This window comes from Dactylosporangium sp. CS-033363 (genome assembly GCF_050942475.1).
GTDB lineage: Bacteria > Actinomycetota > Actinomycetes > Mycobacteriales > Micromonosporaceae > Dactylosporangium.
In genome coordinates, this window is record NZ_CP192032.1 from 5,645,542 (window position 1) to 5,702,080 (window position 56,539).

The 56,539-nt window shown below is 73.7% G+C and carries 51 protein-coding genes (1 of these 51 cut by a window edge); 16 read left to right on the top strand and 35 right to left on the bottom strand.

Going from position 1 to position 56,539, the window contains the following annotated elements; translation table 11 throughout:
- The 6 genes from ACQPZ4_RS26115 to ACQPZ4_RS26140 form a co-directional block, all read right to left on the bottom strand.
- Positions 1-1,129: the beginning of a hypothetical protein gene (locus tag ACQPZ4_RS26115; protein ID WP_433040355.1), read on the bottom strand. Its footprint begins 3,101 nt before the window's first position; the window shows 1,129 of its 4,230 coding nt (coding positions 1-1,129); the start codon lies at positions 1,127-1,129; its stop codon lies off the left edge, out of view.
- A 7-nt stretch (positions 1,130-1,136) separates the two neighbouring features.
- A complete protein-coding gene (locus ACQPZ4_RS26120) occupies positions 1,137-1,427 on the bottom strand; it encodes a trypco2 family protein (protein ID WP_433040358.1) in 291 nt (96 codons plus the stop codon).
- A 42-nt stretch (positions 1,428-1,469) separates the two neighbouring features.
- Entirely contained in the window at positions 1,470-1,901 is a 432-nt protein-coding gene (locus ACQPZ4_RS26125) for a hypothetical protein (RefSeq protein ID WP_433040361.1), read from the bottom strand.
- An 89-nt stretch (positions 1,902-1,990) separates the two neighbouring features.
- Positions 1,991-3,073: an NAD(P)/FAD-dependent oxidoreductase gene (locus ACQPZ4_RS26130; protein ID WP_433040364.1), complete on the bottom strand. Its 1,083-nt coding sequence runs from the start codon at positions 3,071-3,073 to the stop codon at positions 1,991-1,993.
- Complete coding sequence (locus ACQPZ4_RS26135) at positions 3,057-4,253, bottom strand: LLM class flavin-dependent oxidoreductase (RefSeq protein ID WP_433040367.1); 1,197 nt, start codon at positions 4,251-4,253, stop codon at positions 3,057-3,059. Before ACQPZ4_RS26135 ends, ACQPZ4_RS26130 begins: the two co-directional genes overlap by 17 nt.
- A gap of 61 nt (positions 4,254-4,314) precedes the next feature.
- On the bottom strand, positions 4,315-5,028 hold the full coding sequence (locus tag ACQPZ4_RS26140; RefSeq protein ID WP_433040370.1) for a helix-turn-helix domain-containing protein: 714 nt from the start codon (positions 5,026-5,028) through the stop codon (positions 4,315-4,317).
- 90 nt (positions 5,029-5,118) lie between these two features.
- Between ACQPZ4_RS26140 and ACQPZ4_RS26145 the strand changes: the two genes are divergently transcribed.
- Positions 5,119-5,679 carry a class I SAM-dependent methyltransferase gene (locus ACQPZ4_RS26145; protein ID WP_433040373.1) on the top strand — a complete coding sequence of 187 codons (561 nt, stop codon included), beginning with the start codon at positions 5,119-5,121 and terminating at the stop codon, positions 5,677-5,679.
- Here the strand turns inward: ACQPZ4_RS26145 and ACQPZ4_RS26150 are convergent.
- Positions 5,666-6,313: an SDR family NAD(P)-dependent oxidoreductase gene (locus tag ACQPZ4_RS26150; RefSeq protein WP_433040376.1), complete on the bottom strand. Its 648-nt coding sequence runs from the start codon at positions 6,311-6,313 to the stop codon at positions 5,666-5,668. The genes ACQPZ4_RS26145 and ACQPZ4_RS26150 overlap by 14 nt on opposite strands.
- 218 nt (positions 6,314-6,531) lie before the next feature.
- On the opposite strand from ACQPZ4_RS26150, the gene ACQPZ4_RS26155 reads away from it, so the two are divergent.
- Both ACQPZ4_RS26155 and ACQPZ4_RS26160 read left to right on the top strand, forming a co-directional pair.
- Complete coding sequence (locus tag ACQPZ4_RS26155; RefSeq protein WP_433040379.1) at positions 6,532-8,448, top strand: elongation factor G; 1,917 nt, start codon at positions 6,532-6,534, stop codon at positions 8,446-8,448.
- Between the two features lie 64 nt (positions 8,449-8,512).
- On the top strand, positions 8,513-9,412 hold the full coding sequence (locus ACQPZ4_RS26160) for a Ppx/GppA phosphatase family protein (protein WP_433040382.1): 900 nt from the start codon (positions 8,513-8,515) through the stop codon (positions 9,410-9,412).
- A gap of 44 nt (positions 9,413-9,456) precedes the next feature.
- Here the strand turns inward: ACQPZ4_RS26160 and ACQPZ4_RS26165 are convergent, their stop codons facing one another.
- Genes ACQPZ4_RS26165 through ACQPZ4_RS26175 form a run of 3 tightly spaced genes read right to left on the bottom strand, consistent with a single transcriptional unit; the run spans position 9,457 to position 11,189 of the window.
- Entirely contained in the window at positions 9,457-9,669 is a 213-nt protein-coding gene (locus ACQPZ4_RS26165; RefSeq protein ID WP_433040385.1) for a hypothetical protein, read from the bottom strand.
- Positions 9,670-9,679: 10 nt separating this feature from the next.
- The gene (locus tag ACQPZ4_RS26170) at positions 9,680-10,492 is read right to left on the bottom strand and encodes an SAM-dependent methyltransferase (protein WP_433040388.1); all 813 of its coding nucleotides are present in this window, start codon (positions 10,490-10,492) and stop codon (positions 9,680-9,682) included.
- Between the two features lie 37 nt (positions 10,493-10,529).
- Positions 10,530-11,189, bottom strand: a complete 660-nt coding sequence (locus tag ACQPZ4_RS26175) for a TetR/AcrR family transcriptional regulator C-terminal domain-containing protein (RefSeq protein ID WP_433040391.1) — start codon at positions 11,187-11,189, stop codon at positions 10,530-10,532.
- A 77-nt stretch (positions 11,190-11,266) separates the two neighbouring features.
- On the opposite strand from ACQPZ4_RS26175, the gene ACQPZ4_RS26180 reads away from it, so the two are divergent.
- Entirely contained in the window at positions 11,267-12,403 is a 1,137-nt protein-coding gene (locus tag ACQPZ4_RS26180; protein WP_433040394.1) for an FAD-dependent oxidoreductase, read from the top strand.
- Here the strand turns inward: ACQPZ4_RS26180 and ACQPZ4_RS26185 are convergent.
- Positions 12,378-12,794: an SRPBCC family protein gene (locus ACQPZ4_RS26185; RefSeq protein ID WP_433040397.1), complete on the bottom strand. Its 417-nt coding sequence runs from the start codon at positions 12,792-12,794 to the stop codon at positions 12,378-12,380. The genes ACQPZ4_RS26180 and ACQPZ4_RS26185 overlap by 26 nt on opposite strands.
- Before the next feature lie 29 nt (positions 12,795-12,823).
- Between ACQPZ4_RS26185 and ACQPZ4_RS26190 the strand changes: the two genes are divergently transcribed.
- Entirely contained in the window at positions 12,824-13,612 is a 789-nt protein-coding gene (locus ACQPZ4_RS26190) for a sigma-70 family RNA polymerase sigma factor (RefSeq protein WP_433040400.1), read from the top strand.
- Here ACQPZ4_RS26190 and ACQPZ4_RS26195 read toward each other — a convergent pair.
- The 6 genes from ACQPZ4_RS26195 to ACQPZ4_RS26220 form a co-directional block, all read right to left on the bottom strand.
- Positions 13,597-14,211: a hypothetical protein gene (locus tag ACQPZ4_RS26195; protein ID WP_433040403.1), complete on the bottom strand. Its 615-nt coding sequence runs from the start codon at positions 14,209-14,211 to the stop codon at positions 13,597-13,599. The two genes, ACQPZ4_RS26190 and ACQPZ4_RS26195, sit on opposite strands and share 16 nt — an antisense overlap.
- Before the next feature lie 48 nt (positions 14,212-14,259).
- On the bottom strand, positions 14,260-16,668 hold the full coding sequence (locus tag ACQPZ4_RS26200) for a SpoIIE family protein phosphatase (RefSeq protein WP_433040406.1): 2,409 nt from the start codon (positions 16,666-16,668) through the stop codon (positions 14,260-14,262).
- 65 nt (positions 16,669-16,733) lie between these two features.
- On the bottom strand, positions 16,734-17,135 hold the full coding sequence (locus ACQPZ4_RS26205) for a hypothetical protein (RefSeq protein ID WP_433040409.1): 402 nt from the start codon (positions 17,133-17,135) through the stop codon (positions 16,734-16,736).
- A complete protein-coding gene (locus ACQPZ4_RS26210; RefSeq protein ID WP_433040411.1) occupies positions 17,132-17,425 on the bottom strand; it encodes a hypothetical protein in 294 nt (97 codons plus the stop codon). The genes ACQPZ4_RS26205 and ACQPZ4_RS26210 overlap by 4 nt, the downstream gene beginning before the upstream one ends.
- Positions 17,426-17,493: 68 nt before the next feature.
- Entirely contained in the window at positions 17,494-18,099 is a 606-nt protein-coding gene (gene phzG / locus ACQPZ4_RS26215) for a phenazine biosynthesis FMN-dependent oxidase PhzG (RefSeq protein ID WP_433040414.1), read from the bottom strand.
- Positions 18,100-18,150: 51 nt separating this feature from the next.
- A complete protein-coding gene (locus tag ACQPZ4_RS26220; protein WP_433040417.1) occupies positions 18,151-18,510 on the bottom strand; it encodes a hypothetical protein in 360 nt (119 codons plus the stop codon).
- Positions 18,511-18,694: 184 nt separating this feature from the next.
- On the opposite strand from ACQPZ4_RS26220, the gene ACQPZ4_RS26225 reads away from it, so the two are divergent.
- On the top strand, positions 18,695-19,846 hold the full coding sequence (locus tag ACQPZ4_RS26225; protein ID WP_433040420.1) for an LLM class flavin-dependent oxidoreductase: 1,152 nt from the start codon (positions 18,695-18,697) through the stop codon (positions 19,844-19,846).
- Here the strand turns inward: ACQPZ4_RS26225 and ACQPZ4_RS26230 are convergent.
- Complete coding sequence (locus ACQPZ4_RS26230) at positions 19,822-22,602, bottom strand: GH92 family glycosyl hydrolase (protein ID WP_433040423.1); 2,781 nt, start codon at positions 22,600-22,602, stop codon at positions 19,822-19,824. The genes ACQPZ4_RS26225 and ACQPZ4_RS26230 overlap by 25 nt on opposite strands.
- Positions 22,603-23,098: 496 nt before the next feature.
- Between ACQPZ4_RS26230 and ACQPZ4_RS26235 the strand changes: the two genes are divergently transcribed.
- Positions 23,099-26,776, top strand: a complete 3,678-nt coding sequence (locus ACQPZ4_RS26235) for a putative Ig domain-containing protein (RefSeq protein ID WP_433040426.1) — start codon at positions 23,099-23,101, stop codon at positions 26,774-26,776.
- Between the two features lie 20 nt (positions 26,777-26,796).
- Here ACQPZ4_RS26235 and ACQPZ4_RS26240 read toward each other — a convergent pair whose 3' ends face one another.
- Positions 26,797-27,210 carry a nitroreductase family deazaflavin-dependent oxidoreductase gene (locus ACQPZ4_RS26240; protein WP_433040429.1) on the bottom strand — a complete coding sequence of 138 codons (414 nt, stop codon included), beginning with the start codon at positions 27,208-27,210 and terminating at the stop codon, positions 26,797-26,799.
- A gap of 44 nt (positions 27,211-27,254) precedes the next feature.
- On the opposite strand from ACQPZ4_RS26240, the gene ACQPZ4_RS26245 reads away from it, so the two are divergent.
- Complete coding sequence (locus ACQPZ4_RS26245; RefSeq protein WP_433040431.1) at positions 27,255-28,472, top strand: DUF3500 domain-containing protein; 1,218 nt, start codon at positions 27,255-27,257, stop codon at positions 28,470-28,472.
- On the top strand, positions 28,469-29,692 hold the full coding sequence (locus ACQPZ4_RS26250; protein ID WP_433040434.1) for a HupE/UreJ family protein: 1,224 nt from the start codon (positions 28,469-28,471) through the stop codon (positions 29,690-29,692). Before ACQPZ4_RS26245 ends, ACQPZ4_RS26250 begins: the two co-directional genes overlap by 4 nt.
- Here ACQPZ4_RS26250 and ACQPZ4_RS26255 read toward each other — a convergent pair.
- Genes ACQPZ4_RS26255 through ACQPZ4_RS26270 form a run of 4 tightly spaced genes read right to left on the bottom strand, consistent with a single transcriptional unit; the run spans position 29,667 to position 33,185 of the window.
- Positions 29,667-30,293, bottom strand: a complete 627-nt coding sequence (locus ACQPZ4_RS26255; RefSeq protein ID WP_433040437.1) for a hypothetical protein — start codon at positions 30,291-30,293, stop codon at positions 29,667-29,669. The genes ACQPZ4_RS26250 and ACQPZ4_RS26255 overlap by 26 nt on opposite strands.
- Before the next feature lie 17 nt (positions 30,294-30,310).
- On the bottom strand, positions 30,311-31,096 hold the full coding sequence (locus ACQPZ4_RS26260) for a hypothetical protein (RefSeq protein ID WP_433040440.1): 786 nt from the start codon (positions 31,094-31,096) through the stop codon (positions 30,311-30,313).
- Positions 31,096-31,746, bottom strand: a complete 651-nt coding sequence (locus tag ACQPZ4_RS26265; RefSeq protein ID WP_433040443.1) for a hypothetical protein — start codon at positions 31,744-31,746, stop codon at positions 31,096-31,098. Before ACQPZ4_RS26265 ends, ACQPZ4_RS26260 begins: the two co-directional genes overlap by 1 nt.
- A 32-nt stretch (positions 31,747-31,778) precedes the next feature.
- The gene (locus ACQPZ4_RS26270; protein ID WP_433040446.1) at positions 31,779-33,185 is read right to left on the bottom strand and encodes a S8 family peptidase; all 1,407 of its coding nucleotides are present in this window, start codon (positions 33,183-33,185) and stop codon (positions 31,779-31,781) included.
- A 48-nt stretch (positions 33,186-33,233) separates the two neighbouring features.
- On the opposite strand from ACQPZ4_RS26270, the gene ACQPZ4_RS26275 reads away from it, so the two are divergent.
- The gene (locus ACQPZ4_RS26275; protein ID WP_433040449.1) at positions 33,234-35,825 is read left to right on the top strand and encodes a CHAT domain-containing protein; all 2,592 of its coding nucleotides are present in this window, start codon (positions 33,234-33,236) and stop codon (positions 35,823-35,825) included.
- Positions 35,826-35,845: 20 nt separating this feature from the next.
- Here the strand turns inward: ACQPZ4_RS26275 and ACQPZ4_RS26280 are convergent, their stop codons facing one another.
- The 4 genes from ACQPZ4_RS26280 to ACQPZ4_RS26295 all read right to left on the bottom strand — a co-directional run bounded on the left by ACQPZ4_RS26280 (position 35,846) and on the right by ACQPZ4_RS26295 (position 41,461).
- Positions 35,846-36,334: a hypothetical protein gene (locus ACQPZ4_RS26280; RefSeq protein WP_433040452.1), complete on the bottom strand. Its 489-nt coding sequence runs from the start codon at positions 36,332-36,334 to the stop codon at positions 35,846-35,848.
- 5 nt (positions 36,335-36,339) lie between these two features.
- Complete coding sequence (locus ACQPZ4_RS26285; protein WP_433040455.1) at positions 36,340-36,933, bottom strand: RNA polymerase sigma factor; 594 nt, start codon at positions 36,931-36,933, stop codon at positions 36,340-36,342.
- 105 nt (positions 36,934-37,038) lie between these two features.
- Positions 37,039-39,240: a catalase/peroxidase HPI gene (gene katG / locus ACQPZ4_RS26290; RefSeq protein ID WP_433040458.1), complete on the bottom strand. Its 2,202-nt coding sequence runs from the start codon at positions 39,238-39,240 to the stop codon at positions 37,039-37,041.
- Between the two features lie 463 nt (positions 39,241-39,703).
- Complete coding sequence (locus ACQPZ4_RS26295; protein WP_433040461.1) at positions 39,704-41,461, bottom strand: MFS transporter; 1,758 nt, start codon at positions 41,459-41,461, stop codon at positions 39,704-39,706.
- Between the two features lie 39 nt (positions 41,462-41,500).
- On the opposite strand from ACQPZ4_RS26295, the gene ACQPZ4_RS26300 reads away from it, so the two are divergent.
- The 3 genes from ACQPZ4_RS26300 to ACQPZ4_RS26310 all read left to right on the top strand — a co-directional run bounded on the left by ACQPZ4_RS26300 (position 41,501) and on the right by ACQPZ4_RS26310 (position 44,934).
- Positions 41,501-42,154 (top strand): TetR/AcrR family transcriptional regulator, encoded by a 654-nt coding sequence (locus ACQPZ4_RS26300; RefSeq protein WP_433040464.1) that lies wholly within the window; start codon positions 41,501-41,503, stop codon positions 42,152-42,154.
- A gap of 206 nt (positions 42,155-42,360) precedes the next feature.
- A complete protein-coding gene (locus tag ACQPZ4_RS26305) occupies positions 42,361-43,914 on the top strand; it encodes a flavin-containing monooxygenase (RefSeq protein ID WP_433040467.1) in 1,554 nt (517 codons plus the stop codon).
- Positions 43,915-44,124: 210 nt separating this feature from the next.
- Complete coding sequence (locus tag ACQPZ4_RS26310) at positions 44,125-44,934, top strand: SDR family NAD(P)-dependent oxidoreductase (protein ID WP_433040470.1); 810 nt, start codon at positions 44,125-44,127, stop codon at positions 44,932-44,934.
- Here the strand turns inward: ACQPZ4_RS26310 and ACQPZ4_RS26315 are convergent.
- From ACQPZ4_RS26315 to ACQPZ4_RS26335, 5 genes are read right to left on the bottom strand one after another with little or no spacing between them, the layout of a single operon-like run.
- The gene (locus ACQPZ4_RS26315) at positions 44,931-45,224 is read right to left on the bottom strand and encodes a DUF1905 domain-containing protein (RefSeq protein ID WP_433040473.1); all 294 of its coding nucleotides are present in this window, start codon (positions 45,222-45,224) and stop codon (positions 44,931-44,933) included. The two genes, ACQPZ4_RS26310 and ACQPZ4_RS26315, sit on opposite strands and share 4 nt — an antisense overlap.
- A gap of 10 nt (positions 45,225-45,234) precedes the next feature.
- A complete protein-coding gene (locus tag ACQPZ4_RS26320; RefSeq protein WP_433040476.1) occupies positions 45,235-45,924 on the bottom strand; it encodes a pentapeptide repeat-containing protein in 690 nt (229 codons plus the stop codon).
- A complete protein-coding gene (locus tag ACQPZ4_RS26325; protein ID WP_433040479.1) occupies positions 45,924-46,856 on the bottom strand; it encodes a hypothetical protein in 933 nt (310 codons plus the stop codon). The genes ACQPZ4_RS26320 and ACQPZ4_RS26325 overlap by 1 nt, the downstream gene beginning before the upstream one ends.
- The gene (locus tag ACQPZ4_RS26330; protein ID WP_433040482.1) at positions 46,849-49,677 is read right to left on the bottom strand and encodes an ATP-binding protein; all 2,829 of its coding nucleotides are present in this window, start codon (positions 49,675-49,677) and stop codon (positions 46,849-46,851) included. The genes ACQPZ4_RS26325 and ACQPZ4_RS26330 overlap by 8 nt, the downstream gene beginning before the upstream one ends.
- A 24-nt stretch (positions 49,678-49,701) precedes the next feature.
- The gene (locus tag ACQPZ4_RS26335; protein WP_433040485.1) at positions 49,702-50,802 is read right to left on the bottom strand and encodes a hypothetical protein; all 1,101 of its coding nucleotides are present in this window, start codon (positions 50,800-50,802) and stop codon (positions 49,702-49,704) included.
- A 176-nt stretch (positions 50,803-50,978) separates the two neighbouring features.
- On the opposite strand from ACQPZ4_RS26335, the gene ACQPZ4_RS26340 reads away from it, so the two are divergent.
- Entirely contained in the window at positions 50,979-52,388 is a 1,410-nt protein-coding gene (locus ACQPZ4_RS26340; RefSeq protein ID WP_433040488.1) for a DUF2207 family protein, read from the top strand.
- On the opposite strand, the gene ACQPZ4_RS26345 is transcribed toward ACQPZ4_RS26340, so the two are convergent.
- Positions 52,385-53,587, bottom strand: a complete 1,203-nt coding sequence (locus ACQPZ4_RS26345) for a pyridoxal-phosphate dependent enzyme (protein WP_433040491.1) — start codon at positions 53,585-53,587, stop codon at positions 52,385-52,387. The two genes, ACQPZ4_RS26340 and ACQPZ4_RS26345, sit on opposite strands and share 4 nt — an antisense overlap.
- 7 nt (positions 53,588-53,594) lie before the next feature.
- Complete coding sequence (locus tag ACQPZ4_RS26350; RefSeq protein WP_433040494.1) at positions 53,595-53,996, bottom strand: hypothetical protein; 402 nt, start codon at positions 53,994-53,996, stop codon at positions 53,595-53,597.
- A 79-nt stretch (positions 53,997-54,075) separates the two neighbouring features.
- On the opposite strand from ACQPZ4_RS26350, the gene ACQPZ4_RS26355 reads away from it, so the two are divergent.
- The gene (locus ACQPZ4_RS26355; RefSeq protein WP_433040497.1) at positions 54,076-54,495 is read left to right on the top strand and encodes a MarR family winged helix-turn-helix transcriptional regulator; all 420 of its coding nucleotides are present in this window, start codon (positions 54,076-54,078) and stop codon (positions 54,493-54,495) included.
- Here ACQPZ4_RS26355 and ACQPZ4_RS26360 read toward each other — a convergent pair.
- Positions 54,452-55,597, bottom strand: coding sequence for an amidohydrolase (locus ACQPZ4_RS26360; protein ID WP_433040500.1), 1,146 nt, complete (start codon positions 55,595-55,597; stop codon positions 54,452-54,454). The genes ACQPZ4_RS26355 and ACQPZ4_RS26360 overlap by 44 nt on opposite strands.
- Positions 55,598-55,626: 29 nt before the next feature.
- Here ACQPZ4_RS26360 and ACQPZ4_RS26365 point away from each other — a divergent pair, with 29 nt between their 5' ends.
- Entirely contained in the window at positions 55,627-56,349 is a 723-nt protein-coding gene (locus ACQPZ4_RS26365) for an SDR family NAD(P)-dependent oxidoreductase (RefSeq protein WP_433040503.1), read from the top strand.
- Positions 56,350-56,539 lie beyond the last annotated feature (190 nt).

A 56,539-nucleotide genomic window follows, 5' to 3' on the forward strand; every position in this document is an offset into this window, starting at 1 on the left:
GGTTGGATGCCAGCGCGAGCAGCTCCACCGTCCGCGTCCGGGCGAGGAATCCGGTGGCCATCCGCAGGTCGTCCCACCACTCGCCCTGGGTCCGGGCCAGCATGAGCAGCCGGACCCTTCGGCCGGACGCGCCGGCGATCGTGTGCAGCACGTCCACGACCTGACCGGCCCGGGTCTCGGCGTAGTCGACGACGACGAGCAGGTCGGCGGTGACCTCGGCCAGCACCGAGCAGTCGGCCGCGTCCGGGCGCAGCCACACGGTCGCCCAGCCCTGCCCGGCCAGCCGATGCGCGAGTTCGGCCGCGACGCGGGTCTTGCCCTGGCCGCCCAGCCCGTACAGCAGCCACGACGCGACCTTCGGCCCCTGCGTCCAGGCGTCGAGCTCGGCGAACAGCTCGTCGCGGCCGCCGAACGCCACGATTCGCCGCCAGGGCAGCAGCAGCGAGGCCGGCAGCGGCGCCACCGGCAACGGCCGCTCGCTCACGTCCTGCAGCTCGACCGGAAGGAGCCCGGCGCCGGCGAGGCCGTGGCGGCGCAGCACCTCCCGGAAGCCCGCGTCGGCGAGCAGCGCCTGCGCCTGTACCACCTGGAGCTTGGCGTGCTGCCCGCGGAGCGGATCGGCGGCCACGACGCCGGTCAGCAGGCCGCCGCACAGGACCGCCGCGCCGGACAGGCCGCTCCAGGGTGACGCGCCGTCCGGACGCTCCCGCGATGCGGTCTCCCGCAGGTGCACGAGGTACCGGCCGCTCTTGCGCTGATCGAGCGCGTTGATCCAGCCGGTGACGTGACCGGACTCGAAGCGCGGGGCGTTGTCCTCGGCGGACTCGGGGAAGCCGGCGATCGCGGCCTCGATCCGGGCCAGACCCGTCGCGAGCCAGCCGAACTCCGTCCTCAGCGGGCCGGCGACCGGCCAGTCGCCGTCGTCGATCTCCACGAGCGCGGCGTCGAGCCGGTCGGACACGCCCTTCCAGACCACGCGGCCGGTCATGGCGAACTCCGCGGTCATCGACGCCAGCCGGACCGCCGCGCCGATGCCGGGCGCGACATGCCCCGCGGTGAGCACGAGCCGCGTCGCGAGCAGGTACCCGGTGCCCCGGTCGTCGACCAGGACGATCCGCCCCTCGTCCATGGCGGGGTCAGCCGGTGGGAGGCCGACCGATGTGCGGTGCGCGACCGTCCGGGAGCTGGGGATTGAGCTGGACCTTCACGCGGTGGGTCCGGCCCCGGGTCAGGCCGGTCTCCGCGTCGGCGCTCACCACCCAGGCCTTGAAGCCCGCCTTGGCCTTGGCGTCGGTGCGCAGTTCGACGGCGAACTCGAGTTCGATCGTACCGACGGCGAAGCGCAGGTCCTGGTCGGCGCCCCGGGCGGCGGCCTCGAGCAGCTCCTCGCGGACCGCCGCGACCGCGTCGGCGAGCTCAATCTCCACGGCCACATTCTCGCGACGAAGGCCCCGGAATCCATCGGCCGTTCAGGCGGTGAGGACCTTCCCGGCGGCGATCGGGATGGTGGCGCGGTCGTACTCGAAGAACTGCCGCAGCGCCGCCGGACCAGCCGTGCGGCCCCACTGGTAGATGAGCCGCTGCGTCTCCATCGACCCGTCGTGCCAGCGCCGCAGCACGTCGTGCAGGTTCAGCGGCGACGGGGACGCCTCGCCGTCGCCGAGCAGGTACGCCAGCTGCGTCACCGCCTCCTCCGCCGTCAGCGTCCCCTGCTCCACCCGCTCCATCAGCGCGTAACACGCCTCGAACTGGGCCTGCGCCACCGGCAGGTCCGGCGCGAACGACCCCGGCACCGGCCCGGCATGGAGACGGTCGAACAGCGCGTCGTCCCCGGTTTCGAGGTAGCGGTAGTACGTCCCGGCGATGCGGATGACGCCGAGGTTCCAGGCCAGGTACCACATCTTCGACCAGGCCCGCCACAGGTCGAAGTCGCGGAAGGCGATGTACGAGCCCGCGATGAGCTTGTCGTTGTTCTCCAGGATGTTCTGGTTCAGCGTGTCGATGTAGGCGAACCGGGCCGCGCTGTAGGTACGAACGCCTCGATGACGGCCATCGTGTTGGCCATGCCGCGGCTGAAGAGGGCGTCGATCGCGCCCGCGGCGTGGCTCATCAGGACCCAGCGGTCGCCCACCGTCTGCGAGGACGAGAACTGGGTGCGGCCGGTCGAGATCCAGCGGAAGGCCGACGTGGCGCCCTCGAACTGGCGGGCGATGGCCGGGTAGCGGGACAGGAACGCGTTCCACTCCTCCTCCGGCGTGACGCCGTCGGGCTTCGGGAAGCGCTTGGTGTCCAGGCTCAGGCCGACGCTGACCAGGTCGGACTCGGACTCGTCGTGGTTGTCGAAGGGGATGACCCACAGCCAGCCGCCGTCGAAGAGGTGGTGCAGGGTGCCCTCGTGCCACAGGTTGGGCTGGCCGCTGGACTCCTCGACCGCGTCGTACGGCTTCACGCCGCGCATGTGGGTGAAGATGGTGCGCGAGTCGGTCCGGAAGCGGCACGGCTCGTCGCGCAGGCCGAACGTGTCGGCGAGCACCGAGGTACGACCGGTGGCGTCGATGACGTAGTCCGCCGTGAACGTCTCGCCGTTGTCGAGCGCGATCGACACCACGTCCCCGAACGAGACTTCAGTGATCCGCACGCCCTCCCGGGCCACGGCGCCGTGGCGGACCGAGGCCTCGAAGAGGTACTTGTCGATGTCGGCGCGCATCAGGTGGGACTCGGGGCCGAACGGGCCCTCCGAGACCGAGCACTGGGTGACCTCGTACGGGTCGTGGTCGACGTCCGCGCGGTGGTACACGAAGCCGAAGTTGGTCTTGATGCCGCATCGGTGGCTGGCGTGGTCGCGGATGCCGGCGCTGGTCGACAGCTGCGCCAGTTCGGGCACGTCCCAGCGGGCGGCGAGCAGCCGCATGAGGAACGACGTCTCGCCGATCGTCGACTCGCCGAGCGCGAACCGCGGGTGGCGGGCGGCGTCGACGATGCCGACCGAGACGCCCTGCCGGGCCAGGATCGCCGCGACCGTACTGCCGCCGATCCCGCTGCCCAGCACCATCACTTCAACGTGGGTCGTCACTGCGTGTCCTCTCCAGATGGGCGGCGCGGTCGCGGGAGTGCTCCACCCCGGCCTTGGCCTGCGCGGCGGCCATCGTGCGCCGGGTCAGCCCGTCGTGCTCCAGTTCCCGGGCGTACGCGGCCAGGCGCGGCCGCAGCGCGCCGGTGAAGTGCGGCATGACCCGCCGCGCGAACAGCTCGTAGGAGCGGCGGGTGGCCTCGGGGTCGGCGAGGTCCGCGTGCTCGATGACGAACGTGCCGAAGCCGCCGCTGATGCGCAGCATGCGCTCGATGTGCTCGACGGCCGCCTCGGGCGTGCCGATCACCGCGTGGCCGACGGTGTGCAGCACGTCGACGACCGCATCGGCGTCGTCCAGGTCCACCGGCACGTTCATCGGCAGGATCTGGCGGATGTACCGGATGTAGGCCGGCAACCCCCACCGCACGTCCCGCCGCGCCTGCGCCTCGGTCTCGGCCAGGTGCATCGGGCTCATCACCGACCAGCGCCGCCGGTCCATGGTCTGCCCGAACTGCGCGGCGCGCCCGGCCGCGATCTCCCACGCCGTCGTCATCGGGTTCTCCGAGCCCAGCCCGACGGCCGCCGACGCGCCGAAGGAGAGCATCCCCGCCCCGAAGCGCCCGGCCAGCCGCGGCCCCGACGGGGAGCGGAACACCGCCACGCGGATGTCGAGGTTTTCCTGGTACGGCGCCAGCTGCAGATACCCGTCGCGCAGCTCGAACCAGTCGGTGGTCCGGCTGACCGGCCCGGCGAAGGCCAGCAGCTCGGTCATCGTCTCCAGGGACTCCTCCATCATCCGCCGCGCCTGCATCGGGTCGTGGCCGATCATCGTCGAGTCCAGGGCGAGCGCCCCCGCGCCGACGCCGAAGATGAGCCGGCCGCGGGTCAGGTGGTCGAGCTGGATGATGCGGTCGAGCAGGGTCAGCGGGTGGTGGTACGACAGCGTGCTCACCCCGGTGCCGAGCCGGATGCGTTTGGTGCGCTGGGCGGCCGCGGCCACCATGAGCTCGGGCGAGCCGATGATCTGCCAGCCGCCGGAGTGGTGCTCGCCGAACCAGAACTCGTCGAAGCCGAGCTTGTCGCACAGCTCCGCCAGCTCGAGGTCGCCCTCCAGCTGCAGCGTCGGATTGTGCGTCGGCCGGTGGATCGGGAACATGAGGACCCCGAAGCCCAGTCGGCTCATCTGCGAACTCCCCCCGTCCATCGATATTCACCCTAACGAGTGCATGGGAGGCCGCCAACAACTACGAAGAACCGAAATACGACCCCGGCGGTACCCCCAGTGCCGATCGAAACGCGGCGATGAACGCGCTCGGCGTGGAGTACCCGACCCGGCGCGACACCACGGCGACGGACGTGTTCGCGGCCAGGAGGACCAGCGCCGCCCGCAGCCGCGCGTTGGTCCGCCACCGGCCGAAGCTCAGCCCCGTCTCCCCCGCGAACGCCCGGGCCAGGGTGCGCCCGCTCGCGCCGACCGCCCGGCCCCAGGCGTCGAGGTCGCGCCCGTCGGCGGGGTCGTCGAGGATCGCCCGCGCGACGGCCAGGGCGCGCCCGTCGCGGGGCATCGGCACGGACAGCGCGGCCGCGGTCACCGGGCGCAGCAGGTCGAGCAGCACCGCCTCCGCGCGGCGGCGAGGGGCGGCGGGCAGGGCGGTGTCCATGAGGTACACCGCGAGCTCGTCCAGCAGCGGCGTCACCGCGACGACCGTCGGCCTGACCCACCGGTGCGGGTTGCGGTCGAGGTAGACGCTGCGGAAGACCGCGGAGGTGGTCACGTCAACCGAATGCGGGACGCCGGCCGGAATCCACAGCGCCCGCGTCGCCGGCAGCACCCAGGCCCCGTCAGGGGTGGTCACCGACACCGCGCCGGAGGCGGCCCACGCCATCTGGTGGACCGGGTGGGTGTGCGGGGCGAAGCCGGACCCGTGGCCCATGGCGCGCTCGCCGACCAGCACCACAGGCTGTCCCGAACCCGAATGTCCGGAATTCGCTATCATGCGGCAGGTTAGCATCTCGCCGCCATCGGCCGGGGTCGCTAGCGTCGGGGCATGAACCTGTTGCACAACCGGCTGTGCAAGTCGGCCAAGTGGTTCGAGACCGTCGAGCGGTACATGCTGCCGTGGGCCCTGGAGGACGTGCCGTTGGGCGCGCGGACCCTGGAGATCGGGCCCGGGTTCGGGGCGACGACGCGGGTCCTTGCCCGCGGTACCGGCGACATCACCGTCATCGAGGTGAACCCGAAGCTCGCGGCGCGGCTGCGGCAGCACGTGGCGGAGAACGTGACGGTGCTCGACGGCGACGGGGCCGCCATGCCGCTGCCCGACGCCGGCTTCGACTCGGTCGTGTGCTTCACGATGCTGCACCACGTGCCGTCGGTGGAGCAGCAGGACCGGCTGTTCGCCGAGGCGCGGCGGGTGCTCGGGCCGGGCGGGGTGTTCGCCGGCAGCGACAGCCTGCCCACGCCGCGGTTCCGGCTGCTGCACATCGGCGACGTCATGGTGCCGCTCGACCCGGCGACGCTGCCGGAGCGGCTGGAAAGGGCCGGGTTCACGCATGTGCGGGTCGACGCCCGCGACAACCGGCTGCGGTTCCGGGCTAGCGCCGGCTGAACCCGGACAGCAGCCGCGCGGCGGCGGCCATCCGCCGCGGATAGGACACCACGAGCGGGCGCTTCGCGACGGCCCGCATGAGGACGTCCACGGCCTCCTCGACCGAGATCTTGAACGGGGTGACGGGCGCCTTGGCCATCTTGGTGTCCACGAACCCGAACCGGACCGCGGTCACCGCGACCCCGTGCGGGCGCAGGGCCTTGCCCAGGCTCAGCAGGTACGACGTGAGCCCCGCCTTCGAGGCCGCATAGCCGGGCGCGGCCGGCGTGACCAGGATGTCCGACAGGCTCGACAGCCCGACGAAGTGGCCGCTCCCCCGCGCGAGCATCCCGGGCAGCACGCGCTCGGCGACCAGCGCGGCGCCGAGCAGGTTGACCCGCAGCGCGGCGGTCTGCTGGGACAGGTCCGCGAGGTCGAGCGGCTCGCCGATGCCGGCCGCGTACACGCACAGGTCCACCTCGCCGACGGCCGGCACCGCGTCCGTGCCCATGTCGGCGACGACGTGCTCATAGGAGGCATGCTCCACAGCGGATGCGCGCCGCGAGATGCCCACGACGGACCAGCCCTGGGACAGCAGGCGACGGGTGAGAGCGAGGCCGATACCGTCCGTGTTGCCGACGACCAGAGCGCGCATGGCGGGAATATACAGTTGCGCGGCAACGCTACTGTTGGCGTAGTTGCGTCCGTCGAGAGTGGAGGGAGACCGCCGTGCAGCACGAAGTGATCCGCGTGTCTTCCTTGCCTCCGGTGTCCGCTCGCGCGGCGGCACCGGGACGTCCCGTGCTGGGCTGACCGAGCCCGCGGGGCGCAATCGCGCTGTCCTGTCCAAGTGACGAGCCCGAAGGGGCAACAGTGCGCCAGCAACTCGATCGCGTCCGCAACATCGGCATTCTCGCCCACGTGGACGCGGGCAAGACCACGACCACCGAACGCATCCTGTTCGCCACCGGCGCGACCTACAAGCAGGGCGAGGTCCACGACGGCACCACCGTCACCGACTTCGACGCGCAGGAACGCGACCGGGGCATCACCATCTTCTCCGCCGCGGTCAGCGTCGACTGGGACGGTCACCGCATCAACCTCATCGACACCCCCGGCCACGTCGACTTCGCCGACGAGGTCGAGCGGGCCCTGCGCGTGCTCGACGGGGCGGTCGCCGTGTTCGACGGCGTCGCCGGCGTGGAGCCGCAGAGCGAGTCGGTGTGGCGGCAGGCGGACCGCTACGGCGTGCCCAGGATCGCGTTCGTGAACAAGCTCGACCGGGCCGGCGCCGACCTCGGGGCCGCCGTGGCGTCCATCCGCGACCGCCTCGGCGTGATCCCGCTGGTCGTGCAGGCGCCGATCGGCTCCGAGTCCGGCTTCACCGGCGTCGTCGACCTGACGGTGCCCTCGGACCGGCCGGAGCGGGTCGAACTCGTCGAGCGGGTCGCCGAGCTGCACACCGGGGCGCTGGAGGAGTACGTCGGGACCGGCACGCTGAGCCAGGACACCCTGCGCCGCGCGCTGCGGGACCTGACGCTGCACCGCCAGGCCGTCGTCGTGCTGTGCGGCGCCGCCTACCGCGACATCGGCGTCACCGAACTGCTCGACGCGGTCGTCGCGTACCTGCCGGCGCCCGCCGACCCGGACGAGCCGTTCGCGGCGCTGGTGTTCAAGGTGCAGGCGTCGACGACCGGGCGGTACGCGTACGCCCGCGTCTACTCCGGCACGCTGCGCAAGGGCGCGGAGGTCTACGAGCCCAACGCCGACGCCAAGGAGCGGGTCGCGCGCATCCTGCACATCCAGGCCGACCGGTACACCGACGTACCCGAGGCCGGGGCGGGCGACATCGTCGCGCTCGTCGGGCTCAAGCACGCCCGCGTCGGCGAGACGCTGTGCGACCCGGCCCACCGGGTCGTGCTCGAACCGCCGAACCGGGCCGCACCCGTGGTCTCGGTGGCGATCGAGGCCCGCAGCCGCGCCGACTCCGGCCGGCTGGCCACGGCCCTCGCGCGCCTGGTCGAGGAGGACCCGGCGCTGGTCGTGCGCTCCGACCCGGAGACCGGCCAGACCCTGCTGAGCGGCATGGGCGAACTGCACCTGGAGGTGGCGGTGGAGAAGATGCGCACGGCGAACAACGGCCTGGCCATCGCCGTCGGCCGGCCGCAGGTCGCCTACCGCGAGACCCTCGTGCGCGGCGTCCGCGGCTTCTACCACCGCTACGTGCGCCAGGACGGCGGTCCCGGCATGTACGCCCACGTGCAGCTCGACGTGTCCCCGGCGGAGGGCGCGGACTTCGTGTTCGAGTCCACTGTGGTCGGTGGGCACGTGGCCCGGGAGTACATCCGGGCCGTCGAGCTCGGCTGCCGCGACGCGCTCGCGGCCGGCCCGGTCGCCGGGCACCCGGTCGTCGGGGTCAAGGTCGTGCTCACCGACGGCCGGATGCACGACCACGACTCCTCGGAGCTCGCGTTCCGCCTGGCCGGGCGGGAGGCGCTGCAGCTGGCCCTGCGCGAGTCGCAGATGGCCGTGCTGGAGCCGGTGGCCGAGGTGACCGTGACCGTGCCCGAGGACATGGTCGGCGGCGTGCTCGGCGACCTGCTGGCCCGGCGGGGTCAGGTCGGCGGCACCGAGGCGCGCGGGCACACGGTCGTGGTGACGGCGACGGTACCGCTGGCCGAGCTGTTCGGCTACGCGACCCGGTTGCGCAGCCGGACCCAGGGCCGCGGCGTGTTCACCACGCGCCCGGCCGGATACGCACCGGCACCCGCCGGAGTGTTTGCTCGCTGACAAATATGGGTAACGGGCGCCTTTCCTCACCTATCGTTGGTGGTTTGCCGAGGGGAGGCGCCCGTTGCTGCTCGCCGTGCTCGACGTCGGGTCGAACTCCGCGCACCTGCAGATCGTGCAGGCGCGCAAGGGACGACCACCGCTGCTCGTGTACCGCCTGAAGGCCCCCACGCTGCTCGCCGAGGAGGTCACCCCGGAGGGTGCGCTCTCCCCCGGCGGCGTGGACAAGGTCGTCGAGGCGGTGGCGGCGACCGTCGAGGCGTTCCGCGCGCACGAGGCGACCGACCTCATCCCGCTGGCCACCGCGACGATCCGCGACGCGACCAACAACGCCGAGATCCGCCGCCGGGTCCGCGAGGCGACCGGGGTGGAGCTGCGCTCGCTCAGCGGGGAGGACGAGGCCCGCGTGACGTTCGAGGCGGTCCGCCGCCTGCACGCCGCCACCGACGGGCTGTGGCTGCTCGACATCGGCGGCATGTCGATGGAGATCGCCGCCGGGACCGGCCCGGAGCCCGACGTGGCGGTCTCCCTCCCGGCCGGCGCGGGCCTACTCACCCGCCGGTACCTGCCCGAGCACCCGGCCGGCCGCGACGCCGTCGAACGCCTCCGCCGGCACGTGCGCGCCCTGGTCAAGCCGGTCGCGCGGGAGCTGTTGGGCGGGCCGCACCCGCAGCGCGTGGTCGGCACCTCCAAGACGTTCAAGCAGCTCGCGCGGCTCACCGGCGACGGCGAGCGGCTCGAGCGGCGGGCGCTTCGCCGGTGGGTGCCGAAGCTCGCGGCGATGGACCCGCGGGAGCGCGCCCAGCTGCCCGGGGTCGCGGCGGCCCGCGCCCGGCAACTGCTCGCCGGGGCGGTCACCGCCGTCACCGTGATGGAGGCCCTCGGCGTGCGCTCGCTGGACGTCTGCCCGTGGGCGTTGCGCGAGGGCCTGCTGTTGCGCCGGTACGCCGAGCTGCGCCGCTAGCCGCGCCGGGTCGCCGACCGCGCGCGGTTGACGGCGCTGTGCCGTCAGCCGCGCTGGGTCGAGTTCCCGTCGCGGGGCAGGTGCAGCTTGCCCTGCTCGTCGACCTTCTCGTCGAACGGCATCAGCGGATCGTCCACCTCGCCGCCGAGCGAGACGACCGGCACGCCCTCGGCCGAGCCGTTGACCTTGTCTTCCTCGTCGATGACCGACGCCCCGTCGCTGCCGGGGGTGCCGGTCGTGCCCATCGAGTCCCTCATGCGGTACCAGTTACCCAGCCGCTTTTCGGCCAACCGCGCCCCACACGGCCACCTCCTCGAACGCCGGGCGGGGCTGCGGCTCGTCCCCGGCGCGCCACTCGGCGACCGAGACGATCCCCGGGTCGAGCAGGTCGAGGCCGCCCATGAACCGCGCGAACTCGTCGCGGTCCCGCAGCCGGCCCGGCCCGTGCCGCCCCTCCTGGATCTGCGCCGCCAGCTCCGGGTCCAGCCCCTCGGTGGTGGCGTGCGACATGACCAGGAAGCTGCCGGGCGCGAGCGCGCCGAGCAGGTCCGCCACCACTTCGTACGGTTTGTCATCATCCGGCAGGAAATGCACCACCGCGACCAGGATGAGCGCCACCGGCCGCGACAGGTCCAGGGTCGCCTTGAGCGATTTGTCGGCCACGATGCGGTGCGGGTCGCGCAGGTCGGCGTCGACGTAGGCGGTGGCGCCCTCCGCCGAGCTGGTCAGCAGCGCCCGGGCGTGGGCGAGCACGATGGGGTCGTTGTCGACGTACACGATCCGGGACTCCGGTGCCGTCTCCTGAGCCACCTCGTGCACGTTCGGGCTGGTCGGGATGCCCGTGCCGATGTCGAGGAACTGCCGGATGCCGTACTGCGCCGCGAGCGTGCGCACCGCCCGGCGCAGGAAGGACCGGTTCTCCACCACGGCGGTGCGGATCGCCGGGAACGCGGCCGCGATGGCGTCACCGGACTCCCGGTCGGCCGGATAGTTGTCCGTGCCGCCGAGCCAGTAGTCGTAGCGGCGGGCCGGATGCGCGTCGGCGATGGCGACGCGGCCGGACCATGGCGAAGGTTGCACCCCAGCCTCCATCCAGGGACGTCCCGTGCGGCTGGAATCATAATCCGGCCGGGTCCGCCGCAGTCACGTCCAGGGTCGCGGCCAGGCCGGTCAGGATGAACCCGAGGCCCGCGTCGAAGTCGGCGTCGGGGTCCGGGGAGAAGAAGACCTCGGTCGCGGCGCGGGCCGCCAGGGGGAAGCGGTCGGGCTGGAACGCCGCCGTGAGGGCCTGCGGGTCGTAGGGGTTGTCGTCGTACGCGGTGCCGGCCCGGGCCTGCTCCTCGATGACGTACCCGACCGTGTAGTGCAGCACCGTGGCGAACCCCCGCGCCGCGGCGGGCAGCGTGAACCCGGCCTCGACCAGCAGCTCCAGGGTCCGCTCCATGGCGCGGGGCAGGTCCGGCCCCGAGAGGTTGGTGCCGGCGAAGACCCGGGCGCCGTCGCGGTACCGGAGCAGGATCTTGCGCAGTGTGCGGGCGCGGCGGGCCACGAACTCCCGCCAGGGCGCCCCGTCGGCGTCCAGCCCCTCGATCGCGTCGGCGAACATGACCGCCGCCATCGCGTCGAGCAGGTGCTGCTTGTTCTTGACGTGCCAGTACAGCGTCGGCGCCCGCACCCCGAGCCGCTCCGCGACCAGGCGCATGGTGAGCCCGTCCAGCCCGACCTCGCCGAGCAGGTCCAGTCCGGTGCGGGCGATCACACCCGGGTTGATGGCCATGACTTGACACTCTAACAACGTTAGAGCCATCCTTGGGTTGTCTCTAACGACGTTAGAGGGATCGGGGAGGAATTGTCATGGTGATCATCGTGGGCGGCGGCCCGACCGGCCTCTGGCTGGCCTGTGAGCTTCGCCTGGCCGGCGTCGACGCCACGGTGCTGGACCGGCGGCCGGCCCGGACCGGGGAGTCCCGCGCGGGCGGCCTGCACGCGCGGACCCTGGAGATCCTGGAGCTGCGCGGCCTCGCCGAGCGGTTCCTCGCCGAGGGCCGCCGGGTGCCCAACGCGCACTTCGCGGGCCTGTGGCTGGACATGTCGCGGCTCGACACCAAGTACCCGTTCGTGCTGGGCCTGGTCCAGTCGCGCATCGAGGCGCTGCTGGAGGAGCACCTGCACGGGTACGGCGCCGCGGTGCGCTGGAACGCCGAGGTCACCGCCGTGCACCAGAGCGCGGACTTCGCCGAGGTGCGCACCGCCGCCGGCGAGACCTTCCGCGGCGACTACGTGGTGGCCTGCGACGGCGGCCGCAGCACCGTGCGCGGGCTGCTCGGCATTCCGTTCGAGGGCACCGGCCCGACCGTCTCCTCGATGCTGGCCGACGTCCAGCTGGCCGACCCGCCGGACGGCCCGATCTTCCAGCGGCGCACCCCGCTCGGCGACTACACCGTCCTGCAGCTGGAGCCGGGCTGCCACCGGCTGATGCTCAACCAGTACGACCCGGCGCCGCGGGACGCGCCGCTGGACCTGGAGACCTTCCGCGCGCTGTTCACCGCCATGGCCGGCACCGACTACGGCCTGCACAGCCCGCGGTGGATCTCGCGGTACCACGACGCCGCCCGCCTCGCCGCCACCTACCGCCGGGGCCGTTTCCTGCTGGCCGGCGACGCCGCGCACGTGCACTGGCCGGCCGGCGGGCAGGGCCTCAACACCGGGATGCAGGACGCGACGAACCTGGGCTGGAAGCTCGCCGCGACGATCCGCGGGGCCGACCCGGCGCTGCTCGACACGTACGAGGCCGAGCGCCGCCCGGTGGCCGCCCGGGTGCTCGCGAACACCCGGGCCCAGGCCGCGCTGTCCCGGCCCGGCCCGCAGGTCGACGCGCTGCGCGAGATCATGGCCGGCCTGCTGACGGTACCGGAGGCCAACGACCGCCTGGCCGCGATGATCACCGGGCTCGACCAGCCGGCGGTCAGCGCCGCTCCAGCAGTGCCTTGAGCCGTGCGTAGGAACGCGGCGCCGCCCTCCCGGCCATCCGGCGCACCACCGGGACCAGCAGGTCGGCGGCGCCGCGGCCGGTGAAGTCCAGGGTGAACGTCACCCGGGAGCGGCGGCCGCCGTCGAGGGGCTCGATGGCGATCGTGGCCTCGGGGCGGACCGCGCCGCCGATCGCCCCGGCCGCCCAGCGCACCGGCGGCTCGTCGCGCGTGACCTGCTGCAGCATCGGCCGGTCGACCCCGGCGATGCGCCGGACGGTGGTGAACCGGCCGTCCGGGTGCACCTCGACGCGGCGGACGTCGGCCTGCCACTCGGGGAAGCGGGCGGGGTCGGTGGCGTAGGCGTACACCTCGGCCGGCGGGCGGTCGATCTCGATCGTGGTCGCTGTCACGGTGATCCTCCCGGTTTCGTCTCTCCCCGGTGGACGTGGACCGGGCCGAGGATGTGACCGTGGAGTTCGAGGAGCACCGCAGGTACCTGCAGGCGATCGCGTACCGGCTGCTGGGCTCGTGGGCCGAGGCCGAGGACGCCGTGCAGGAGGTGTGGCTGCGGGCCCGCACCGCGCGGGACGTGCGCGACCCGAGGGCGTGGCTTTCGACCGTGGTGGCCCGCATCTGCATCGACCAGCTGCGGGCGCGCCGCCCCTCGCCGCTGCCCGACCCGCTCGTGGCCGACGACGATCCGGAGCGGGCCGCCGTGCAGGCCGACGCCGTCGGGCTGGCGCTGCTGGTCGTCCTCGACACCCTCTCACCGGCCGAGCGGGTCGCGTTCGTCATGCACGACGCGTTCGGGGTGCCGTTCGAGGAGCTCGCCCCGATCCTCGGCCGCTCCGTCGCGGCGGCCCGGCAGCTGGCCAGCCGCGGCCGCCGCCGGGCCCGCGCGGCGCCGGTCCCCGACCGGGACCTGGCGCGGCAGCGCACGGTCCTGGCCGCATTCCTGGCCGCGGCCCGCGACGGCAACCTCGGCGGGCTGCTCGCGGTGCTCGACCCGCAGATCGAGCTGCGCGCCGCGACCCCGGCCGGCCTGCGCGTCCTGCACGGCGCGGCCGACGTGGCCCGCGAGGCGGCGCTGTTCGCGTCCCGCGCCGAACGCGCCCGGCCGGTGCTGGTGAACGGCTCGGTCGGCCTGCACGTGCCGGGCACCGCCCTGCTGGCCTTCACGATCCGCGACGGGGTGATCGCGACGCTGCTGATCTACTCCAGCCGGTAACGGTGGACCACCGGCGCGGGCAGCGCGGCGGCCAGGGCGGCGAGGGCCTGCAGGACGGCCACGACCCGCTCGGGCACCAGCCGGTCCCCCGGCCGCGACACCCACACCAGGTCCTTGCCCGCGATCCGCCAGCCGAGCAGCCCGAACCGCCGGGTCACGTCGAGCACCTCGCCGGTGACGAGCGCCTCGGCGAACCCGGGATGCGAGGCCGGCGGCGCCCCGTCGAGCTCGGGCGGGTGCTGGAAGGCGAGCGCGGCCCACGGCGGCACCGGCCCGACCCGCCCCTCCGCGAGCGGTTCGCCGTTGTCGGGGTCGGGCACGACGGCCACCGGTGGCAGGGCGACGGGCAGGTGCAGGACGCTGACGGTGCGGTACCCCGCGGAGGAACCCAGCACCGTGGTGTCGAACAGGGTGAACGGCCGCCCGCCCGGCGCGATCGCCCCGGTGAGCTCGTCGGCCGGATCGAGCTCGTCGACCTCGGCGCCGGCCGCCCGCCAGCGGGCCTCGACCACCCCGAAGCCGGGCCGCGAACCCCGCCGGGCGTACCGCCAGCCCCGCTCCTGCGCGAGCCGCGCCCGCGGCTGCCCCTGCTTTGCCACCGTCGCCATCCCCCATGGTCGATCGATCTGCACAGAGGGTAGCGCCCGCTAACCGGTGCGCGCGACCTCGAACCAGACCTCCTTGCCGCCGGCGGGCAGGGACTCGGTGCCCCAGGCGGCCGCGATCGAGGCGACGATCAGCAGGCCGCGGCCGTTCTCGCTGTCGGCGCCCGCGGGGCGGGGGCTCGGGAGGCGCTCGCTGCGGTCGGCCACCGTGACCCGCAGGCGGTCGGCGACGAGCTCGAGGCGGACCACCACGGCGCCGACGGTGTGCAGGATGGCGTTGGTGATGACCTCGTCGAGCAGCAGGAGGGTGTCGTCGACGAGGCGGCGCTCGCCCCAGGCGATGAGCACGTCGGCGGCGAAGCGGCGGGCGGCCGAGGCGCTCACGGCGTCCCCGCGGAAGCGGCGCTGGGCGAGGCCCGCCCCGCCGGCGGCCGCGTCGACGGTCAGCCAGACCACGGCGACGTCGTCGGTGCGGGGCTGGGGGCCGACGCCGGCGTTCAGGACGTGGTCGAGCATGGCGGCCGGGTCGGCCGGGGGCGCGGACCGCACGGCGCGGCGCAGGTCGGCCAGGCCGTCGTCGAGGTGGTAGCGGCGGTCCTCGACGAGGCCGTCGGTGTACAGCAGCAGGTCCGCCCCGCTCGGCACGAGGAACGTCGTCTCGTTGAAGACCACGTCGCTGCTGACCCCGAGCGGCGGGCCGGAGCGCAGCTCGAGGATGTCGGTCGCCGCGCCGGCCCGCATGATCGGCGGCGGGTGCCCGGCCAGGACGGCGGTCGCGGTGCCCTCGGCGAGGTGCAGCTCCAGGTAGCAGCACGTGGCCACGGCGTCGGGCTGCAGGTCGAGCAGCAGCCGGTTGACCCGCTGCATGACGACGGCCGGGCTGTGCCGCTCGGCGGCGTACGCCCGCAGCGCGTTGCGGACCTGGCCCATGATCGCCGCGGCGGCGGCGTTGTGCCCGATGACGTCGCCGATGACCACGGTGACGACGTCGTCGCCGAGGGGGATCACGTCGTACCAGTCGCCGCCGACCTCGGCGCCGTGCGTCCACGGCAGGTAGCGGGCGGCGTGGCGCAGGCCCGGCACCTGGGGCAGCGCGGCCGGCAGCAGGGCCCGCTGCAGCTCCCCGGCGATGGAGCGCTGCGCCTCGAAGAGCAGGGCGCGCTGCATCGCCTGGGCGCACACCGCGGCGAACGCGGCGAGGTTGGCGCGTTCGCCCTCGTCGAACTCGCGCGGGGTACCGTAGCCGATGACCAGGGTGCCGAGCACGTCACCGGCCGCCGCGAGGGGCAGGAACGCCCACGCCTGCCGCCCGCCGCTGGGGATCGGGGCCGGTTCGCCCGACTGCGCCGCCGCGAACTCCTGCAGGCTGCTCAGATAGCGGGCCCGGCCGGTCCGCGCCACCTCCGTCGCCGGATACAGATGCTGCAGCGGTACCGCCAGCAGGTGCTCCACCACCGCCTCCTCGTAGCCGGCGTGGTACTGCAGCACCAGGTGCTCGTCGCGGCGCAGCAGCACCGCGAGGCCCTGGCCACCGGCGGACGGGCGCAGGACGGCGCCGATCGCGGCGTACACGTCGGCGGCCGTGCTCGCGGCGACGAGGGCCGTGGTGACCGCCTGCAGCGCGGCGTTGCGCCCGGCGGCCCGGCGCGCGGCGGCCATGCTCTGCTCGAGGCGCTCCTGCTGCCCGACGAACGCGCTGATGTCCCGGAACGACACGGCGACCCCGTCGGTCCCGGCGGGCGCGGCGCCGATCTGCCACACCTGGTCGTTGTCGTCGTACCGCAGCTGCGCCTGCCACTCCCGCCCGGTCTCGGCGACCTCGCGGAACCGTTCCAGCAGGCCGTGCCCCCGGTCCTCGGGCGCGGCCAGGTCGCTCCACCGCCGCCCGATGGTCTCCTCGACGGACCGCCCGGTGAGCGCGGCACCCGGCTTGTTGACGTACTCGCACACGAAGTCGAGCACCGCCCCGTCCGTACCGCGCACCGCCCGCAGCAGCGTGAACCCGTCGAAGGCGGCGTCGAGCACCTCGTAGAGCCGCGTCCCGCCCGCCGACTGCGGCCCGAGCGTGACGGCGCGCAGATCCACGAACCGCGCCACGAACCCGTCGCCGCTGGGCCCGACGCACAGCTCGAAGTGCCCGGCCACCGTGGGCCGGTCGTAGTACACGGTCCGGGTGACGGTCTCCCGCGCCTCGACGACCTTGCGGTACAGCGGCATCGTGGTGTCGTTGACGGTGTCGGGCCACAGCCGCCGGTACCGCCCGCCGATCAGCTCCGCGCGCCGCTTGCCGAGGTACCCGGCCCCGGCGTCGTTGACGTACACGAGCTCGAAGTCGACGATCTCCCCCGCCTCGCCGTCGCGCACCGCGCGGGCGAACGCCCACCCCTGCGGATCGCCGTCGAGCATCGCGAGCACGTCGGCGGAGGGCAGCACCTCCGACCCGTCGACCATGCCGTCATCATCCCGGTCCCACCCTGCGGAAGCCAACCTCCTCCCGGCGCCCCTCGCCCGACCGGTCAGACCTCGATGATCGGCCAGCGCTTGCCGAGGACGGCCTCGATCTGGTGCGGGAGCGAGGTGTAGACGGCGGCGGAGTGGCCCGCCGCGACGAGCGTCGCGTGCGCCGCACCGACGCGGCCGGTGCGCGCGGCCATGCCGCCGATGAGCGGCAGGTCGTCCGGTCCGTCCACGTTCGACCGTGGATCATCGATGAGGATGGCCGGGAGCAGGCGCAGCACCCGGAGCCGGTCGAATTCCTCCTCGCCCTGCAGGCCCGCGTATGCCTCGATCAGGCAGGTGCTGGGCACGGCCACCGCCGTGAGGTCCTCGGCCGCCCGGATCAGCAGCCGGCCGACCGGCACCGAACCGTGCACGTAGGCCATCAGGGCGCCGCTGTCGAGCACGGCCTCGACGATCACTGGTACGGCTGCCAGCCGGCGGGCAGGATGCCGTCCGCCTTCAACCGTGCGATCGTCTCGTCGCGCACATCGACGGGGACCCGCAACTCTTCGCGCAGCGCGGCGGCGTCGGCCGGATCGGGCTCGAATCGCTGGTGGCCGGCCCGGGTGAGCGCGTCCTGCGTGCGTTCCACGGCCTGCCGGCGCCGGATGGCCTCGGCCACGTACGCCGAGACCTGGCCCGGCGGGAGGTCCTTCAGCGGGGCCGCGACGTCCTCGGGCAGGGACACGGTGAACCGGACCGTCGTCATACTGTTCAGGCTACATCAGTATGAACTCGACATGCCGCCCTCGCCGGGTGCGGGGGTACTCGCGGTGTTCACGGCTGGAGGCGGACGGTCGTCCAGCCGGTGCCGGTGCGGTCGTAGCGCAGGCGGCGGTGCAGGCGGTCGGGCTCGTCGTGCCAGAACTCGATCGACTGGTAGGCGAGGCGGTACCCGACCCAGATCAGCGGGCGTTCGACCGGCTCGTCGGCCGCCAGCTCGGCCGCCCGGGCGCGCAGCAGCTGCTCGTCGGGCATCGGCTCGCTCTGGCGGGAGGCGGCCGCCATGGCCCGGGCGACCGGGGCCCGCTCGGCGAACAGCGCGTCGGACTCGGCGCCGGGCAGCACGTGCACGGGGCCGGCGACGTGGATCTGCTGGAGGGTCTCGCGCCAGAAGAACGTGGCCGCCGCGTACGGGCGGTCGGCCAGGTCGCGGCCCTTGCGGCTCACCGTGTGCGTGCCGATCACGAGGCCGTCGTCGCGGATGTGCTGCACGAGCACCGTACGGCACGACGGGCGGCCCTCGGCGTCGGCGGTGGCCAGGGCGACGGCGGCCGGCAGCTCGATCCCCCGCGCCGCGGCCGCCGCGACCCAGTGCCGCAGCAGGGCGATCGGATCGGCGGGCGGGTCGGCGAACTCGGGCAGCTCCAGCGGGGTGCTCACCCTGGCCACGGTACCGAAGCGATCAGGCCTCTCCGGGTGAGGCGGGCACGTTCAGGCGGGCGAGAATCGCGCGGCGCTGGGTGCCGAAGCCCGGTGCGTCGGCGGCGCGCGGGTGGGGCCTCCTCCCGGCGGCGCGCAGGGCGAGGTCGGAGAGCAGGCCGAGCAGCGCGTGTTGAGGTACACGGGGAAGAACGCGCCCAGGGCGACCAGGGTGACCTTGAGCGACTCGCCGATGCCGACCCAGATGATGAGCAGCGGCACGAGGCCGAGGTGGGGCAGCATCCGGGCCATCTGCACGGTCGGGGCGACGAGGTCGTCGCCGAGGCGCAGCAGCCCGGACACGGCGCCGCAGGCGAGGGCCCGCTCGGCGACGTCCTCGGGGATGCCGATACCCGATGCGCAGCGGCTCACCGGGCGCGGCCGCCGCGGGCTCGCCGGCCTTCGCACATCCGGTGAGCGCGCCGGTGCCCAGGAGCAGCAGAACGCCCGCCAGTGCCGCACATGCCCGACGCATCGAATGCGCTCCCCATCGTGATCGGTGGACTCCGTGGCCGGACTATACCCATAAGACCTACCGGTTGACTAGGATTAGGGCGTGACCCTCACCTTTCACTGGTTCCTGCCCACCAACGGCGACGGCCGGGGCGTCGTCGGCGGCGGCCACGGCGCGCAGACCGGCTCGGCCGCGGCCGAGCGACCCGTCACGGTCGCCTACCTCGGCCAGATCGCCCGCACCGCCGAGCAGCTCGGCTTCGCCGGGGCGCTGACCCCGACCGGGCTGTGGTGCGAGGACGCCTGGCTCACCACCGCCATGCTGGTCGAGGTGACCGAGCGGCTCAAGTTCCTCGTCGCGTTCCGCCCCGGGCTGCTCTCGCCGACCCTGGCCGCCCAGATGGCCGCGTCCTACCAGCGGCTGTCCGGCGGGCGGCTGCTGCTCAACGTGGTCACCGGCGGGGAGGGGCGGGAGCAGCGGGCGTACGGCGACCAGCTGGACAAGGACGCCCGCTACGCGCGCACCGGCGAGTTCCTGCACATCGTGCGCGGGCTGCTGCGGGGCGAGCGGGTGACGTACCAGGGACGGCACCTCACCGTCGAGGACGCCCAGCTGCAGCGGCTGCCCGGCACGCTTCCCGACATCTACTTCGGCGGGTCCTCGGCCGCCGCGGGGCCGGTCGCGGCCGAGCACGCGGACGTCTACCTCACGTGGGGCGAGCGCCCGGACGCCGTCGCCGAGAAGTTCGGCTGGATCGGCAAGCTCGCCGCCGAGCGCGGCCGGACAGTGCGGGCCGGCATCCGGCTGCACGTCATCACCCGCGACACCGCCGAGGAGGCCTGGGCGCAGGCGCAGCGCCTGCTCGACGGGATCGACCCGGCCACCGTCGAGCAGGTCCAGGCCAGCCTGGCCCGCAGCGAGTCCGAGGGCCAGCGCCGCATGCTGGCCCTGCACGGCGGCCGGCGCGACGGCCTGACGATCGCGCCGAACCTGTGGGCGGGCGTCGGGCTGGTCCGCGGCGGCGCCGGCACGGCCCTGGTCGGCAGCCACGCGGAGGTCGCCGACCGCATCGAGGACCTCCACCGGCTCGGGATCACCGAGTTCGTCCTGTCCGGCTACCCGCACCTGGAGGAGGCGTACTGGTTCGGCGAGGGCGTCCTGCCGATCCTGCACGCCCGGGGCCTGTGGAACCACCCGGCGGCTCCACGTGTGGAGCCGCCGGGTGAGGGTCAGCTGTACGCCTCGAACTCGTAGATCCGCGCGGCGCCGCCGGTGCCCGACTGTTCCGCGCTGATCACGTTGAGCCGCAGGTAGCGCGCCGAGGTGTTCACCGCGTGGGTGGTGACGCTCGCCGTGTTGCCGCGGGCCTGCACGATCGTCGTCCACGTGGTGCCGTCGGTGGAGGCCTGCACGTCGTAGTCGCGGGTGTTCCACGACGTCGACTCGCCGCCGGCGCCGGCGTGGCGGACGGTCACCGTCCTGACCGTCTTCGTGGCGCCGAGGTCGACCCGCCACCACTTGCTGCTGCCCGTCGAGCACCACTTGTCGCTGGTGCCGCCGGAGACGCTGCCGTTGACCGCCTTGGCCGGGCCCTCGTTGGTGTTGCAGGAGGAGTCGGCGGTGGCCGCCTTGTTCAGGGCCAGGTTCGTCGAGGCCGGCGGCGTGGAGTCCCACGACGGCGGGGCGTCGGCGGCCGCGCTGCCCCATGAGGTGTTCGCGGTGGTGCCGAGGGTGAGGTCGACGGTACCGCCGGAGCTCAGCACGCTCTCCGCCAGCCACGCCTTGGTCGTCGTGGCGCCGTTGAGCTTCGCGCTCTGGATGTACGGGGCGTTCGTCGCCGCGCCGGTCGCGTTGATGGTGATCGTGGCGCCGTTGCCGCGGTGCACCACGACCTGCGAGAACAGCGGGCTGCCGAGCAGCAGCTCGCCGCGGCCGGGGGTGAGCGGGTAGAAGCCGGCGGCGGCGAAGACGTACCACGCCGACATCGCGCCGAGGTCGTCCTGGCCCGGGATGCCGCCCGGGCCGTTGGACCACAGCGTGTTGACGACCTGGCGCACGGTCTGCTGCGTCTTGTACGGCTGGCCGGCGAAGTTGTAGAGCCAGGGAGTACCGATGGACGGCTCGTTGGCCAGGTCCGACTTGGCGCCGCCGGCCTTCGACAGCGCCCAGCTGCCGTCGCTGTTGTGGAAGAACGTGTCGAGGCGCGCGGCGGCCGCGGCGTTGCCACCCATCTTCGAGAACAGGCCGTTCACGTTGAACGGGATCATCCAGGTGTACTGCGCGCTGCTGCCCTCCGCGAACCCGTCCGAGCTCGCCGGGTCGAACGACTGCCACGCGCCGGCCGAGTTGCGCTGCTGGATGTAGCCGGTCGCGGGGTTGAACACGTTCTTCCAGTTCTGCGCGCGGCCCAGGAACGTGGCCGCGTTCGCGGAGTCGCCGAGGCGCCCGGCCAGCTGGGCGATGCCGAAGTCGGCCGACACGTCCTCGAGGGTCTCCCCCGCGCCGCCCCAGGCGTTGCCGTCGGACGGGACGTAGCCGATCGACAGGTACTTGTCCAGGGACGGCCGCTCGCCGACCACCATGACGTTCCAGCCGGTGCGGCTCAGGTCGGCCGCGGTGACCGTGGTCGCCGCGTGCACCATGGAGGTGAGCGCGCCGCTCGCGTCGAAGGTCGTGCCGCCGAACGCGTAGATGCTCGCCACCGCCGCGTGGCCGGGGTCGCCGGTCATCACGTGCGTGCCGCCCTGGTTGTGGGTCCAGCGGTCCCAGACGCCGCCGTTCTGGTTGGCCTGGTTGAGCAGCGACTGGGCGATGTCCGCGCCGACGTCGGGGCGCAGCAGCGTGACGAGCTGGACCTGGTCGCGGTACACATCCCAGCCGGAGAAGTTGGCGTACTGCGCCTTCTGCGCGCCGGAGACCGTGTGCACCGCCTGGTCCATGCCGCGGTACTGCCCGTTGGTGTCGCTGAACACGTTGGGGTGCAGCAGGGAGTGGTACAGCGCGGTGTAGAACGTGCCCTGCTGCGCGCTCGTCCCGCCGGTGACGGCGATCCGGTTCAGCTCGGCGTTCCAGGCGTCGTGGGCCCGGGTCCGTACGGTGTCGAACGACGTGCCGGCCGGGTTCTCGGCGTCGAGGTTGGCCTTGGCGTTGGCCGCGCTGACGTAGGAGATGCCGACCCGGACCCCGACCGCCTGCCCGGAGCTGGTGTCGAAGGAGACGTACGCGCCGGAGCCCTTGCCCGCGGGCGGCCAGCCGGCGGTGCCGTAGGTGGTGCCGCCGCTGGAGCTGGTGGAGCCGGCCGAGAGCGTGCCGTCGGTCCAGGTGCCCGTGCTGGCGAAGGGCTTGTCGAAGGCGGCGTAGAAGTACAGCGTGTAGTAGCTGCGCCGGTCCTCGGTGTTGATGTAGCCGCAGAAGTTGCCGCTCGTCACCGAGCCGCTGATGGCCCGGTTGGCACTGTCCACTGTGCTGCTCGCCGCGCTGCTGCCGACCTCGGAGTTGGACGTGCGCACCAGCAGCGACGCCGTCTTGCCGGTCGGATAGGTGAACCGCCCCGCCCCGGTGCGGGTGGTCGCCGACAGTTCGACGTTCACACCCGAGTCGAGACCGACGCGATAGTACCCCGCGGTGCCCGTCTCGTTCGCGTGCTGGAAGTTGCTGGCGTACGTGGCGTCGGTGCTGTCCGAGGACGGCGAGGAGGTGACGGTGCCGGGGTACGGCAGGAACGGCACGTCGCCGGAGCCGCCCGCGCAGCCGGTACCGGACATGTGGGTCAGGCTGAAGCCGCGCGTGCGGGTCACGTTGTAGTCGTAGCCGCCGGGCTGCGGGGTGCGGGTCTGGTCGCCGCGGGTGTTCTCGGGGCTCCACTGCACCATGCCGTACGGAGTGTCGGCGCCGGGGAAGGTCTCACCGGAGTTGGCGGACCCGATGAGCGTGTTGACGGTGGCGGCGGGATCGGCCACCGCGGCACTGGCGCCGGGTACGGCGCTGAACTGCACGGTCCCGACCACCACGGCGAGTGCCACCGCGGCCGTCAGGGCCCGTCCTCGGGCATGTGGACGCACGACGATACGCCTCCTGACCAGGAGTGAGGGGAATCGCGCCGCGAGAAGCGCTCCGGCGGGAGCGGCGGCGGGTGCGGACCAACGACTCTCGTCGATCCCTAAGGGAAGCTAACAATGCCCGGGGGTTTTGTAAACGTTTTTCGTTTGCCCGTCTGTTTAGATACGCTCCGGATGGTTTCGGCTACTCTGAGTGAGGCACCAGGTGCTGCGTATCGTGCTGGGCGTCGTCGCCCTGGTCCTGCTCGGCTCGGCCTGCCCGGCCACCGCAGCGCCGGCTTCCCACCGTGGGCGCGTTCCCGAAGCCACCGGGCTGGGGATGCTCATCGGGGGCCTCTACGGCGCCTGGAGCGTGCGCGACCCGGCGACCGGCGTGGCGCAACGGGGCGGGACGCTGCCCAGCGGGGCCGGCAACGTCCTCATCACGCCCGACCGGCGCAAAATGTACGTGGGCAACAACGACGCGCTCTACATCGCCGACCCGGCCACCGGGGCGATCACCGGCTCGATCCCGATGGCGGGCGCCCAGCCCAACGCGCTGGCCCTCGCCCCCGGCGGCAAGCTGTTCGTCGCGCAGTTCATGGGCGCCAAGGTCATGGTCGTCGACACCGCCACCGACACCGTCGTCAAGACCACCACCGTCGGCCAGCAGGGGTCCAACCTCGCTCTCTCGCCGGACCGCACCAAGGTGTACCTCCCGTGCGGCGACGGCACCATCTACGTGCTCAACGCGGCGAGCGGCGACCTCCTCACGACGTTCTCCGCCGGCAAGGACCGCAGCAGCCCCGCGGTGTTCCCGATGCCGTCGCTCCCGGGCGGCTTCCTGCAGGGGATCGCGGTCACCCCGGACGGCGGCACGCTCTACGTCGCCGACTTCACCACCGGCGAGGTGTACGCCGTCAACGCCACGACCGGCGCGCGGATCGCCAACATCACGTCCGGGACCGGCGCGGCCGGGGTCGCGATCACGCCGGACGGCTCGAAGGTGTACGCCGCCAACTCCGGCACCAACACGGTCTCCGTCATCTCGACCGCCACCAACACCAGGGTCAGGACCATCGTCACCGGCGCGGGCTCGGGGCCGCAGTCGGTCGCGGCCGACCCGGAGTCGCCGTACGTCTACGTCGCCAACATCTCGAACAGCACCGTCTCGGTGATCGACACGTCGACCGACACGGTGGCGCGGACCTACACCGGCATCGACCGGCCCCGCTACATCACCGTCGACCAGGTGCCGAGGCTGTCCGTCGCCCAGACCACCGTGCGCCCGGCGACCGCGGGGTGGCCCTACAGCACCACGCTGAGCGCCGTCGACGGCGTGGCGCCGTTCACGTGGAGCGTCACCGCGGGCAGCCTCGGCGGCGGGCTCAGCCTCAACGCCTCGACGGGCACCATCGCCGGCAGCCCGGCGGGCACCGTCGGGCCGCGCTCGTTCACCGCCACCGTCACCGACGCGTACGGTGTCACGGCGTCGCAGGCGTTCACGCTCACCGTGAACCCGGTCAACGCCGTCGACACCACCGCACTGCCGGACGCGATGGACGGCGTGCCGTACAGCTTCACGCTGGCCCGCTCCGGCGGCACCGGCCCCTACACGTGGTCGATCCCGGTCAACTCGCTGCCGGACGGGCTGAGCCTCGACCCGGCGACCGGCGTCATCTCCGGCACCCCGGCGGGCGTCACGACCCGGACCAACCTGGCCTTCCGGGTCACGGACGCGAACGGGGCCAAGGCCCAGCGGACCCTGCCGATGAAGTCCGTCGCCCAGCCGCTGTCGGTGACCACGGCGACCCTTCCCGACGCCGAGGCCGGGGGTGCCTACCTCACGACGCTGAGCGCGACCGGCGGCATCGGCCCGTACATCTGGGACGTCACCGCGGGTGCGCTGCCGCCGGGCCTGAGCCTGGACTTCGCCACCGCCACCCTCGCCGGCACGACGACCGCGCTCGGCACCTACACCGTCACGGTCAGCGCCATGGACAACCTGGGCACGACCGCCACCAGGACGCTCACGCTCAGTGTGGTCCCGCCGCCGCTGAGCGTCGGCACCTCCTCACTGCCGGGCGGCACCGCGGGCACCCCGTACAGCACGGCGCTGGCCGCGGCGGGTGGCGTCGGGCCGTACACCTGGGCCGTGACCTCGGGCGCCCTGCCGCCGGGCGTCGCGCTGAACCCGTCGACGGGCGTGATGTCCGGGACGCCGTCGGCGAGCGGCGCCTACAGCGTCGGGGTCACGGTCACCGACAGCCTCGGGGCGACGGCGGTGCAGAACCTGGCGCTGACCGTCGGCCTGCCACCGCTGAGCGTGACGACGCCGGGGCTGCCGGCGGGCAAGGTCGGCGACCCGTACAGCGTGACGCTGGGTGGGACCGGCGGCCTCGCCCCGTACACGTGGGCGGTCACGGCGGGTGCGCTGCCGCCGGGTCTGACCCTCGACCCGGCGACCGGCGCGGTGTCGGGGACGCCGACCGGGTACGGGACCGGCAGCGTCACGGTGACCCTGACCGACGCGGCGAGCGGGACGCAGAGCCGGACGCTGTCGCTGACGGTCGCGCCGGCCGACCTGATCCCGCAGACCGCGCCCGTCCCGGCGGGGACCCGCGACAGCCCGTACTCGACGACGCTGGCGGCCACCGGCGGGACGGCCCCGTACACGTGGTCGGTCGCGCAGGGCGCGCTGCCGGCGGGCCTGAGCCTCGACCCGGCGACCGGAGCCATCACCGGCACGCCGACCACAAGAGGGACGAACCTGGTGACGGTGCGGGCCACGGACAGCGCGGGCGTGACGGCGGACCGGGTGCTCGCCTTCACCGTGCACGCCCCGGCACTGTCCGTGTCGACCATGACGCTGCCCGACGCGACGGCGGGCACTCCCTACTCGGCGACGCTGGGTGGGAGCGGCGGCACCACGCCGTACACGTGGGCGGTCACCGCGGGTGCGCTGCCGGCCGGGCTCGCCCTCGATCCGGCCACCGGGGTCGTCTCCGGCACGGCGACCGCGGCCGGGACGAGCACGGTGACGGTGACGCTGACCGACGACGACGCCGTCGCCAGTGCGCAGCCGCTGACGCTCACCGTGCATCCGGCCGCGCTGACCGTCGCGACGACCTCCGTGCCGGTGGCGACGGCAGGTTCGGCGTACACGGCGACGCTGAGCGCGACCGGCGGCAGCGCCCCGTACTCCTGGGCGGTCACGGCGGGTGTGCTGCCGGCCGGGCTGGTCCTCGACCCCGCGACCGGAGTCGTCTCGGGCACGCCGTCGGCGGCGGGTTCGAGCACGTTCACGGCGACCGTCACGGACGCGGCCGCGCACACCGCTGCACAGGCGGTGGCGCTGACCGTCGACGCCGCGCCGAGCATCGTGCCGACGGGGGTGCGGGCGACGGCGGGTACCAGTTCCGTCGCCGTCTCCTGGACGCCCGGGCCCGGGACCGCCGGCGTCACCGGGTACACCGCGATCGCCAGCCCGGGCCCGGTGACGTGCACGGTCACCGGCACCACGTGCGTGCTCGGGGCGGTGGCCGGGCAGACGTACACGGTCACCGTCGTGGCCAATACGGCCGGCGGGCCGTCCCAGGCGTCCGCGCCGTCCGACCCGGTGACGGTGGCCGCCCCGGTGCCGCCGGCGCAGGCCCCGGACACGGCGCTGACGCTGACCACCGACAAGGGCGACATCTCCACCGCGACGCCGGGCGACGAGATCACCGTCATCGGGACCGGGTTCGCGCCGCACTCCACCGCCTCGGTCACCGTCTACAGCACGCCGCAGCCGCTGGGCACGGTGACGACCGACGGCACGGGCTCGTTCAGCCTGCAGATCACCGTGCCGCCGTCGCTGGAGGCGGGGCAGCACCACGTGGTCGCCATGGGGGTGGCGCCGGACGGCACGACGCGGGCGATGAAGCTGTCCGTCGCCGTCAGCGCGGCCACGATCACGGACCCGCCCATGCCGGCCGTGCCGCCCGTGCCCGCCGTGCCGGCCACGCCTGCCATGCCGGCCGGTGGTGGCGGGACCCTGCCGGTGACGGGCCGGGATGTGCTGCAGCTGGCCCTGGCCGCGCTGGCCGGTCTCGTGGCGGGCACGATGCTCGTCACCGTGAGCCGCCGCGGCCGCCAGGTGGACTGACGGCCGCGGGGCGGCAGCGGTCAGCGGGTGGTCAGGGCGATCAGCGGAATGCGCCGCGCGGTCTTGGTCTGGTAGTCGGCGAAGCCCGGCATCCGGGCGACCAGGCGGTCCCAGGTCGCCGTGTAGTCCTCGTCGAGGATCTCCGCGGCGCGCACGGGGACCTCCTCGGTGCCGACCTCGGCGGTGGTGTCGGGGTTGGCCTTGAGGTTGTGGTACCAGTCCGGGTTCTTGTCGGCGCCGCCCGCCGAGGCGACGATCACCATGCGATCGCCGTCCGGGAGGTAGGCGACCGGGTTGACGCGTTCGGTGCCGCTGCGGGCGCCGCGGTGGTGGATGAGCAGCAGCGTGCCGCCCTCGAAGGGGCCGCCGACCTTGCCGCCGTTGGCGCGGAACTCCTCGATGATCTTCGTGTTCCAGTCACTCACGGAATCCATCAGATCATCATCCGAGTGCGTATGTCGATCGCTACGCTGCGTATATGTTACATCGACTCCGTGTCGTGGCCGGCATCGCCGCGTGCGCCGTTGTGCTGGCCGGGTGCGGCTCGGACGACGACACCGGCTCCTCGCCGACGTCCACGGCCAGCGCGAAGACCTATCCAAAGACGGTGGCCGGGGTGGTCGAGGCGTCGAAGGCGTTCCTGGCCACGCTCGACGCCGACGAGCAGAAGACGGCGCAGCTGGACCTCACCGAGGAGCAGGCCGCCGCCTGGTCGAACCTGCCCTGCGGGTCGACCTGCCGGCCCGGGGTCATGTTCGGCAACCTCGGCGCCGAGCAGGTCGCGGCGGGCAAGAGCGTCGTGGCCACCGCGCTCGGGACCGGCTCCGGCACCGGGTACCAGCGGGTCGAGCAGATCTTCGCCGCCGACGGCTACCTCGGCAGCGTCCAATCCTCTTCAGGCACCGGCGGCATGCCCACTGGAGGCGGTATGCCCGGCGGTTCGGGAGGACCCGGCGGCATGCCCGGCGGTTCAGGTGGGCCCGGCGGCGGCGGGATGCCCGGCGGGTCAGGCGGGCCGGGCGGTGGCGGCGGGCTCGGCGGGTACGACAGCGGCAACTACTACCTGGCGTTCCTCGGCGAGCCGAGCACCACCGGCACCTGGCAGCTGCACTTCGGCGGCCACCACCTGGCGGTGAACCTGACGTACAAGGCCGGCAAGGTCGAGGGCGCCACCCCGTTCTTCGTCGGGGTCGAGCCGACCAGCTGGACCGACGCCGAGGGCACCGCGCACGCGCCGCTCAAGGACATGAAGGACACCATGGCCGCGCTCGAGGCGGGCCTGACGGCGGCGGAGCAGGGCAGCGCCAAGCTCGCCGAGTCCTACAGCGACGTCCTGCTCGGCCCGGGCCAGGACGGCAAGTTCCCGGCGAAGAAGGCCGGCGTGGCGGCCGGCTCGCTCACCGCCGACCAGCAGCAGCTCGTGCTCGCCGCGATCAGGCCGTGGGTCGCCAACGCCGACGACGCGACCGCCACGTCGCTCATGAGCACCTACGAGTCCGAGCTCGGCCAGACCTACGTGGCCTGGTCCGGCACCCTGGGCCTGACCAAGCACGCCGACTACGTGCGCATCGACGGGCCGAGCGTGTGGGTCGAGTTCGTGTGCCAGAACGGCGTCGTGCTGCAGAACCAGATCCATTACCACACGGTGTACCGCGACCACACCCGCGACTACGGCGGCGAGTTCACGTTCGGATGACCCGCCGGCTCCTCCTGGCCGCCCTGGCCGCCCTGTGCTGCGCGGCCCTGGTCCCGGGCCGGGCGGTGGCGCACCCGATGCCGCACTCGATCGTCACCCTCGACCCGCGCGGCGCCACGGTCGCGGCAAGCCTGCAGGTCCCGGTGGAGGACCTCACGCTCGCCAGCGGCCTGCAGCCGGCCGACCTCGAGGGCCTCCGCCGGTACCTCCACGACCACCTGCGGCCCCGCACGCTCGGCGGCACCCCGTGGACGGTGGCGATCGGCGCCGTCACGGTGACCGGCGACGAGCAGGCCGAGACCGGCCCGTACCGCGAACTGCGCGCCGACGCCGTGCTCACCCCGCCGCCGGGCGCCGACCCGCGCCGGTTCACGCTCGGCTACGACGCCGTGGTCCACCAGGTCGTCACGCACACCGTGTTCGTCTCGTCGCGCTCCGGCGACGCGCTCGGCGTGATCGCGATCGATCCGCGGACGATGGCGGTGCCGGACCTGACGGTCACGCTGGGCGAGCACCGGAGCAGCTTCGCCGCGATGCTCGGGCTCGGGGCGCGGCACATCGTGGAGGGCACCGACCACCTGCTGTTCCTGCTGGTCCTGCTGATCCCGGCCGCGTTCCGCGCGAAATCCGGCCGGCAGGCGTTCCGGCGCATCGGCGCGGTCACGCTCGCGTTCACCGCCGGGCACTCGATCGCCCTGGCCGTCAGCGCCCTGACCCGCCTGGAGCTCCCGGCCCGGCCGGTCGAGGCGGCGATCGCGGTGACGATCCTGATCGGCGCCGTCCACGCCGCCCGCCCGCTGTTCCCGGACCGCGAGCCGCTCATCGCCGGGCTGTTCGGCCTGGTCCACGGGCTGGCGTTCGCGTTCACGCTCGCCGAGCTGCACCTGTCGGCGGGCAACCTGATCGTGAGCCTGCTCGGCTTCAACCTGGGCATCGAGCTCGTCCAGCTGGTCCTCGTGGCGCTCGCGCTGCCCGCGCTCACGGTCGCCGCCCGCTCCCGGCACCGCCGGCCCGTCCAGCTGACGGGGGCCGCGCTGGCCGCGCTCGCCGCGACCGGCTGGCTCGCCGACCGGCTCGGCTTTCCCAACCCGGTAGCGCGGGCGGCCGACACGGCGGGCGCCCACCCCGCGGTGCTGGTGGGCGCCCTCGTGCTCGCGGCCGCGGTCCCGCTGGTCGCGGGCGGCCGCGGCAAACTCAGCGCAGCAGCGACACGTCGGTGATGGTGATGCCCGGCGCGTCCTGGACCGCCCAGAACACCGTCTGGCCGACCTGGATCGACACCTCGGCGGGCTCGGCCGAGGCGCCGCGGACGTGGATCAGGGTGCCGCGGGCCAGGGCGCGCTGCCACTCCGAGCGGTGCCCGTTGCCCGCCTTGCCCAGGGCCTTGGGCTCCCCCACGTGCACCACGCCGCGCAGGCCGCTGCCGTTGGCGTCCGCCCACTCGTACGTGCCGGGCAGGCCGAAGGCGTGCGTGTACACCGAGTCGTCGTGCATGGCCGCCGAGTCGACGGCGGCCTTGCCGAGGGTGCCGCGGATCGCGTAGCCGGCCGTGACCGAGCTGTCCGCCGACCAGGTGACGAGGTCGCCGAGGGCGATCTCCAGGCGGGCCGGCGACGCGGTCAGCGCACCGTCCACTCTGGACACGGTGACGTGGTGCTGCTGCTGGGACGTGCCCTCCCGCGGGGCGACCGCGATGGCGAAGTCGTCCATCGTGGACGGGGTGGGCAGCGGCGACACGTCGTAGCAGAACGTGCCCGGGGTGGCGAAGCGGTACGAGAAGCAGTCGGTCCGGCTGAGGAATCTGCTGTCGAGGGTGTGCATCGGTATCCGCTCCCTGCTCACATGTCGGCGCTGAGGACGAGCTCGTCCTCGTCGGTGGACTGGACTTCCGCGGCGAGGGCGGTGACGGTGAACGGTACCGGCGGATCGTTCGGCCCGTTCGCAGGCAGCACGATGACCTGCGGGCGGCGGGTCAGCTCGATGCTGAGCCCGGCCAGGAACAGGTTGACGATGTCGTCGAGCAGGCCGGTCAGCGCCGCGACCCCGAACGCGGCCACGACGACGCCGGCCGCGAGGGCCAGCAGCGGGCCGATGAACGGCACGGCGGCCAGGGCGGCCACCACGGCCGCGCCGATCGCGGTGACCAGGGCGGTCGCGGCGAGCCCGAGGTCGAGCTTGCGGACCTGCTGGATGAGGATGGAGACCACCCAGTCGCCGGAGACGAGCGCCGCGGACAGGCCGAAGTCGGCCGAGACGATCGCCGTGCCGCTGAACGACAGCGGCACGGGGATGGTCGGGAAGTGCAGGCAGATCTTCGGCGTGCACAGGTTGCCGAACGGGGTCGGGATGCAGATCCGCGGCAGGCAGAAGTCGAGGAAGCTCAGGTCGAGCGTGAGCTTCAGCGACAGCGTGTAGTTGACCGCGATGTCGTCGACGGCGACGGTACCGGGCGCCACGAACCGCATGACGCCGCCCGTCAGGCCGGCGCTCGCGCTGTAGGACAGGCCGAACGGGCCGAACGAGGTGGAGTCGGCGGCCGTCCGGGTGCCGAGCGCCGCCTCCCCGCGGGCGAGCAGGATGTTCGCGGCGGTCTCGTCGACGGCGGTGATGACGTCGGTGGGCATCAGGCCACGCCTCCCCACATCTTGACCTGGTCGTCGGCGACGGCCGGTCCGGACTGCAGCACGAGCTTGAAGAACCCGCCGTCGATCACGTCGAACGGCAGCCGGACCTGGCTCAGCGCGCCGTTGAGCAGCGAGCGGACCAGGCATTCGAGCACGCCGGCCAGGGTCTGCGGCTCGACCTTCTCGATCGCCACCTGGTCCACGACGAGGCCGACGTCGCCGACGCCGGGCGAGAAGTACCGGCTGACGGGGTGGCCGAGCGCCACCACGTCCAGCGTCGTGCGCACCGGCGTCACGGTCTGGTGCCGGTCGTCCTTCGGGTCGCCGCGCAGGCAGCCGACGGTGATGGTGGCCTGGGTCGTGACGGCGAGCTGGTTCTGGTGCAGGGTCAGCGGGGCGGGCAGCGCGGCGTCGGCCGGGAACAGGTCGACGATCGGCAGCGTGAAGTCGACCGCCCATGCGATGCCGCCCGGCACGCCCGGGAACGGGATCGGGCTCATCGCCGTCACCGCCACCGAGGTGCTGCTGGCGAACGGCGGCGAGGCGTAGTGCAGGTACCGCGGCCGGGCCGTGAGGAACGTCGCCAGTGCCTTGTTCACCCCCGCCTGGCCGAGGGCGCCGAAGACGCCGAACTGTTGCGTGAGGCTCATAGGTGGTCCCCCCAAGTGTGAGTCGCTGACCCTTAGACGTCGCACGCCTTGCGGGTGATACGGCGTTCGGGCGGCAGGAGTACGGCGCCGACGCCGGGGATCGCGTCGCGGCGGCCCTGGGCGATCAGCGCGGCCGCGGCGGCCGGGCCGTTCTCCCCCGTGTACGACATGCGGGCGGCGATGAGCCCGGCGACCAGCGGCGTGGAGAACGAGGTGCCGCTCCACGCGGCCATGCCGTCGAAGCGCTGCGTGTTGTTGCGGCGCGGCGGCTCGTGATAGCTGTACGTGCCGCTGGGGAACGCGTTCACGAGCCGCTCGCCCGGCGCGTAGACGTCGACCCACGCGCCGAAGTTGCTGAAGCTCGCGCGGGAGCGCCAGTTGGCCGCGAGCGCGCCGACGCCGACCGCCCACGGACCGGCGGCGGGCCAGAACGGGGCCCGGTCGCCGTCGTTGCCGGCCGCCGCGACGACCACGATGCCCTTGTACTGGCTGAGCACCCGGCGATGGAACGCCTCCAGCACCATCAGCTTGGCCGGCTCGTCGGTCTGCGATCCGGCGGACAGGCTGATGACGTCGGGGTGGTCCCGCGCGATCGAGATCTGCAGCGCCGCGACCAGGTCCCGCTCGAACGCGGTGCCGGGCGGGTTCGTCGCGCCGGCGATGAGGTACGCGGGCAGCCCGGCGCGCACGATCACCTCGGCCGCCGGGGCCACGCTGCGCACGACGCCGGCGATGAACGTGCCGTGGCCGGCGTAGCGGGCGAGGGTACCGTTGCCGACGCCCGGATCGCGGTCGCCGGTGACGCCGGCCAGCCAGGGATGCTGCTGCGCCGTCTTGGGGTCCAGCCCGGTGTCGACGACGAGCACCCGCACGCCCCGGCCGGCCTCGCGGTCCTCGCACAGCGGCGGGTCCGGCGGCGTCGGGGCGGCGACGAACGTGGGCTCGTCGGCCGGGCAGATGCCGCTGTGGTCGGTGATGTGGATCAGGTGCTCCGGGCCGACGTCGGCCGGGCTGAGCGGCTCGTGCGTGTACGCGTCGCCGCTGCGAATTCCGGTGCGCAGGGCCGCCAGCGCGCCGAACACGCTGCGGTCGCGGCCGATGCCGATGTACCGCAGGCCGTGCACGACGTCACCGTCCACCGGGGGCCGCAGCAGCCGCTCCCGGTCGCCGTCCGGGCGGCGCTGCCGTTGCGTGGGCGGACCGTCCGGCGCGTCGACCGGCGGCAGCTCGACCTGGCCGAGGATCGCGCGGGCCCGCTCGGTGTACTCGTCGCGCACCAGCACGAAGCCGCGGCGCACGTAGTACCGGATGCCGCCGCGCTCCCGCCAGTCCGGCGGGCCGGCTTCCACGTAGTCGCCGTAGTCGCGCAGCACCGCGGCGGACTGGGCCTCGGCCGCCGAGTGCGGCTCGTCGGGGTTCGGCCAGCTCATTGCGGTCATGGATGAAACTCCTTCGATTGGACGTGCGGGTAGGACACACTGGGAGGCGTGCCCGAGGGCGAGGAGCTGTTGCGGCTGGCGCTGTCCCGCCCGGCCGACGCACTGGCCGCGGCGGACCGGCTGATCGCCGCCGGCGCCGAGCCGGGGCGCGCGGCGGTGGCGCACCAGGCCCGCGCGATCGTGCTGCGCGACGCGGGGCGGTTCCCGGACGCGCTGGAACAGGCGCGGCTGGCGCTACGGCTGGCCCGCAGCGCCCGCGACGCCGGACGGGTGGCCGACGTGCAGGGCACGCTCGGCGCGACCCTGGCCCTGGCCGGGCGGACCGCGGCCGGGCTCGCGGCGCTCGACGCGGCGGTCGCGGCCGGCACGGGGCTGGCCGCCGGGCGGGCGCGGCTGCGGCGGGCCGGTGTCCTGGCCGCCCTCGGCCGGCGCGAGGAGGCGCTCGCCGACCTCGACCGCGCCATCCCGCTGCTGCACCGCCACGGCGACCTGGTGTGGGAGGCGCGGGCGCGCAGCAACCGGTTCGGCGTGTACGTCACGTTCGGCGACGCCGCCCGGGCCGAGCGCGACCTGGCCATCGCCGAGCGGCTCTTCGCCCGTACCGGCCAGGAGCTGGAGCTGGCCTTCACCGTGCACAACCGGGCCGAGCTGGCCGTGCTCGCCGGGGACCTGCCGGCTGCCCTGGCCCGGCTCGACGAGGCCGAGGAGCGCTACACCCGGCTCGGCGCCACCGTGTCCGACCTGGTGTTCGACCGGTGCCGGGTGCTCGTCGCGGCCGGCCTGGCCGCCGAGGCGCTGGCGCTGGCCGACGCCGGCGTGACCCGGCTGCCGGAGCGCAGCGCCGACCGGGCCGAGATGCTGTTCTTCGCCGCCCGCGCCGCCCAGGCCGCCGGCCGCCCCGCCGACGCGGCCGAGCGGGCCCGCGCCGCCCGCGACCTGTTCAAGGCCCAGCACCGGCAGTGGTGGGCGGCCCGCGCCGCGTTCGTGCTCGTGCAGTCCCGCCACGACGCGGGCCGCCGCGACGGGCGCACCGTGGCCGACGCCGCGCGGATCGCCGACCGGCTCGACGCCCTGCACGCCGAGGAGGCCGGGGCCGCGCACATGCTCGCGGGCCGGCTCGCCGCGCACGGCGGGCGGCTCGCCGAGGCCGACCGGCACCTGGCGCGGGCGGCGCGGCTGGGGCTGCGCGGTCCGCCGTACGGGCTCGCGGCCGGCTGGCTGGCCAATGCGCTGCGGGCCGACGCGCACGGCCGGACGGCGGCGGCGCTGTCCGCGTGCCGGCGGGGCCTCGCCGCGGCGGCCGAGCACCAGCAGCGCCTCGGCGCCGTCGAGCTGCGCATCCACGCCGCCGCGCACGGCACGGAACTGGCGGCGATCGGGCAGCGGCATGCGGTACGCCGCGATGACGCGAGAATGCTGCTGCGCTGGAGCGAGCGGTGGCGGGCCGGCGCCCTCGCCCCCGCGCCGCTGCGCCCGGCCGACGAGCCGGAACTCGCGGCCGACCTGACCGCGCTGCGCCAGATCATGAACCGGATCGACCGCGCCCGCGCGTCCGGGGCCGGCACCGGCTCGCTGGAGCACGACCGGCGCCGCCTCGAGGCCGCGATCCGGGCCCGGACCCGGCGGGCGGCGGCCCAGCGGCGGGCCGGGGACGCCGCGGCGGCCGGGGCGCGCCCGGACGACGTGCTCGGCCGGCTCGACGGGCACCTGCTGGTGGAGCTGGTCGCCGTCGACGGCACCCTGTTCGCGGTCACGGCCCGGGACGGCCGGACCCGGCTGCACGAGGTCGGCCCGGTCGCCGCGGCGGTGCGGGAGGTCGAGCTGGCCCGGTTCCTGCTGCGCCGGCTGGCCCGCGGCCGCCCGCCGCGCGGCAGCGAGGACCTGCTGGAACGCGCCGGGGAGTGCCTGCAGCGGGCGGTGCTCGGCCCGGCCGCGGCCGACGTCGACGGGCGGCCGGTGGTCATCGCCCCGCCGAGCCCGCTGCACGCGGTGCCGTGGGGGATGCTGCCCGCCCTGCGCCGGCTGCCCTGGTGCGTCGCGCCGTCGGCGGCGCTGTGGCTGCGGGCGCGGCGGCTGCCGCCGGACCCGCGCCGGCGCACCGTGATCGTCGTCGGGCCGGGGCTGGCCGGCACCCGCGCGGAGGCGGCCCGGATCGCCGAGGGGTACCGCCGGCCGGTGGTGCTCGACGGCGCATCCGCCACCGCGCCGCGGGTCCTGGCGGCGGTCGACGGCGCGGCGACCGCGCACATCGCCGCGCACGGCGTCTTCCGGGCCGACAACCCGCTGTTCTCCTCGCTGCGGCTGGCCGACGGCGAGCTGACCGTCTACGACCTCGGCCGGCTGCGCCGGGCCCCGCGGCGGCTGGTGCTGTCCAGCTGCGAGTCCGGGATGGTCGCGGCGATGCCGGGCGACGAGCTGCTCGGGATGATCAGCGTGCTGGTGCCGCTGGGCACGACGAGCCTGCTGGCCAGCGTGGTGCCGGTGAACGACGCGGCGACCGCCCCGCTGATGGTGCGGGTGCACGCCGGGCTGCGCAACGGCGAGCCGGGTGGGCAGGCGCTGGCGGAGGCTCGTGCCGGTACCGACGGCGAGCCGGTCGCCCTCGCCACCGCCCTCGCCTTCGTCGCGCTCGGCCACTGACCCGTTCACAACGTCACTGTTCACACCGTCACCCAGGCGGTGGTGATGACCCGGCCGCTGTCCACCGAGCGGCAGCGCAGCCGGATCGGGCCGTGGCTGACGTCCTCGACCAGGAACCGGCCCAGCTCGTCGACGTCGACCGGGCGGCAGTCCCCCGCCGACTCCAGGAAGCAGTCGCCGGCCGCCGCGCCCGACAGCAGCCCGATCAGCCGCAGCCGCCCGTCGCGGGTCTCGATCTCCAGCTCGACCGCGATGCCGCCGCCCTCGAACGACAGCAGCCACCGGCCGGGGGCCGTCTCCGGCTCGGCCCGCACCGGCTCGTACGCGTCCACCCCCAGCTCAACGCTGGTGTCGGCGATGAGCAGGGCGATCTCGGTGTCGAGGGCGCGCAGCAGGAACGCGGCGCGGGCGGCCGGCAGCAGGTGCCCCGGCGGCGGGTCCAGGGCAGCGGCGATGCGCCGGCACGCGACCAGCACGTCCTGCTGCCAGCGAGTGTCTTCGGGCGACATCACCCTCACCCCTTCCGGGTGTCGGCGGGGCGGGACTCGTCGAACAGGTCGCCGTCGAGCAGCTCGCGCAGGCAGGCGAAGCAGCGCTGGCGGGTCGGGCCGATGCTGCCCATCGGGATGTCCAGCGCGGCGGCGATCTCGGCGTAGCTCGGCGGCGGGTCGGCCATCAGCACCCGCATGAGCCGCTGGCAGGTCGGGCGGAGCAGGCCCAAGGCGTGCCAGAGGGCGGCGTCGCGCTCGTCGCGCAGCAGCCCGTCCTCCAGCGGGTCGGCCACGGCGACGACGCCGTCCCAGCCCTCGGGCTCGTCGGGCGCGCCGACCTGCAGCCGCGCGGCCCGGCGGTGGATGGTCAGGCTCTCGTGCCGCACGATCGTGGCGAGCCAGGCGCCGAGGCGGCGGGGGTTGCGGATGCCGTCGAGGTGCTCCAGCAGCCGCAGCCAGCTGGTCTGCACGACGTCGGCGGCGTCGGCCTCGTTCATGCCGAGGCTGCGGGCGATCGACCAGAGCAGGTTGGAGTACCGTCCGGTCAGTTCCTCCCACGCGGCGGCGTCACCTGCGCGGATGCGCCCGAGTGTCTCCTCGGGGTCGAAGTCGTCCATCGCGCCCCCTCCGGTCTCGGGAGGTAGACGCGCGGGGGTGGCGGCCTGATACATGCCAAGAGCCGGACCCGCCCTTCGGCAGATCCGGCTCTTGCGTCGCGCTGTTTAGATGTCGTACCGGTCGTTGTCCATGACCTTCGCCCAGGTCTTGGCGAAGTCGCGGACGAACTTGTCCTGGGCGTCGTCGGCCGCGTAGACCTCGGCGATGGCGCGCAGCTGCGAGTGCGAGCCGAAGACGAGGTCGACGGCGGTCGCGGTCCACGTGACGGCGCCGCCGGCGTCGCGGCCCTCGTAGACGTTCTCGTCCTTCGACGCCGACCAGGTGGTCCCCATGCGGAGCAGGTTGGCGAAGAAGTCGTTGGTCAGCTTGCCCGGCGTCGCGGTGAGCACGCCGTGCTGGGTCTGGCCGTGGTTGATGCCGAGGGCGCGCAGGCCGCCGACGAGCACGGTCATCTCCGGCGCGCTCAGGTTGAGCAGGTACGCCCGGTCGACGAGCAGGATCTCCGGCGGCAGCTTCTCGCCGTCGCGGACCCAGTTGCGGAAGCCGTCGGCCCGCGGCTCGAGCACCGCGAAGGAGTCGACGTCGGTCTGCTCCTGCGCGGCGTCGGTGCGGCCCGGGGTGAACGGCACGGTGATGTCGTGGCCGGCGTCCTTGGCCGCCCGCTCCACCGCCGCGGTGCCGCCCAGCACGATCAGGTCGGCGAGCGAGACGGTCTTGCCACCGGCGTTGAAGTCCTGCTGGAGCTGCTCGAGCACGGGCAGTACCGAGGAAAGCTGAGCGGGCTCGTTGACCGCCCAGCTCTTCTGCGGCTCCAGACGCAGCCGGCCGCCGTTGGCGCCACCGCGCTTGTCGGTGCCGCGGTAGCTCGCCGCCGCCGCCCACGCCGTCGAGATGAGCTGGTTGGCCGTGAGGCCGGAGTCGAGCAGCTTGGCCTTGAGCGCGGCGATGTCGGCCTCGGTGAGCGGCGCGCCCTGCGCGGCCGGCACCGGGTCCTGCCACAGCTGCGGCTCGGCCGGGATCCACGGGCCGAGGTAGCGGGCGACCGGGCCCATGTCGCGGTGCAGCAGCTTGAACCACGCCTTGGCGAACGCCGTGGCGAGTTCCTCCGGGTGCTCCAGCCAGCGCTGGGTGATCGGCCCGTAGATGGCGTCGTAGCGCAGCGCCAGGTCGGAGGTGAGCATCATCGGGGCGTGGCGGCGGGAGGAGTCGTGCGCGTCCGGCACCGTGTCCGAGCCGGCGTTCTCCTTGGGCTTCCACTGCTTGGCGCCGGCCGGGCTCTCGGTGAGCTCCCACTCGTAGCCGTACAGGTTCTCCAGGAACCCGTTGTCCCACTGGATCGGCGAGTTGGTCCACGCGCCCTCGAGGCCCGAGGTGAGCGCGTCGACGCCGACGCCGGAGCCGGCCTGGTTCTTCCAGCCCAGGCCCTGCTGCTCGATCGGGGCGCCCTCGGGCTCGGGGCCGAGGTGGTCCGGCTTGTGCGCGCCGTGGGCCTTGCCGACGGTGTGCCCGCCGACGATCAGCGCCGCGGTCTCCTCGTCGTTCATGGCCATCCGGCCGAACGTCTCGCGGATGTCGCGCGCCGAGGCCAGCACGTCCGGGTGGCCGCCGGGGCCCTCCGGGTTGACGTAGATCAGGCCCATCTGCACGGCGCCGAGCGGCTCGGCCAGCTCGCGCTCGCCGCTGTAGCGCTCGTCGCCCAGCCAGGTGTCCTCGGGGCCCCAGAAGATCTCCTCGGGCTCCCAGATGTCGTCGCGGCCGAAGGCGAAGCCGAACGTCTGGAACCCCATCGACTCGTACGCCACGTTGCCGGCGAACACGAGCAGGTCGGCCCAGGACAGCTTCTGGCCGTACTTCTGCTTGATCGGCCACAGCAGCCGGCGGGCCTTGTCCAGGCTCGCGTTGTCGGGCCAGCTGTTGAGCGGCGCGAAGCGCTGGGCCCCGCTGCCGCCGCCGCCCCGGCCGTCGGTGGTCCGGTAGGTGCCGGCCGCGTGCCAGCTCATGCGGATGAAGAGCGGCCCGTAGTGGCCGTAGTCGGCGGGCCACCAGTCCTGGGAGTCGGTCATCAGCGCGGTGAGGTCGCGCTTGAGCTCCTCCACGTCGAGGCCCTGGAAGGCCGTGCGGTAGTCGAAGTCCTCGTTCAGCGGGTTGCTGCGCGGCCCGTGACGGTGGAGCACGGACAGGTCGAGCTGGTTGGGCCACCAGTCGCGGTTGGTCCGCGGGCTGTTCGCCTTCGCGGTCGGCGCCGGGATGGCCGGGTTCTCGCTCTCGCTGGTGCTCTCGGTCGCGTCCTTGTCGTACTCAGACACGTCGGTCCTTCTTCCTGGTTCGCTCTTTTGTCAGGCCGAGTCTCGTGCAGTTTCTGGAATCAATCAAGTCTGACGCGCTGGCGTAAGCCTACCGGCGGCGGGTCGGGTCGTCCGCCCGAACCCGGGTTGTTGCCCTTCGGTTCACGTAGGGTGTTCCGCTTGTACCGTTCTGTCTCATCACAACGGCCGCTGGATTCTTCGCCCCACACGCGCGGCGGGCCGCTCTGTCTGGCCTTTTGAGCGCTGGATTCAGCCTTTGTGGGCCGCTTGCGCGCTGCTTGTCCCGTTCCTTCGCGCCTCTGGCGGCGCTGGATCAGCCGGTCTGCGCTGTTTGTGCCGCTTGTGCGCTGCCTGTCCCGTTCCTTCGCGCGCCTTTGGCGGCGCTGGGTCAGCCGGTCTGCGCTGTTCGTTCCGCTCGTGCGCTGCCTGTCCCGTTCCTTCGCGCGCCTTTGGCGGCGCTGGATCAGCCGGTCTGCGCTGTTTGTGCTGCTTGTGCCGCTTGCGCCGTTCCGTCGAGGCGGTAGCGGCGCTGGATCACCAGGGCGAGCAGCATCAGGGCGGCCGGGACCGCGCCGAAGCCGAGCCGGATCCAGGTGCCGGCCGACCCCGGCTGATCGGCCGGGTCGCCGCCCGCCATGAAGCCACCGAGCGCGAGGCAGGCCGCGTAGACGTACGGGCCGAGCGCGCCCCCGAGCGAGTCCGTCGCCGTCCACACGCCGGTGTAGCTGCCAGCACTCTCGGGCCGTCCGGACGCGGCGACCACGTCGGGCAGCATCGAGAACGGCAGCAGCTGCAGCGCCGCGAACGCGATCCCGAGCAATGCGACCGCACCGACCAGGACCGGGACGCCGACAGCATTTCCGGCGGCGAGCACCAGGCAGCCGAGGACGAACACCGCCTGGGCGAGCAGGAGGCCGCGCTGCTTGCCGTACCGCCGGGCGAGCGCCACCCACCCGGGCGTGGCCAGCAGCGCCGGGGCGAGGAACGCGGCGACGAGGACGGTGGTGAGCTTGGGCCGCCCGAGCTCGTACTCGGTGTAGTACGGGACCGCGGCGAGCACCAGATGCGACGTGGTCGACATGGCCAGGTACGACCCGATCAGCCACCGAAACTGCCGATCCCGCAGCGCGACCAGCAGACCGCGCGCCCTCAGCCGATGCTCCGGCCGGGCCGGCTCCTCCGCGGACCGCGCCGCCTCCGCTGCCGCCTCCGCTGCCGGCTCCTCCGCGGACCGCGCCGCCTCCGCTGCCGGCTCCTCCGCGGACCGCGCCGCCTCCGCTGCCGCCTCCGCTGCCGGCTCCTCCGCGGACCGCGCCGCCTCCGCTGCCGGCTCCTCCGCGGACCGCGCCGCCTCCGCTGCCGCCTCCGCTGCCGGCTCCTCCGCGGACCGCGCCGCCTCCGCTGCCGCTTCCGCTGCCGGCTCCTCCGCGGACCGCGCCGCCTCCGCTGCCGGCGACACCTCCGCGGCCCGCGACACCCCCGTGGCTGACGGCACCTCCGCGGGCAGCTCGTCCGCGGCCGGCGACGCCCCCGCGGCTGACAGCACCTCCGCGGGCAGCTCGGCCACGGTCGGCGGGATTCCGGGGTTGGGCGGCGCCGCGGCGGCGAGCCGGCCGACTCCGGCGACACCGACGAGCATCGCGGCGAGCATCAGCACGCCGAGGGCGATCGACATGGTGGCGTATCCACCGCGGGTCGGCTCGTCCCGCCCGGCCAGCAGCGGCGCGGCGAGCCCGCTGGCCAGGATGCCGACGGTGAGCACGACCATCCGGAACCCCATGAGCCGGGTCCGCTCGTGGTACCCGATCGCCAGGTCGGCCGGCGTGGACAGATACGGCACCTGGTACGCGGCGAACAGCAGGTTCCCGGCGACGAACGCGACCGCCACCCACGCGGCCGCGGCCGGCCCGGTGAGCCCGCCCGGCACCGCGAACAGCGTGACGAACGCGAGCACGAGCGCGCACCCGACCAGCAGCAGCCGCCGCCGGCTCCCGTGGCGGGCCAGCCCGGCGTCGGAGACGGACCCGACCCACGGATGCAGGACGACATCGGCGATCTTGGGTACCAGCAGTGCGGTCCCGGCCAGGAGGGGCGGCACGGCGAGGACATCGGTGAGAAAGTAGAGCAGCAGCAGGCCCGGCACCGTGATCCAGATGCCCATGCCGAACGACCCGGTGGCGAACGCCGCCAACCCGGTTCTGGGAAGTCGCGTGCCGGCCATGCCGCCCCCATTTATTCAACGGTTGATGGATAATAGGCGATGATGACGAGCACCGACAGCCCCAAACGCGGCCCCGGCCGCCCCCGCCTGGCGGAGCGCGCCGCCACCAGGGAATCGATCGTTCGCGTGGCCACGGGCCTGTTCGCGCGGCACGGCTACGCCGCGGTGAGCCTGCGCCAGGTCGCGGAGGGAGCAGGCGTCGACGTGGCGACCGTGCACCACCACACCGGCGGCAAGGCGGCCCTGTACGACGCCTGCTTCGAGCTGATCTACAAGACCGAGCGCGCCTACCTGGCCTCGGCCCTCACCGACGCCCGCCTGGCCCTGCCGGAGGGCGCCGACGCGGTACTGCCGGCGCTGCACCGCCTGGTCGACAAGTTCGTCGACTTCATCGAGGAGCACCCGGAGAACACCGGCCTGTGGCTGCGCCGCTGGCTCGACCCGCCGGGCCACGAGGGCCTGGACGAGCGCTACGCCGCCCCGCTGTACGACGGGGTGGGCGACATCCTCGCCGCCGCCGACGAGGAGGAGATCCTGCACGAGCCGGACCCGTACACCGCCGTGCGCAGCCTCATCTGGGCCATGCACGCCCACGCCGTGCAGGTGCTGCACGAGGGCCCGGACGACCGCCGCCAGCGCGAGGCGAGGGCCTTCGCGCACCGCTGGCTGCGCCGGATGTACGGCACCGCTTGACGGAGGACTTCCGCACCGCCCGACCCGATGGAGCACCACCCCGCGGCCGCCGTACGCCACGCCGCGACGCCCTCCTGACGGCCGGCGTTTGCCACGGCGCGACGGCCGACGTTTGCCACCGAGTGGCGGTGGACGCTCGCCACCGCACGACGGGGAAATTCACGACCGCTTGACCGCCGCCGACGGCTCGGCGCATTATCCATCACGTGTTGGATAAACCGGTCGTCGTCATCGGCGCGGGCCCGGCCGGCCTGGCCACGGTGAAGGCACTCCGCGATCGGCAGGTCCCGGTGCTGTGCCTCGACGCCGGTGAGCGCCCGGGCGGCCTGTGGGTGCTGGGCGCGCCGAACTCCTCCGCGTACCGGACGCTGCACCTCAACACGAGCCGGACCCGCACCGAGTTCGCCGACTTCCCGATGCCGGCGGACTGGCCCGACTATCCGTCCCATGTCCACATCGCCGGCTACCTGGCCTCCTACGCCGCCACCTACGACCTGTCGGACGCGATCCGCTTCGGCGTCACGGTCACGGCCGTCGAACCGATTACGGAAGCCGGACCGGTCATCACTGCCGGACCGGTCGCCACCACCGGACCCGTCGCCGCCGTCGAACCCGTCGGGAGCGCCCGCCTCGCGCCGGCGAGCGAATCATCACCTTTGCCTGATCGCGCCGCGAGCATCGGCCCCGCCGCGGCCAGCCAGACGCCGCCCGCACTGGACCCGCTCGCAAACGCCGGGCCGATGACGGCGAGCGGCACGCCGGCCACGCCGAATCGACGAGCGGCGCTGGGCTGGCGGATCACGCTGGCCGGCGGCGAGACGATCGAGGCGTCGGCGGTGGTGGTGGCGAGCGGGCACAACGCGGTACCGAAGCAGCCTGAACCCGGGTATCCGGGAACCTTCGCCGGCGAGTTCCTGCACAGCCACGACTACCGCGGCCCCGAGCAGCTCGCCGGCCGGCGGGTACTCGTCGTCGGCGGCGGCAACTCGGCGATGGATATCGCGGTCGACGCCTCGCACGTGGCGGATTCGACGCTGCTCTCGGTGCGCCGCGGCGTCTGGATCGTGCCGAAACACCTGTTGGGACGCCCCGCCGACCTGTGGAACGGCGCCCTGGCCCGCCGGCTGCCGTGGCGGTTGCGGCAGCGGATCAGCGAGCGGCTCCTGCGCCTGGCCGTCGGCCGGCCCGAGCAGTACGGGCTGCCCGCCCCCGCGCACGGATTCCTGCAGGATCACCCGACGCTCTCCGACGGGCTGCTGGGCCGCATCACGCACGGCGAGATCGGCGTCCGGCCGGCCATCGAGCGGTTCGAGGAATCCAACGTCTGTTTCATTGACGGTTCGCGCGATGGTGTCGATCTCGTCGTGTGGTGCACCGGCTACCGCGTCGACCTGCCGTTCCTCGACCCGGCGCTGCTGGAACCCGCCGCCGACCGCCTGCCGTTGTACCGGCGGATCTTCCACCTCGACGCGCCCGGGCTGTTCTTCGTCGGGCTGATGCAGTCCACCGGCGCCGCCCTGCCCGTCGTCGAGGCGCAGGCCAGGCTGGTCGCCGCGTTCCTGGCCGGGGACTATGCGCTGCCCTCGCCCGCCGAGCAGCGCGCCGACTGCGCCCGGCGGCTCGAGGCGGCCCGCGACCGCTGGGGCGACCGCAGGCCCGCCATGCGCATCGACTTCGACGTGTATCTCGCCGAGGCCGCCAACGAACTCCGCCAAGGCGCACGGCGGCTGCCGACACCCGGGAGCGTCACATGGCACTGAAGCTGCACGGCCGCCGGGTCCCGCTCGACGTGCACCCCGCCGAGACCGCCCACGAACTCCGCCAAGGCGCACGGCGACTATCGACACCCGGGAGCGTCACATGGCACTGAAGCTGCACGGCCGCCGGGTCCCGCTCGACGTGCACCCCGCCGAGACCGCCCACGAACTCCGCCAAGGCGCACGGCGGCTGTCGACACCCGGGAGCGTCACATGGCACTGAAGCTGAACGGCCGCCGGGTTCTGCTGACCGGCGCCTCCGGCACGTTCGGCCGGGCGCTGACCGAGCGCCTGCTGGCCGAGGGCGCACACGTCGTCGGCCTCGATCTGGTCCCGGCGATCACCAGCCCGGCGCAGATAATCCAATGCGACCTGAGTTCCGATGCCGCGGTACCGGAGGCGGTCAACGCCGCGTTGGATTTGCTCGGCGGCCTGGACCTGCTCATCAACAATGCGGGCGTCGGCGGGCCGGCGCCGGCCGAGCTCCCGCCGGGCGACGAGGTCCGCCGCCAGCTCGAAGTGAACCTGCTCGCCGCGTGGCGCACCACGGCCGCGGCGATTCCCGCGCTGGAATCCAGCCGCGGACGGATTGTGTTCGTGGCGAGCCGGATGGCCGTGCTGCCACTGCCCCTGGCCGCCGCGTACGGCGTGAGCAAGCGCGCCCTCACCGCCTACGCCGACGCCCTGCGCCTGGAGGTCGGGTCGCATGTCGGGGTGAGCGTGGTGTACCCGAGCATGGTCGCCTCCCCCATCCACGCCGCCACCGCCACCGCCGGGCTGTCGCTGGAGGGTGTCTCCCGCTACGAACCGGTGGAGGGCGTGGTGACGGCGATCCTGCGCGCGGCCACGGCCAAGCGCGCCCCGCGCGACGTGGCCACGACGTTCCGCGGCCGCGTGGAGATGTCGATCGCCCGGCACTTCCCGTCCCTGGCCGCGGCGATGGTCACCCGTACCGTGCGCTCCCGCCTGCCGCAGCTGGCCGACGCCCCGCTGGCGGAGGGCATGCGCCGCCGCGCCTCTTAAATCAATTCAACGGAGACGTTGGCCCGGTCGCCGATCTCCAGCCGCTGGGCGGTACGGACAGCGCGCTTGACCGGCAGCACATAGGGCCCGTCGCTGCCGGGGAAGATCGACGTCTTCCAGATCGTGGCGCCGATCTGCGCCCGGACCTTCACCGCCCCGAACCCGCGCCGCGTCCCGGCCGTCAGCTCCCGGATCTCCTCGGACGGCTCCTCCGGCAGGCTGACGAAGATCCACGACTCGCCCGGCCGGGCGTCCCACTGCCACAGCTCGGCCTCGAACTCGACAATCACCGACCCAGCATCACACAGATCCGTTCAGCACCACACAGCCCTGGTCCCGCAACCAGGCGGTCAGGGCAGGGCCGGACAGCACCGCGTCGCCAACGGCCACGGCGCCCGAGACACAGCCGACGGCGCCAATCAATCCAACGCCGTCGAGACGGGCACCCGCGAGCCGCAACGGCGCGGCAACCGTGCCGAGAACGCAGTGGCGCAGGGACGCGCCGCGCAGATCGGCACCGCGCAGGTCGGCCCCGATCAGGTTGGCCGAGTTGAGCAGGGCGTCGCGCAGGTCGGCACCGGCCAGGACGGCGTGGACGAGATCGGCGGCGAACAGCTGCGCGGCCCGAAACGCGGCACCCGCGGCCTGGATGCGGTCGGCCTCCACCCGGGCGAGCTCGGCACCCGACAGGTTCGCGGCGGTGAGATCGGCCCCGGAGAGCCGGGCGTGGTCGAGGCGGGCGCGCACCAGCCGCACCCCGGCGAGGTTCGCACCGGTCAAATCGGCCCCGCCGAGGTCCAGCCCGGTCAGATCCGCGCCGCGCAGGTCGGCATTGACCCCGCCGAACCGGCCGTTCGACGCCGCTTCGAAGGACGGCGCGCCGCCATCGACGAGTACAGGTTGGATTTCACGCGCAGCCAGGTGGCGCTCCAACGCGGCCCGGGAGCGGGGGTCGGCGGGCCAGGCGACGGGCGTGCGCCCGAACGTCATCACGAGAACCGCACCCGGCTCGCCCAGTCCGGATGCTCGTCGGCCCGCCGCCGGGCGTCGGCGTTCGCATCCTTGGACAGCCCGCTGGTGTCGACGATGACGTTCAGGCCCTTGGCCAGCGCACCGTCGAGCTGCTGCTCGAAGATGTCCCCGTCGTACCGCCCGGGCTGATCGTCCGGCATCCGCTCGCCCGCCTCGGGACCGGACCGGAAGATGTCCGCCGGCGACTGCAGGTCCCACCCCTGCCCGGCCGCGTCGACGAGCTCGCCGGCGTCTTTATCCAACACCGACCCGATCCCGTCCAGCGGCGCCCGCTCCAGCCCCTCCGGCAGCTCGAACACGCTCTCGACCGACTGCGCGGCCTCGCCAACCGACGACCCGACGCCATCCATGAAGCCGCTCTCGAACGACCGCGCCGCCTCGGTCAACGACGAGCCGACACCGTCCAGCGAAAACCCCTGCGCCGCGTCCGTCAACGACGACCCGACACCGTCCAACGAAAAGCCCTGCGCCGCCTCGGTCAGCGCCTTGCCCGCGCCCCCGTCCATCACCGCGGACGCCGAGGCCACGTCGTTCAACGGCGCCTGCAGATCGGGCCCATCCGGCAAAGGCGTCGCATCACCGCGGAACGGCACCGTATCGAGGCCACCGCCGCCCGCCTCCCCCAGCCCGGCCGACCCCTCGAGCGGCGAAGCCGGCACCGAATCCCGCGCCGCGTCCGCGCCGAGCCCAGCCGTCCCCTCGAGAGGCGTCCGCGACACCGAGTCGAGCCCAGCCGTACCCTCGCCCGCCGACTGCGGCAGCGCCTCGTGCCCCGCCGAGGCGAGACCGGCCACCGAATCCGCCGAGCCCCGCTGCGGAACCGTGTCGCCGCCGCCCGCCACGGCCTCGACCGGCTGCATCGGCGTCAGGTCACCCTGCCGATCACTCATCGCGCGACACCGCCCTCCGCACGTCGCGGGCCCAGTTCACCGACGAGCGCCGGTCGTTGTCCGTCCAAACGCCCGATGGATAACGCCGCCGGAATGCGTGCACGAACACGCACACCCGATAGTCCTCCCGCCACGCCACCGGGTCGGCGTCCGGCGGTGGCAGCGGCGCCTCCCCGCCCGCCGCGTCCAGCCGCGACCGCAGCTCCCCGAACCAGGCCGACGTCCCCATCGACCCGAGCAGCCGCCCCGCCGCCTCCTTGCCCGCCGCCCCGCCCAGCACCGCCTCCGCGCGCGGCCGGAACGCGCAGCGGTGCCGGCATTCGAAGCACTCCCCGAACGGCGCCAGCGCGTCGTCCACCCCGGGCGTCGCGGCCCGCCACGCCGAGAACCGCGCCCGCACGGCGTCGTCGTCGGCCAGCGGCGCCTCCGGCAAACCCCGCTGCGCGGCATCGAGAGCACGCACATCCGGTACCGCCACCTGCACCGCCTGATCGAGCCCGTTGTGCGACACGATGGCCTCGAAGGGGCGCAGCGCGGCCGCCGACGCAATCTGGTCCTCGTGCATGCCCATGGTCGAGCCGAGCAGTTCCCGGTCCTCCGAGGCCGCTGTGCGGTGCATGATTTTGAGGTTCGTGATTTTGTACGCGTCCTCGGCGACCTTGCCCACCTGCTGGTCGATCAGGAGGTACGACTGCCGGTATTTGCGGTCCTCGGCCAGTCCCTGGGCGATCCGTTCCGCGGCGAGGGCCTGCGCGTTGCCCTCCTTCTGGTCGCCGGAGCCGCTCTGCGGGGTGGCCCGCGGGAAGACCCGGTGCGCCTCCTCGAGCAGCACGACGTGCGGGGTGTCGGTGGAGCGGCGGTGCTGGCGGTACCAGCCGCGCATGGCCGTCACGATCAGCAGCGTGATGAGCGACTGCTCCTTGGCGTTGTCCCCGACGCCCGCCAGCTCGAATACAACGGGGCGTCGCATCAGGGTCTCGATGTCGTACGAACGACGGCAATTCAACGTGGAACCGCACGCGCCCTCGACGAGGGCCTCGGCGCGCAGCCGCGCGGCGGCGTCGATGTTGGCGTGCGTCTCGCCGGCGTACCCGAGCTGCTCCACGACCTCCGCCAGCACCCCGGCGAACTCGGGCAGCACCGGCCACCGCTCACCGTCGGCGGGGCGGGCGCGGTGCGTGGCATGGAAGCCGCGGCGCCGGTAGGTCTCGGCGAGCGCCCGGCGGTACAGGAACGGCAGCGGGTCCCACAGGCCGAACGCGGCCTCGAAGCACGCGAGCAGGTTCGACACGTGCGCGTTGACCGTGGCGCCGTCGGGGACCTGGAACGGGTTGAGCCGCAGCGGCGCGATCTCGTCGTCGCCGACGGTGAACACCAGCAGGTCGTTGAATTCCGGGAGCGTCGCGAGCCAGCGGTAGTCGTCCAGGGCCGCGTTGACCGGTTCGATGACCGCGAACGGTACCCCGTGGGCGTGGAGTTGCCGGCACAAATGCAGTGCGGTGTTGGTTTTGCCGGATCCGGGGGTACCGACGATGAATCCGTGCCGGGGCAGGTCCGCCACGGCGAAGCCGACCTCGCCCTCGGCGCCCGCGCCCGGCTGGCGGCCCAGCAGCAGTGCCGGCCCGCTCGGCGCGGCGACGACCCGGACCTGGTCGCGGGGCGCGACGACCGGGACGCCCGGCGTGTGCCCCTCCAGCGCCAGCGGCAGCCGGAACAGGCTGGCCGCCTCGTCGCGGTCGACGAGCAGCCGCAACTGCCGCAGCGGCGAGCGCGGGGACAGCCGCCCGGGCGCCGACTCGGCCCGCAGCACCGCGTCGAGCTCGCCGCCGCCCCACTCGACGGGCTGCAGCGTGGTGAAGCCCCGCACCAGCGCGTCGTGCTCGGCCTGGTTCGCGGGCCGGGCCACCGTGTGTCCACTGAGGACGGTCTGCGGGTCATCGCGGTCCGGCTGGGCCTGCGGCGCCGGGCTGAGGGTGGCGGCGACGTGCCCGGCGAGCGTCTCCGGCAGCGGTTCGGGGCTCGCCACGGTCGCCGAGAAGCGGAAGGCCCGGCCGTCGTACCGCCTGAGGGCATCGAGGTAGTAGGGCTCGATGACCACGGCGCCGCCGTCGGCCGGAACGTGGATCTGCCCGCCGACGTCGGCGGGGATGTCGTTGGGCTGGGCCAGCCGCCGGTACCGCGTCGTCTCGGTCTCCAGCATCCGGCGCAGCGGCGGCGGCACCACCCCGGCCGTCAGCTCCACCGACAGCGCGAGCGGCGACGGGTGCAGCCGCACCGCCTCCAGCAGCCCCTCCCACGAGTGCGGCTGCCGGCCGAACGGCTCGACGGCCACGTACGCGGGCACGCCGGCGTCGACCCGTTCGGGCCGGGCGAGCCGGACGCGCTTGTGGACCTGGGCGATGCCGCCGGGCGCGGGCGCGAACGGGGAGAGCACCTCGCGGACTCGTTCGGCCTCGAACAACGGCTCGGCCCGCACGTGGTCGGGGACGTTGGCGAGCGTGGCGGCGAGGGATTGCGCCGACCGCAGCGCCAGTTCGGCGGTGGGCTGCTCGACGCGGCCCAGGAGGTACACATCGATGCGGCCCGGCTCCAAATGCAACAGGCGCAGGGCGACGGACTCGCTCTCCGGCAGCGCGAGGAACTGCCCGAGATAGGCGGCCTGCTCCCGCACGGCGCGGGCGAGCCGCTCGGAGACGTCCAGGCGGGCGTACTCCGAGCGGCGGGAGAGGTCGACGGCGGCGGTGACCTTCAGCGCCACCCACCCCCAGACCCGGCCGGGCCCGGGGAGCAGGTAGGGCGCGGGGACGAGCGCCGCGGTCACTGGGTCGGGGTCACTGGGTCGGGGTCACTGGGTCGGGGTCGCCGGCGGCTGCTGGCCGTAGCCGTAGGTCGGCGGCCCGGACACCGGCGGCTGCTGGCCGTACGTCGGCGGCCCGGACACGGGCGGCTGCTGGCCGTATGTGGGCGGCCCGGACACGGGCGGCGCACTCGTGGGCGGCGCGCTGACCGGCGGGGCGCTTGTTGGATATCCGGGCTGCACCTGCGGCCAGGCGCCGGTCACCGGCTGGGCCTGCGTCGGCACCGTCACGACGGGCGCGATGGTCGGCGGCGCGATCTGCGACCCGGGCGGCATCGGCGCCTCCGGCGTGGTCGCGACGAGCCGGTTGGTCTCCTCGGTCGCCGACAGCCCGGCGATCGCCGACTGCACGCCGAGCCGCGTGATGCTGTGCGTGATCTCGCGCAGCGCCCGGGTGCGGCCGCCGTTGATCGCGGAGCGGTACTGCGCCCCGCCGGCGAGGGCGCGGAACCCGTCCCGCAGTGCGTGCCCGATCAGGATGATGGTGGAGCGGGAGCGCCACATGGTCCAGCCGAAGTACAGGTCGGTGCCGTACGTCTGCACCGCGACGAGCGACTGCAGCCGCGTGTCGCCGAACGACATCAGGTACTGCCCGGCGATGCGCACCGGCGCCATCGGGAACGGCAGCGCCCGCTGGGCCGCGGACTGCAGCATGTACCCGTAGACGGCGGGCGCGGCCCCGGCCCGGTTCTCCACGAGCAGCGCGTACTCCGCGATCGGCTCCTTGATCGGGAAGAACAGCGACACGATCCAGGCGATGAACGCCAGGCCGATCACGATGAGCGGCGTGATGAAGGCGCCGCTCGTCGCCGCCGCGGCCGTGTTGAGGTCGCCCTGCGAACTCGTGCCGATGTTGAGGAAGATCCCGCACGTGCAACAGACGATGACGAACGTCGCCATCGTGAGCACCAGGGCCACGTTGGCCGCCCGGACCGTGTGCGGCCGCAGCTGCTTCCAGGTGACGCTGTCGTCCGCGAACTCGTCGGGGTCGTTGTACGTGACCCGCGCGTTGCGGTACGCGGCCTGCACGTTGTGCATCGCCTGGTCCCAGGGTTCGCCGCCCCCGCCGCCCCAGCCCTGCGTAGTCATGAAACTCCCCGTTGCTCGGTCACGACACTCCGTAGGCCCGGAGCCCTGGTCAATCTATGGAGCGCCGGGCGCGGTCACAAGAGCGTCAAACCGTTTCGAATGGCAGTTCGCACCGTTCGGCCAGCCCGGCCGTCCGGGTGGCCGATGGCTTGCCGGCTCCGCCTACCCTGACGCCGATGCCCGGACTGCTGCTCGGGCTCGGGTACGCGGCGCTCGTCGTGGCCGGGCACCTGGGCTTCGTCCGCCTCGTGACCGCCCTGCGCGCGCGGCCACGCCCCATCGCGCCCGCACCCGCCACGCCGGAGCTGCGCGACGAGCCGCCGGCGATCGTGAACCTGCTGGTGAACCGCCTCCAGCCGAGCCGCGCGGCCAGCGCGACCCTCCTCGACCTGGCCGCCCAACACGTGTTGGAAATCTTCGCCACCGGCGACACCGTCCTGGTGCGGGTCCGCAATCCGGAGCCCGAAAACCTGTCCGCGTTCGAGCGCCGCGTCTTCGAGCGTGTGCGGCGGGTGGCGGGAGATCGGCCGGTACCGATGCAGGCTCTTCTGGAGCGGCATGCCGGTGGCGGCGGGCGCTGGACCGCCTGGCTCGCCCGGGAGGCGCGGCTGGAGGCCCGCCGGCGCGGTCTGGTGCGCCGGTCCGAGCGGTTCATGTGGGTCTCGGCGCTGGTCGCGGGCCTGCTGCTGGCCCTGGGCACGGTGTTCGTCGTCCCGGCGGCGGTGGCGCTGCCGAGCGCGGCGTGCGTGGCCGTGTTCGCGTGGCTGCCGCTGTTCCTGCTGGAGACGGTGCTCATCGACGAGCGCGACCGGATCACCGCCGCGGGCCGGGCCGCCGCCGCTCACTGGCTCGGCGTCGCCGCGTGGCTGCGCGCCCACGAGACGCTGCGCACGCTGCCGCCCGAGGCGGTCGCGGTGTGGGACCGCTACCTCGCCTACGGCGTGGCATTGGACGTCTTCCCGCACGCCGCCAACGCTTTGGACCTGGAGACCGTCGGCCGCGACGACGAGCTGTGGTCGACGGCGACGGGCACGCCGCGGCTGGTGCGGGTGCGCTATTGGCGCCGCAACCGCCTGCTGGAACCGCTGGGCCGGGTCAACGCCCGCGTCCGGCTGATCTGGTCGGCCCTGTCGCTGCCGGTGTGGCTCGCGATCGGCGCCCTGTCCTGGACCGTCGCCGCGGTCGTCCCGCGCACGATTCTGCTAACGCTCGTTGGATTTCAGCTTCTGCGCCACGTGTACCGTCTGGTGCTCGCCATCGACGAGCTCGCCCGCCCGGTCCGCCTCACCGGCACGGTGCTGGACGTCACGCTCAACACCCAGGTCGAGGCGGAGCACCAGGGCCTGCGCGACCTGCCGCACTCGTACTCCTTCGTCGTGGACGACGGCATCTCCGACCGCCTGACCCCGTGGCGCGTCAGCCGGACCCTGGCCGGCGCGGGCGGCCTGCGGCGGCTGCAGGGGCAGCACGACGACGTGTTCGGCCGGCTCGCCGACGCGCGCCACCTCGACTACGAGCCGGGCGACCGGGTGTACCTCGTCGGGCAGCGCCACAGCCGCTATGTCACCGCGCTCCGCCACGCCTAGCTCGCCGCGGCGCCCTCGGTGATGAGCAGCACGACGGTGGCGTCCGGCGGGACCAGGCCTTCGGCGCGCAGCACGCGCAGCGCCGCCAGCGAGGCCGCGCCGCACGGGCCCGCATCGACGCCCTCGGCCGCCAAATCCATCGCGGCCTGGATTGCCGCGCGGTCGTCCACGGTCACGCTGCAATCCAGGCCCGCGCGGATGTACGGCCACGCCAGCGACGACACCGTGCCGCAGTTCAGGCCGGCCATGACCGTCGTATCCGTCGCGACGCTCACCGGTTCGCCCGCCGCGACGCTGGCCGCCACGCACGCGGCGGTCGTCGGTTCGACGCTCACCACCGTGGTGGCCGTCGGGGTGCTGCGGAAGTGGGTCAGGGCGGCCTGCAGCAGCGAGCCGACCCCCGTCGGGACCACGATCACGTCGGGGGCGGCCGGCAGCTGGGTGTCGAGCTCGGCGAACAGGGTCGAGTAGCCGTCGACGATCCAGCCGGGGACCTGCTCGTACCCGGGCCAGGCCGTGTCCTGGATCAGCAGGCCGCCACCGCCTGCGCCACCGCCTGCGCCACCGCCTGCGCCACCGCCTGCGCCACCGCCTGCGCCACCGCCTGCGCCACCGCCTGCGCCACCGCCTGCGCCACCGCCTGCGCCACCGCCTGCGCCACCGCCTGCGCCACCGCCTGCGCCACCGCCTGCGCCACCGCCTGCGCCGGCGGAGCCGGCCGCGGGGGCACCGGCGGCCGTGGCCGCCTCCGCGGCGGTGGCCGTGGCCGCCTCCGCGGCCGCGCGGACCGCCGCGTCGTAGTCGCCGTCGAGCTCGGTGACCGTGGCGCCCTCGTCGCGGATGGCCTGGACCGCCGCCGGGGAGACGCCGCGCGGAACCCAGACGGCCGCTCGGTGGCCGAACTGGCGGGCGAAGCGCGCGACGGCGCGGCCGTGGTTGCCGTCCGTCGCCGTGGTGATGGTGACCGGGCCGGCCCCATGATGCGATTCCAACGCTTGTTGGATTGCCCACGAGGCGCCCAGGGCCTTGAACGCCGGGAGGCCGAACCGGTCGGACTCCTGCTTGGCGTAGACGCGGCCGAGGGCAGGCAGCGGCACCAGCGGGGTGACCGCGTACCCGGGCAGGGAGCGGTGGAACTCCGGCACCGCGGCCGGCGCGGGCGGGCAGGCCCACGCGGGGTCGCGGTGTCGGTTGCGCATCCCGCGATTATGCCGGGAGCAGGGTGTTCGCGCGGCCCAGGATGGTGGTCAGCACCCGGCCGGTGGTGTCCAGGTCGGCCGCGGGCAGGTCGCCCCACAGGTCCTGCATGATGTCGAGGGTGGCCGCGCGCAGCTCCTGCCACTGTGCGACGCCGCGCTCGGTGGCCGTGGCGGCACCGTCGTCGTCCAGGGTCACCAGCCCCTTGCCGGCCAATCCAACAAGCAGTTGCCGCGCCTCCGCCTCGCCGATCTTCAGCGCCTGCGGGATGGTCCCGCCGCCGCTGTTCACCGTGAGGGTCAGCGCGATCCACTGGTGCTCGGTCAGGCCGGGCCCGGCCAGCAGCCGATCGAGGATCGCGTTGAGCGCCTTCTCGGTGCGCCCCAGCAGCTGTGCGTCGAACGTGGTCATCAGGGTTCCTCCAACCGTTAGTGCCACTAACGCAAAGCTAGACCGTTAGTCCCACTAACACAAGTGTTACGATCGGCACATGCGCACGCTTCCCACCCGGCTGCTGTCGCTGGCCGCCATGCACTCCGACCGGCGCGTCAACGAGGGCCTGGCCGGCGCCGGCGCGCGCAAGTGGCACTATGCGGTGCTCGCCACGCTGATCGAGGACGGCCCGGCGAGCCAGGCCCAGCTCAGCGAGCGGACCGGCATCTTCCGCAGCGACATCGTCGCCGTCGTCAACGAACTGGTGGAGCGCGGCCAGGCCGAGCGCGCGCCGAACCCGGCCGACCGGCGGCAGAACGTCGTCACGGTCACGCGGGCCGGCCGCACCCAGTTCAAGCGGCTCGACCAGCTGATCGCCGAGGCCGAGGAGGACATGTTCGGCCCGCTGTCGGCGGACGAGCGGGCCGAACTCGTCAGGATGCTGACGGTCCTGCTACAACACCACGGACGAGGTTGACGTAATACCGCACCCCGACCTCGAGCGCCCCGTCGTCGAAGTCGTAGTCCGGGCTGTGCAGCGGCGTCGAGTCCGCACCGTTGCCCAGCAGCATCAAGCACCCCGGCACCTCGCGCAGGAACGCCCCGAAGTCCTCGCTGGCCGTCCACGGCGGCGTGTCCCCGTCCACGTGCTCCGCCGGCACGGTAATCCGCGCCGCGTTGAGGGCGGCCGCCACGGCCCGCGGGTCGTTGACGGTCGGCTCGAATTCGTGGGTGTACCGCACGACGGCCCGCCCCCCGTGCGCCGCGCTGATCCCGTCGGCCAGCCGCCGAATACTCGCCTCGATGACCGCCCGCACCTCGTCGGAGAAGCTGCGCGTGTCGCCGCGGATGACGACCTCGCCGGGGATGGCGTTGCGGGCCCCGTCGGTCGTGATCTCGGTGCACGACACGACGGCCGGCGCGGCCGGGTCGACGGTGCGCGCGACCACGGTCTGCAACGCGAGGACGATCTCGGCCGCGATGACGATCGGATCGACGACCATCTGCGGCCGCGCGGCGTGCCCGCCCCGCCCGACGACCCGGATCTCGAAGTTGTCCTCCCCGGCCATCAGCCCGCCGGCGCGCGTCGCCAGGTGCCCGAGCGCATGGCCCGGCATGTTGTGGATGCCGAACATCGCCTGCACCGGAAAGCGCTCGAGGAGCCCGTCGGCCAGCATCGCCTTCGCCCCGAGGCCGTGTTCTTCGGCGGGTTGGAAGATCATTTCGACGGTACCGTCGAAGCCTCGCTCTTCCACCAGAACCGCCGCCGCACCGAGCAGCATGGCCATGTGCCCGTCGTGCCCGCAGGCGTGCATGACGCCGTCGTGCCGGGAGCGGTACTCGCGGTCCCCGCGCTCGGTGAGCGGCAGCCCGTCCATGTCGGCCCGCAATCCAACAGCCGGTCCATCCCCGTTGCGCAGCGTGGCGACAATCCCCGTCCCGCCGACATTGCGCGTCACGCGCAGCCCGAGCCCGTCGAGGACACCGGCGAGGTAGTCCGCGGTGCGGTGCTCCTGCAACCCCAGTTCGGGGATGCGATGCAGGTCGTGCCGCCATTGGATTACCTCGCCGAATTGCATGCGCCATGCTCTCACGCGAGGATCGGCCCATGCGCGACATTGTGATCACGGGCGGCGCGACGGGCATCGGCTTCGCGGTGGCCGCGGCGTTCGTCCAGGCCGGCGACCGCGTGACCATCACGGGCCGCCGCCCGGACGTCCTCGCGGAGGCGGCCGACCGGCTGGGCGCCCGCGCGGTGGCGTTCGACGCGAGCGACCCGGCCGCGGTACAGGCCGCCCTGCCGCACCTCCCGTCAGAAATCCATGTCCTGGTGAATAACGCCGGCGGCAACACCGACTTCACGGCACCGGAGCCGGCGGAGGACGACCTGGCGGGCCTCGCGGCGCAGTACCAGGCGAACATGACGGCGAATCTGATCGGCCCGGTGCTGATGACCGCGGCCCTCGCCCCGCGCCTGGCCGACGACGGCCGGGTGGTGACCATCGGCTCCATCGCCGCCCGGCGCGGAGCCGGCTCGTACGGCGCGGCCAAGGCCGCGGTCGAGGCGTGGACGGCGAGCGTGGCCTCGAAGCTGGGCCCGCGCGGCATCACCGCGAACGTCGTGTCGCCGGGCCTGACGGTGCAGACCGACTACTTCCGGGGCGGCCTGAGCGACACCCGCCGCGACCGCATGGTCGCCGAGACGTTGACGAAACGCCCCGGCGAACCGGACGACATCGCCGCGACCGTTGTATTTCTGGCCTCGCTGGGCGCCCGCCACATCACGGGCCAGACCATCCACGTCAACGGCGGCGCCTACCTCGGCCGCTGACTACCACCTGGCCCGCAGCGCCGCCGCGACCTGCACGACATCCAGCTCGACCGCGACCTCGTCGCCATCCCAGCGCGAGGCCGATGAAGGCCGGCCCGGCTGCGGTGTCGCGCACCTCGTACTACCCGCAGGTCTCCTCGCCGACCCCGCCCACCTCGTCGCGATCCCACGCGGCGACGGCCGCCTCGGC

Coding starts and splice junctions, on each gene's coding strand:
- ACQPZ4_RS26200 (WP_433040406.1), bottom strand. CDS start 16,668: ATGGTCGACGGGTCGGAGGTGCTGCCCTCCGCCGACGTGCTCGCGATG.
- ACQPZ4_RS26245 (WP_433040431.1), top strand. CDS start 27,255: ATGTTACATCGACTCCGTGTCGTGGCCGGCATCGCCGCGTGCGCCGTT.
- ACQPZ4_RS26325 (WP_433040479.1), bottom strand. CDS start 46,856: ATGAGTGATCGGCAGGGTGACCTGACGCCGATGCAGCCGGTCGAGGCC.
- ACQPZ4_RS26125 (WP_433040361.1), bottom strand. CDS start 1,901: ATGTGGTACCTGGCCTGGAACCTCGGCGTCATCCGCATCGCCGGGACG.
- ACQPZ4_RS26240 (WP_433040429.1), bottom strand. CDS start 27,210: ATGGATTCCGTGAGTGACTGGAACACGAAGATCATCGAGGAGTTCCGC.
- ACQPZ4_RS26265 (WP_433040443.1), bottom strand. CDS start 31,746: ATGAGCCTCACGCAACAGTTCGGCGTCTTCGGCGCCCTCGGCCAGGCG.
- ACQPZ4_RS26145 (WP_433040373.1), top strand. CDS start 5,119: ATGAACCTGTTGCACAACCGGCTGTGCAAGTCGGCCAAGTGGTTCGAG.
- ACQPZ4_RS26295 (WP_433040461.1), bottom strand. CDS start 41,461: ATGGCCGGCACGCGACTTCCCAGAACCGGGTTGGCGGCGTTCGCCACC.
- ACQPZ4_RS26365 (WP_433040503.1), top strand. CDS start 55,627: ATGCGCGACATTGTGATCACGGGCGGCGCGACGGGCATCGGCTTCGCG.
- ACQPZ4_RS26280 (WP_433040452.1), bottom strand. CDS start 36,334: ATGTCGCCCGAAGACACTCGCTGGCAGCAGGACGTGCTGGTCGCGTGC.
- ACQPZ4_RS26210 (WP_433040411.1), bottom strand. CDS start 17,425: ATGACGACGGTCCGGTTCACCGTGTCCCTGCCCGAGGACGTCGCGGCC.
- ACQPZ4_RS26310 (WP_433040470.1), top strand. CDS start 44,125: ATGGCACTGAAGCTGAACGGCCGCCGGGTTCTGCTGACCGGCGCCTCC.
- ACQPZ4_RS26175 (WP_433040391.1), bottom strand. CDS start 11,189: ATGGCCATCAACCCGGGTGTGATCGCCCGCACCGGACTGGACCTGCTC.
- ACQPZ4_RS26285 (WP_433040455.1), bottom strand. CDS start 36,933: ATGGACGACTTCGACCCCGAGGAGACACTCGGGCGCATCCGCGCAGGT.
- ACQPZ4_RS26250 (WP_433040434.1), top strand. CDS start 28,469: ATGACCCGCCGGCTCCTCCTGGCCGCCCTGGCCGCCCTGTGCTGCGCG.
- ACQPZ4_RS26135 (WP_433040367.1), bottom strand. CDS start 4,253: ATGAGCCGACTGGGCTTCGGGGTCCTCATGTTCCCGATCCACCGGCCG.
- ACQPZ4_RS26335 (WP_433040485.1), bottom strand. CDS start 50,802: ATGACTACGCAGGGCTGGGGCGGCGGGGGCGGCGAACCCTGGGACCAG.
- ACQPZ4_RS26300 (WP_433040464.1), top strand. CDS start 41,501: ATGATGACGAGCACCGACAGCCCCAAACGCGGCCCCGGCCGCCCCCGC.
- ACQPZ4_RS26340 (WP_433040488.1), top strand. CDS start 50,979: ATGCCCGGACTGCTGCTCGGGCTCGGGTACGCGGCGCTCGTCGTGGCC.
- ACQPZ4_RS26355 (WP_433040497.1), top strand. CDS start 54,076: ATGCGCACGCTTCCCACCCGGCTGCTGTCGCTGGCCGCCATGCACTCC.
- ACQPZ4_RS26320 (WP_433040476.1), bottom strand. CDS start 45,924: ATGACGTTCGGGCGCACGCCCGTCGCCTGGCCCGCCGACCCCCGCTCC.
- ACQPZ4_RS26150 (WP_433040376.1), bottom strand. CDS start 6,313: ATGCGCGCTCTGGTCGTCGGCAACACGGACGGTATCGGCCTCGCTCTC.
- ACQPZ4_RS26260 (WP_433040440.1), bottom strand. CDS start 31,096: ATGCCCACCGACGTCATCACCGCCGTCGACGAGACCGCCGCGAACATC.
- ACQPZ4_RS26345 (WP_433040491.1), bottom strand. CDS start 53,587: ATGCGCAACCGACACCGCGACCCCGCGTGGGCCTGCCCGCCCGCGCCG.
- ACQPZ4_RS26270 (WP_433040446.1), bottom strand. CDS start 33,185: ATGACCGCAATGAGCTGGCCGAACCCCGACGAGCCGCACTCGGCGGCC.
- ACQPZ4_RS26165 (WP_433040385.1), bottom strand. CDS start 9,669: ATGAGGGACTCGATGGGCACGACCGGCACCCCCGGCAGCGACGGGGCG.
- ACQPZ4_RS26180 (WP_433040394.1), top strand. CDS start 11,267: ATGGTGATCATCGTGGGCGGCGGCCCGACCGGCCTCTGGCTGGCCTGT.
- ACQPZ4_RS26350 (WP_433040494.1), bottom strand. CDS start 53,996: ATGACCACGTTCGACGCACAGCTGCTGGGGCGCACCGAGAAGGCGCTC.
- ACQPZ4_RS26255 (WP_433040437.1), bottom strand. CDS start 30,293: ATGCACACCCTCGACAGCAGATTCCTCAGCCGGACCGACTGCTTCTCG.
- ACQPZ4_RS26360 (WP_433040500.1), bottom strand. CDS start 55,597: ATGCAATTCGGCGAGGTAATCCAATGGCGGCACGACCTGCATCGCATC.